The following is a 55,870-nucleotide window of genomic DNA, read 5'->3' as shown; positions in this document are numbered from 1 at the left end:
TGCTGACGTAGAGGATCTCTTCCGGCGCACCGGCCTTGACGAACTCATGCAGGACTTTGCGGCCGTGGAATTTCGGGTCCTTGATCTGGCTATACAGCTTGCCGTCGGAAAAGGTCCCGGCGCCCCCTTCACCGAACTGCACGTTGGACTCGGGGTTGAGCACGCTTTTGCGCCACAGGCCCCAGGTGTCCTTGGTGCGCTGGCGCACTTCCTTGCCGCGCTCAAGGATGATCGGCTTGAAGCCCATCTGCGCCAACAACAAGCCGGCGAAGATGCCGCAGGGGCCGAAACCGACCACGATTGGACGTTCCGTGAGGCCTTCCGGCGCCTGGCCCACGACGTTGTAGCTGACATCCGGCGCCGGGTTGATGTTGCGATCATCGGCGAATTTGAGCAGCAGGGCGGCTTCGCCCTTCACGTTCAAGTCGATGGTGTAGATGAAGCACAGCTCCGAGGATTTCTTGCGGGCGTCGTAGCTACGCTTGAACAGGGTGAAATCGAGCAAGTCATCACTGGCGATGCCCAGGCGCTGCACGATGGCGGGCCGCAGGTCTTCTTCGGGATGGTCGATGGGCAGCTTGAGTTCGGTGATTCGTAACATGACAGGATCCGGTAGGCGGCGGGCTCGGAGGCCGGCTGTTTTGCAAACCGGCGATTATAAGCCCCAATGGCGGTTTCCCGTCATGTTAAAACAGCACGGCGTGGCGTCAGTCGTCGCGCGAACCGCCGAACGACGCACAACCGCGCTGCACCTGGCCGTTGACGCGCAGTTCGGCGCTCATGTGTTGCAGGCTGCCGCTGACCGGATCGACGCAACGCTGCGGGGCCACCCACAATTCCACGTGTTGATTATTGGCCTCGGTCATCAGGTTGAATCGGCCGTCACCGATTTGTTCTTCCACATAAGGCACCGCCAGTGGCGGCTGGCCTTCGCGCTCCAGCACCAGGCCCTTGGCGGTGACGTTCATCACCCAGGTCGGTTTGTGGCCGTTGGCGCGCAGGATCATGCGTTTGAAGTCGGGGTCGTTGCAGGCCGAGGTCGAGCGCTCGACGCGGTAGAGTTGTTGCAGGTCGACGCTGCCCTGGGTGCCACTGGCAACCCCGGAGAATTTACCGCGCAGGTCGGCAAACAACGCACCTTGCTCGCCGGCCAGCGAAGCCGCTTCCTGCAGGATGCTGGTGCCGCCGGTGTCGTTGACCACATAGTTGCGTTTGTCGCCACACGGCTGGAACAGCAGTTTGCCGCCGACTGCCGTGAGTTCGCCCTGCATGCGGGTCAGCCCGGCAATAGAGGGCTTGGCCGGATCGTTATCGAACATCTGGCAGGCGCCAAACAGGGGAAACAAGGCAAGTAGAGCAAGGGTATGGGCGGCACGCATCATCGAGTCTCCAGACAAGTGCCGCCACGTTACGCAGGCCTGCGCTGCATCACAAGTCCGGGACAGGGTTTGAGCAGCCTGCCGCACGATGATGGGAAACGGCGCATTGCTGTTTGATACTTTTCCTACACTCAGGTTTGGAGAGTCGTGAGAGTGTCGACCTCTTTTGACCGGAGGTCGCCATGAATATCAAATGGAGCATCTGCATGCTGCTGCTCTGGGCAAATACTGGCTTTTCAGACGAGCCCGCCCGGCTCTCTTACTCGTCAGCCACTGACTTCACGGATATTTCGATGACGCTCAAGCGTGCTGGAAAGTCTGATTCGGCTTATGTCGAGGTGGATGTCTCGCTGAGCCCAGAGGCGAAGGCAAGGACACAATCCATTACGCTGCTGGCCTACCAAAAGTACGTAACACTCTATGTAGACGGTTACCCGTTAAGCACGTCCAAAGTTCAAAGCCAGCTGGGCGGGGCGTTCAGGTTTTCCGCCCCGCGTGCGCTGGTGGTTGAATGGATGTCTCGGTTCTCACGTGAGGCGGTGGCCGCTCAACCCACGATGTAGGTCTGGCCGGTCTGCAAACCCTCGACGCTTTTTGCGTACGCCAGTGCCACGTCGGCCCCCGTCGCCGGTTTGAACCCGCGGAAGTACGGGGCGTAGCTGCCCATGGCCTCCAGCAGGACAGTCGGGCTCACCGAGTTGACGCGCAGCCCGCGCGGCAACTCGATCGCCGCGGCTTTGACGAAGGCATCCAGCGCACCATTGACCAGTGCCGCCGAGGCGCCGGTGCGGATCGGATCGCGGTTCAGAATGCCACTGGTGAAGGTGAACGAGGCGCCATCATTGGCGTACTCGCGGCCGATCAACAGCAGGTTGACCTGGCCCATCAGCTTGTCACGCAAACCCAGTTCGAAGTCGCTTTCGCTCATCTCACCCAGCGCCACAAAGTTCACGCTGCCTGCCGCACAGACCAGGGCATCGAATTTGCCGGTCTGTTCGAACAGCTTGCGGATCGACGCGCTGTCGCTGATATCCACTTGGAAGTCACCGCTGTTGCGGCCGATGCTGATCACGTCGTGACGCTGAGCCAGCTCTGCCTTGACCGCTGAGCCAACCGTGCCGCTGGCACCAATCAATAGGATTTTCATCGTGCTGTTCCTCCAGGGGGTAAGTGAGGGTTCAGTCTAGTGTGGCTTTTTTGGCGGATAAACGCGCTAATAGGCAACCTTTGGTTTTCAAATGGAAACAATCCATGAGCGAGATGGATGACCTGGCCGCGTTTGCGGTGCTGATCGAAGCCGGCAGTTTTACCGTGGCCGCCGAGCAACTGGGCTGCAGCAAAGGGCAGTTGTCCAAGCGGATCAGCCAGTTGGAAGCGCGGTTTTCCGTGGTCTTGCTGCACCGCACCACGCGCAAACTCAGCCTGACAGCCGCAGGTGCGGCGTTGCTGCCCCAGGCCCAGGCATTGGTGGTGCAGGTGGATCGCGCCCGACAAGCATTGGCGCGGCTCAAGGACGACCTGGCCGGGCCGGTGCGCATGACGGTGCCGGTGTCGTTGGGCGAGACCTTCTTCGACGGGTTGTTGCTGGAGTTTTCCAAGCAGTACCCGCAAGTGCAGATCGAGCTGGAGCTCAACAATAGTTACCGTGACCTGGCGCGGGATGGGTTTGATTTGGGGGTACGCTCAGGCGCGATTGAAAACGAGCGCCTGGTGGCCAAGCCACTGCTGGCCTGGCATGAAATGACCTGCGCCAGCCCGGCGTACCTCGAGCAGCATGGTGAGCCACAGACCCCGGCCGACCTGGCAACCCACACCTGCCTGCTCAACAGCCATTACAGCGGGCGGGAAGAGTGGCTGTACCACCAGCAGCACGAATTGCTGCGGGTGCGGGTCAGCGGCACCTTTGCCTCCAACCACTACAACCTGTTGAAAAAGGCCGCGCTGGTGGGCGCCGGTATCGCACGGCTGCCGTCCTATGTGCTGCCTGCAGAATTGGCTGACGGCCGCTTGCGTTGGCTCTTGCGCGATTATCAGACGCGGAGCCTGCCGATGTACCTGGTGCATCCTTATCAGGGCGGTTTGCCGCGTCGCACCCAGGTGTTGGCCGATTACCTGGTGGATTGGTTCAAGCGCAGCGGCGAAGCGCTGGATCGGCTTTAAGCGCAGCGACGGGCAATCAGGTGATCGAGGGACAGACGCCCCGGCCCTTTGGCCACGAGCAGCAACAGCAGCGCGATCCAGGTGCCATGGGTTGGATAGGCGTCCGGGTAGACGAACAGCTGGATCACCAGGGTCATGCCGATCAGGGCCAAGGCCGAGAAGCGCGTGGCGAACCCCACCAAGATCAACACCGGGAAAAAATGCTCGGCAAATGCAGCCATAGGCGCTGCGATTTCAGGCGATAACAGCGGCACGTGGTATTCGCTGCGAAACAGCGGCAATGTCGAAGCCGCCAGTTTCGGTGCACCTAGTTGGAAGGTGCCGCTGATCAAATCAATCGCGAAGCCTTCGACTTTGGTTTGCCCGGATTTCCAGAACACGGCTGCAATGGAGAAGCGTGCGAGAAAGGCGATCAGGCTGTAGGGAATCTGTTCGAAAAGCGCGATGACCCGATTGATCAGGCACGATGGACGAGTATTCATGGCGATACCTTTTGTTCTGGTTGCAAATGGGTGATGGCGTTGTGGCTGATCAGCAGCGTCAGGCATTGGTGCAGATCGAACTCGGCTGACGCTTCAAGCGCCTGCTCCACGGCTTTTTCCAAGGGCGTGCCATGGGCCAGGCTGTCGATAAACGCGACTGAGCCGTGGTCGATAGCAAAGACCTGGACTTCCAGGCCCTGACGCATGACCAGCGCACCCTGGGCATGCCAGGGACTCAAAGTGGCCAAGCCACCCTCGGTCTGGTGCGCGGCCCACACGGCCACCACCGCATAGGCTGAATTCAAGGTGGCCAGGGAGGGATGCAGTTGCAGGCGAAATTTCCCTAGGTCTGCCTGGCCTTGCAGTGCCAGGAGAACCGTCTGCTGGTCCAGCGGCGGGGTATCCGCGGCGTGATAGGCACGCACACGCAAGCGTTCCAGGCGCGCGACATCCGCCAGGTAGGGCACGCTGGCGGCAGGCTCGAAATCCTGGATAAACGCCGCGAACGCACTGCCGTACTCGCTGATCAACGGGCTGGTGGGTGGGCAAACCTGTACAAACAGGCCGGCCATTGCTCGGAAGAATTCTTCGCCTACCAGTTGCAATGTCACGGGATATGCCGTCGCCAGTGCGTTGATCAATGAGCTGTGCACATTGTTGCGATACACCACGAAGCGGCTGGCGGGGTCGGCACCATTGGTGCTGAACAGGCCGTCGGGGCAGGCCAGGTCCGGCGCCAATAATGCCTCGGCGAAATTGTCGTGCAGGCTCATGCTTTCACCTTGGACAGATGCCATTCGGCTTGTTGAGCCTCGGCCAGCAGTACGCTGAACGCTGGCACCTGGTTGTCCCGCTCGATCAAAGTCGCCACTGAGCCGACCTGCGTCAGTACCTTTTCGTACAGCTGCCACACGGTGTTGTCGATAGGTGCGCCGTGATCATCGATCAGCAAGCGATCACCAAGGCTGTCAGTGTCTTCGGCAAAACCGGCCAGATGAATCTCGCCCACTGCGTGCAATGGCAACGCGTCGAGGTAGGCAAGTGGATCGCGCTGGTGGTTGATGCACGACACATAGACGTTGTTTACATCCAGCAGCAAACCACAGCCGGTGCGACGGATGACTTCGCTGATGAAGTCGGTCTCGTCCAGGGTGGAGCGTTGGAATTGCAGATAAGTCGACGGGTTTTCCAGCAGCATCGGGCGCTTGAGAGCGCTCTGTACCTGGTCAACGTGTTCGCACACGCGTTGCAGGGTCGCGCTGTCGTAGGCCAGGGGCAGCAGGTCATTGAGGAACACCGGGCCATGGCTTGACCAGGCCAGGTGTTCGGAAAAAGAGTGGGGTTGATAGCGTTCAATCAGCGCGGCCAACCGTGCCAGGTGCTCACGATCCAGCGGGCCTTCGCCGCCGATGGACAGGCCCACGCCGTGCAAGGACAGCGGGTACTGCTCGCGGATCAACCCCAGGTAATGATGAAACGGGCCGCCGGCCACCATGTAGTTTTCGGCGTGCACTTCAAAAAAACCGATGTCGGGCGAGGTCTCCAGCACTTCCATGAAATGCTCATGCTTGAGCCCCAGCCCGGCCCGGCGGGGAAGGCCGGGCGCCTGAGCCTGGGAGACGGCTTGCAGGAATGAAAGGGTCATCATCAGTACTCAGGTTTTACGAGGTTTCAGGACTTGGCGGTGAAGGCGGCTTCCTGGCCGAAACCGGTCGGCGAGGTGGAGCTTGGGGTCTTGAGGCAGGTGCCGGCTGGGACCAGTTTCCAGGCGTTGGCTTGATCCTTGGTTTTTGAGGTGCCGGCGCAGGAAGTGCCTGCACCCGCGGCGCAATCGTTCTTGCCAGCTTCAGCGACGCCGAAGCATTTCTGCATGTCGTCGGCAGCGTGGGCGGTGGTGGCCAGGGTGGACAGGCTCAGGGCGGAGCCGAGGGCCATTACGAGGGCGGCGGCGGACAGTTTGGTCGTCATGGTGTATCTCCAGCAGTGGGTTGAGGTGGCAGGCTTGAATGCTTGCTTGTAGCTCTAGAGCGGGTGAGTAGGATTTCGTTACAGGTCATCTGAAAAAACTTTAAATAAAAAGGGGAGCCGGTTACCCGGCTCCCCTTGTGTCCAGCATCCATGGGCTTTCTCAGCCGCCCAGGTAGGCCTCGCGCACCTTCGGATCGGTCAGCAACTGCTCGCCCGTGCCCTGCATCACCACCCGGCCGTTTTCCAGCACATAGGCACGGTCAGCGATTTTCAGTGCCTGGTTGGCGTTCTGCTCCACCAGGAATACCGTCACACCGTCCTTGCGCAGCTGTTCGATGATGTCGAAGATCTGCTGGATGATGATCGGTGCCAGGCCCAGTGAAGGTTCGTCCAACAGCAACAGCTTGGGTTTGCTCATCAGCGCGCGGCCGATGGCGAGCATCTGCTGCTCGCCGCCGGACATGGTGCCGCCGCGTTGGCTGAAGCGTTCCTTGAGCCGAGGGAACAGGTGCAGCACCTTGTCCATCTGCTCCTGATAGTCGCCCTTGTCGGTGAAGAACCCGCCCATGGCCAGGTTCTCTTCCACGGTCAGGCGCGAGAACACGCGACGGCCTTCCGGCACCACCGCAATGCTCTTGCGCATGATCTGCGAGGATTGCTGACCCACCAGTTCTTCACCCATGTAACGGATGCTGCCGCTGTGGGCCTGAGGCGAACCGCACAGGGTCATCAACAGGGTCGATTTGCCGGCACCGTTGGCGCCGATCAGCGTGACGATCTCGCCCTGGCGCACTTCCACGTTGACGCTGTGCAGGGCCTGGATCTTGCCGTAGAAAGTGGAAACGTTTTCGAATTGCAGCATTTTACGCTTCCCCCAAATAGGCTTTGATCACTTCAGGATTATCGCGGATCTGCTCCGGCGTCCCGTCGGCCAAAGGCGTGCCCTGGTTGATCACCACGATGTGGTCGGAAATGCTCATGACCAGTTTCATGTCGTGTTCGATCAATAACACGGTCGCATTGTTTTCTTCACGCAACACACTGATCAGCGCCTTGAGGTCTTCGGTTTCCTTGGGGTTCAGGCCAGCCGCGGGTTCGTCGAGCATGAGGATCCGCGGGCGGGTCATCATGCAGCGGGCGATTTCCAGGCGACGTTGCTGACCGTAGGCCAGGGTGCCGGCCGGGCGGTTGGCAAACTCGGTCAGGTTGACCTTGTCCAGCCAGTACTCGGCGTACTCCATGGCCTCGCGTTCGCTCTTGCGGAACGCCGGAGTTTTGAACAGGCCCGCGAAGAAGTTGGTGTTCAAGTGACGGTGCTGGGCAATCAACAGGTTCTCGACCGCCGTCATGTCCTTGAACAACCGCACGTTCTGGAAGGTCCGCACCACGCCCTTGCGGGCGATTTCGTGACCGGCCAGGCCCTGGATCGGCTGGCCGTCCAGCAGGATGCTGCCACCGCTTGGCTTGTAGAAGCCGGTGAGGCAGTTGAACACCGTGGTCTTGCCTGCGCCGTTCGGACCGATCAAGGCAACCACTTGTTTCTCTTTCACGGTCAGGGCCACGCCGTTGACCGCCAGCAAGCCGCCGAAGCGCATGCTCAGATTTTCGACTTTCAGGATCTCGCGGCTCATTTGCGCAGCTCCATGTGTGGACGTTGCATGGGCAGCAGGCCTTGAGGACGCCAGATCATCATCAGCACCATCATGGCGCCGAACATCAACATGCGGTATTCGCTGAACTCACGCATCATTTCCGGCAGCAGGATCATCACGATCGCCGCCAGGATCACGCCCAGTTGCGAGCCCATGCCACCCAGTACCACGATGGCGAGGATGATCGCCGACTCGATGAAGGTGAACGACTCCGGCGTCACCAGGCCTTGGCGAGCGGCGAAGAAGCTGCCGGCGAAACCGGCAAACGTTGCCCCGAGGGTAAATGCCGAAAGCTTGATGACTGTCGGGTTCATGCCCAGTGCACGGCAGGCGATTTCATCTTCACGCAGCGCTTCCCACGCACGGCCGATGGGCATGCGCAGCAGGCGGTTGATCACGAACAGGGCAGCCAGTGCCAGCAGCAGCGCCACCAGGTACAGGAACACCACTTTGCTCACCGGGTTGTAGTCGATTCCGAAGTACTCGTGGAAGGTCTGCATGCCTTCTGCGGCGCTACGGTCGAACGTCAGCCCGAAGAAGGTGGGCTTGGGGATGCTGCTGATGCCATTGGGCCCGCCGGTGATGTCGGTGAGGTTACGCAGGAACAGACGGATGATTTCACCGAAGCCCAGGGTCACGATCGCCAGGTAGTCACCGCGCAGGCGCAACACCGGGAAGCCCAGCAGGAAGCCGAACGTAGCCGCCGCCATGCCCGCCAAGGGCAGACAGATCCAGAAGCCCCAGCCCAGGTAGTGCGAGAGCAGCGCGTAGGTGTAGGCACCCACGGCGTAGAAGCCCACGTAACCCAGGTCGAGCAAGCCGGCCAGGCCCACCACGATGTTCAGGCCCAGGCCCAGCAACACGTAGATCAGGATCAGGGTGGCGATGTCGACCGCACCGCGCGAGCCAAAGAACGGCCAGATCAACGCGGCCACGATCAGGCCGATGATGATGTAGCGCTGGGTGCGCGGCAGGGTCAGGAATTGGCTGACCTTGGGCGATACCAACGGGCCACGGTTGCCCTTGAACAGGGCGCCGACCTGCTGGGTGAACAGCACGCGCAGGAACATCAGCACCGAACACAGGGCGATGATGGTCAGGGTCACGGGACCGGTGCCATGCACTTCCAGGTTGATGCCGACAATGCTCAGCTTGAGGCCGAGTACCGGAAAGGCCACGGCCCATACCAGCAAGGCGCTGAAAAACGCCGATTTAAGATATCTGCTCATACTTTCTCAACCTCCGGACGGCCCAGGATGCCGGTCGGACGGAACAACAGCACCAGAACCAACAGGCCGAACGCCACGACGTCCTTGTACTGGTCGCCGAAGATATCGGCGCCAAAGGCTTCGGCCACACCCAGCACCAGGCCACCCAGCATCGCGCCCGGGATACTGCCGATGCCGCCCAATACCGCCGCAGTAAAGGCCTTGAGACCTACCAGGAAACCGGCGTTGGGGTTGATCACGCCGTACTGCATGCTCAGCAGCACCGCCGCAACGGCAGCCAGTGCGGCACCGATCACGAAGGTCAGGGCGATGATGTTGTTGGTGTTGATGCCCAGCAGGTTGGCCATCTTGATGTCTTCGGCGCAAGCCCGGCAGGCGCGCCCCAGACGGGAGCGAGAGATGAACAGGGTCAGGCCCAGCATCGCCACCAGGGTGACGACAAAGACCAGGATCTGCATATACGAAATCAGCACTTCTTGTGCGCCACCTGGGCCGAAGGAGATGCTCCCCGGGATCAGGTTGGGAATGGACTTATCCTTGGAATCCTGTGACAGCAATACGGTGTTCTGCAGGAAAATCGACATGCCGATGGCGGAAATCAGCGGGATCAAACGGTTGCTGCCACGCAAGGGACGGTAGGCAACACGCTCGATACTGTAGCCATAGGCACTGGTCACGACGATCGACGCCAGGAACGCGGCGGTCATCAACAGCGGCAGGGAGTGGATACCCATCATGGCCAACCCGGCAAGGGCGATAAAGGCCACGTAGGAACCAATCATGTACACCTCGCCATGGGCGAAGTTGATCATTCCAATGATGCCGTAAACCATTGTGTAGCCAATGGCTATCAAGGCATAGGTGCTGCCAATGGTCAGGCCATTAACCAGCTGTTGGAAAAAATGATAGATCTCAGGCATTACAGCGCTCCTAAAAACCCGATACGCATTTCACTGGTGGAGTCATTTCCGGCCTGTGTCCTGTTCTGTGACCAGGTTGCACAAAGCGTTTGCCAGCGAACCGCTGGTGACGGTTTTAAGATTTTCAGGTGAGCCAGCGCCCGGATCGCGGGTGACAGGCCCATAAACCTCGTAAAACAAAGCCCACTGCTCTCACAGTGGGCTTGTTGGACCAGTAACGCCTGGCTTACTGAGGGGAAACTTCGGTTTTTGGTTTACCGAAGTGCCATTCGTAGACCACGAATTTGAAGTCCTTCAGGTCGCCCTTGGCATCGAAGCTCAGGTCGCCGGTAGGGGTTTTGAAGGTGCCCGCGTGGATGGCGGCTGCCACTTTGGCGGTGTCTTCGCTCTTCGCAGCGGTAATACCGCCGGCGATCACTTCGATGGCCGAGTAGGCTGGGAACACGAACGGACCGGTTGGGTCCTGCTTGTTCTTGGCGAACTCTTCAACGATGGCTTTGTTGGCCGGGTCGGTGTCGAAGGATTTAGGCAGGGTTACCAGCAGGCCTTCGGAAGCGCCCTGGGCGATTTGCGAGATGGAGTCGTTGCCGACGCCTTCCGGGCCCATGAACTTGGCGTTCAGGCCTTTTTCCTTGGCTTGGCGCAGGATCAGGCCCAGCTCAGGGTGGTAGCCGCCGTAGTAGACGAAGTCGACGTTGGCTTGCTTGAGCTTCTGGATGATCGAGGAGAAGTCTTTGTCGCCGGCGTTCAGGCCTTCGAAGACGGCAACCTTGGTGCCTTTCTTCTCGAGGGTCTGTTTAACGGCGGTGGCGATGCCTTCACCGTATTGCTGCTTGTCGTGCAGGACGGCAACGATCTTCGGCTTCACGTGGTCGGCAATGTAGTTGCCGGCGGCCGGGCCTTGGGCGCTGTCCAGGCCGATGGTGCGGAAGATCAGCTTGTAGCCACGAGCGGTGATTTCCGGGCTGGTGGCAGCCGGGGTAATCATGATCACGCCTTCGTCTTCATAGATGTCGGAAGCGGGTTGAGTGGAGCTGGAGCAGAGGTGACCGACCACGAACTTGACGCCGTCGTTGACCACTTTGTTGGCGACGGCAACGGCTTGTTTAGGATCGCAAGCGTCGTCGTATTCCTTGGCCTCAAGCATCTTGCCGTCAACGCCGCCCTTGGCGTTGATGTCGGCGATGGCTTGTTTGGCACCCATGAATTGCATGTCGCCGTATTGCGTCACTGGACCGGTCTTAGGCCCTGCGATACCGATCTTGATGGTGTCGGCTGCGAACGAATGGCCGGCAACCCCAGCCAGGACCATAGCGGCAAACAGTTTGGAAATCTGCTTAGTAGCCTTATTCATAGTGCTCCACTCTTACTGTTGTATTTTTTATAGTTCTAGCGGCCTTGTGAGCTGCAGAACCGGATCAGATATCTCGGATATCCCCCCGGCAGTGCCCTGGCAACTGTACCGGTACAGTGTAGAGCGCCGGTTGATCGCTTGAAAAGCTGGCTGCTGGGGGCAAAACCCGGGTATGTCGCTTAAATGAAAGAAAAAGACAGAATTGCGGCGGGGTGATGCCAGAGTTTCGGGCAATCCTTGGCTTTCCTGACACTTTCTCTCGGTGACTCATTTGCAACTGGGTTTTTCTACCGGTGCCACGACGTTATGATTGCGCCGTTTTTTACTCAGGTGAATTCCCATGACGCAAGAACCTAGCACCCTCTATGCCAAGCTGCTTGGTGAAACCGCCGAAATATCCTGGAAGGAGCTTGAGCCGTTCTTTGCCAAGGGTGCCCTATTGTGGGTCGACGCCGGCCTGGATTTGATCGAAGCCGCCGAGGGAATGGCCGAGGACAATCGCGACAAAGTCGCTGCCTGGCTGGCCTCTGGCAGCCTGGGCGAAGTGTCTGCGACGCGGGCGCTGGACCTGGTTGAGCGTGATCCGAGCCTGTGGGCAGTGGTGGTTTCGCCGTGGATCCTGATCCAGGAAAGGGCAGCGACTTCCAAGTAGGCACTGAAACGGTGCGTGAATTTCAGGTTTGAAAGTGTGTAGCGGGGTAACCGCTGGCGCCGTGATGGCATCTTGCCGTGAAGAAAGGTCACAGCCCAGGGTGACGCGCACGTCATGGGAACAGTTTTTCCACGGCTGACAGCGGGGAAGAATTGTTTCCCGGTGTTTAAAAAGCCTGGCGATTGTCGGATCTTGGCAGTAGGAAGACATGGAATTCCGGTAAAGTGCGCAGCCTGTCACCCGGAGCCCATCATGCCGTCTACGCTGCCCCCCTCAGCGAAACCCTCGCACCAGCTGCTCTATCTTATCTACGGTAAACAAGACGTTTACCGGCGCGAAGCCAAATTCAGCATCCTCACTGCCTTGGCGCGCCTCAAGCCGGGTGAGTCGCTGTGTATCCGGGTCATGACCGATCGTCCGCAGGATTTTATCGGCTGGCCGGTGGAAACCATCGAGCTGGACGAGCAAACCCTGATCCAGTGGCAGGGCGACAACGGTTACCTGCACCGGCGCAAGGCCTGTGCGATCGCCCAAGGCTTGACGCTGGCGGACACCACGCTGTTCGTCGACACCGACACGCTGTTCCTCAAGTCGCCCCATCGCGTCTTCGAACTCATCGGCTCGGGCCAGTATGTGATGGACGAGTTCGAGTACGACTGGAGCTATGTCTGCAAGCGCCCGGACTACCTCAAGCTGGGCCAGCACCTGCACGCCCACGGCATTTCTGCCAGCAACAGTTTCAAGCTCTACAACAGTGGCCTGTGTGGTGTCCGTGATACGGATACGCCGCTGCTTGAAACCTCGATCCGCCTGATCGACGAGTGGACCCAGGGTTCATTCGACATCCACACCATTGAGCAAGTCGCAATTTCCTTCGCGATGCATGGCAAGACGGTGCGCGAGGCCAGGAAGTTCGTTCATCACTATTACGCTGACAAGCGCTTCTTCCACGCCATGCAGGCGCATTTTTTCAGCCTGCATGGCGAAACCTTCAGTCCTGAGCTGGTGCTGCGTTGCCTTGACGTACCGCAGTTCAAGCCTATGCCATCGGCGTGGCAGCGACTGATCATCAAATGGAAGCTGCGAAATCAGCGCAAGCATGTAAAACGGGTCGGTCGCGACTTGCTCTACGGCAGCGCCGCGCCTGCGAACCCCTATTACGACGTGTGCCGACAAGGCTGGTGGGAATCGGCCTCGCGTGAAATTCGCGGTTGGGATGAGGCTGAACAGAACACGTTCTTCGGAACGCAAGCCCCCAGCTGGCCGAAGCAATTGCCCCGGCCTGCCAAGTCTGCAGACGAGCATGCCATCGTCGCCTACCTGCAGCAACGACGAGCCTCGTGAAACAGTGACGGCGCCAAACGGCGCCGTCGCTACGCGTCAGGCGGTCTTGCCCGTGTGATTATTCAACGAAATAACCTTGGTCTTGCCGATGCGATGACGGTAGATCTCACGCAGGTACTTGATCGACTTCTTCACACAATCCCGTGACAGGCGAATGTCATTGATCGACACGAACTTGTCTTTGTCGTTGATCAGCTCGCGGTACTTCTTCTCATACATCGGCTTGATCGCGTACCAATTGGTATCGAGGATCTTCGCCGGGTTTTCGAACTCGTTGAGCAGCTCGTCGATACGGTCCTCGTCGAAGTCCTCGTGGATGATGAAATCCAGGATCGAGTTGTCCAGCGTATCATCGAAGCGGTACGGGTTGCGCGCAAAGCAGCGTTTAATAAATGCCACGATCAGCGTAAGGAAATCGTCCGACAGGCACGGGCTTTTCGCAATCAAGGTGGTCAGCGACAAGTTGGCCGAAGCACCGATCACCAGGGCATAGCGCTTGAGGGTGGTGTTGGGGAACAGGCTGTTGAGGTGGGTCTTGAGCCGGTTCAGGTCCATGTAGGACAGCTTGTAGTCCTTGGGCAACGAGACGATGGACACCACCGACGAGCAGTTCTTGAAGAAGTGCAGGTCATGCAACGCGGCCGCGTCGTAGCCTGAATTCTTGTACTGCTCCAGCGACGCCTTGTAGCGCTTGGATTCGATCGGCAGCAGGCTGATGCCTTCGATAGCCTGGGTGACTTTGTTGAAGTGCGGCAGGTCGATGGAGCGAAAGAACAGGTCATCGATGTTCAGGCGTTGCGGCTCTTTCTCGAATACCTTGAATTTGTCGCTCGACGGCGCCGGGGTTTCCGGGACGACGGACTCGGCGTAGGCAATCGCCACCGGGCCGGCCAGGCTCATGAACAGGTCGTTGGCATCCAGGCGGATGGTTTCGCCGATGTCGATCCCGGCGCGCCGGAAGTAGTTCTGGTCGTAGTCGGTGGTCACGGCCTGGGCGGTGAGGATGTTGAAAATCTGCTGGGAAATGTACTGGTTGGCGTGTTTTTCCATGGCATTGACGTCAATGTTCTGGATGTTGCCGTCATCGCTTTCTTCGGCATAACGCATGATGTCGTTGGAGATCAGCATCATCGCATTCCACGGCCGGATGCGCCCCTTCACGCTGGCTTCGCTGCTGTCTTCATTGGCAAAGTTGTACGAGAAATCCCATTCTTCCGACAGGTATTTGCACAGCAGGCGCCCGGCGTTGATGTGCAGCGCCTCGGACATTTCGCTACGGTGGTCGGAAATGTTCGGCAGCACGCAAATGCCGCTGGTGAAGATCGGCTCGAACACAAAGGCATGGCCGCTTTTGCTGTCGTGCTCGTCGGCGGGCTTGGTGTCAAACGTCTTGTTCATGTACGAGTGCTGTTGGGCCAGGCCAAATTCCGAGGCCATGCCCGAGCCGGTGCCTCCACCGGCGCTGAAGATCGAGAAGTACAGGCGCGACTGGTTGGCCTTGATGCCGCACGAGTCGATCAGGTACGAGTGGATCATCTTCCAGTCAGGGCTGGAAAAACGCTGGGTGTCTTTATTGAGGATGATCTTGGCCAGGTACTGGCCGAGGATCGGCGCGTTACCGGCACCACCGGCATGGACTTCAGACAGGTCCATGATTTTCATCTTGCTGTAGTCGCGCAAAAAGCCGCTTTTTTCGCCCTTGCGCGAGAAACGGATACGCCCGGCGATGTCCTTGTCCAGGTCGCCAAGCATTACCAGCGGTTCCACCAGGAACACCGGTTTGCTGGCCTTGCCGCTGCCCAGGCGCAAATTGTTGCGGATCCACTGGGCGGGGCTGTAGCCCTTGTCCTGTGACTTGTCTTCGTTGCTGAATTCGTTGAGGTAGAACTTGCGCGCGTTGTACACCAGTTCCGCCACATCGAGCGCGATGTTGGAACCACAGCGGCCCAGGCCGATCAGGCACACCGAGGGAAATTCCTGCTCGTTGCGCGGATCGTTGTCGCCTTCCAGATGGGGGGCGCGCGGGAACACCATGTCGCGCAGGCCGTCGAGGTTGTCGAGGATGCGGTCGGTATTGGTTTCGGTGAAGTACAAGTATTGCTGGGTGGCCAGCGGGCGGGCGGTGCTCAATGACTTTGAACCTGAGGGAGTGTCCGCAGGAGCTGGGAGCAACACGTCGGATACCACGGTGGCAGAGTTATTTTTAGAAGTCATTGTGCGCCATGTGCCTGGGCGGATGGCTGAAAGTATCAAAGGGCCATCACGGAATGGGAGTTCGCGACTTTACAGTGCGTCCTTGTCCTGGGCGAGTGGGCTAGAACCCTAGTGTTTTCGGGGAAAACCTGGCCGGACTCTGATGAATCGGCCGTTCGTCGGCGTTCTTTAGGCAAATGATGGCGAAATGCCAAAGATTCGGCGTCAGCGAATTGGCCTGACGATGGACGTGGAGCCTCCACGGCTTGGCGAGGGCTCTTTCGGCGTACGGCTGTCCGTGGTGCTCACCCCGCTTGGTGAGAGGAGCGGATTGCGCATGTTGATGCCTTGCATTACACCGATGATGTCACTGGCTGGCACCGCCGGACTCAGCAGGTAACCCTGGACGAAATCACAGCCATGCTGGTGCAGCAGCTCGAACTGGGCCTGGGTTTCCACGCCTTCGGTCACCACCTGCAGGTGCAGGGTGTGGGCCATGCCGATCACCGCCTGGACGATCTCGATATCGGCGGTGGATTTGGGAATATCCTGGATAAACGAGCGGTCGATCTTCAGGGTGTTGAGGGGCAAGCGCTTGAGGTAAGCGAGGGATGAGTAGCCGGTGCCAAAGTCATCGATGGCCAGTGACACACCCAGCGCGCGGATTTGCCGCAGCAACGCCAAAGTACTGCTGATGTTACCCATCAGGGCGTTTTCGGTGACTTCCAGTTCCAGGCGGTTGGCGCCGATCCCGCTGAAGCGCAACGCGTCTTCGATTTCATCCGCCAGTTCATCGCGGGCCAGGTTCAGGGCCGAGCAGTTCACCGCCATGGTCAGGTCGGTATAACCCCGTTCCGACAGCAGGCTCAGGTCATGACAGGCTTGGCGCAGTACCCAGTGGTCCAGTTCGGCAATCAGGCCGTTGCTTTCGGCGATGCCGATAAAGCGGTCTGGGGCCAGTAGACCGTGCTGTGGATGTTGCCAGCGCACCAAGGCTTCCAGTCGCGTGACCTTACCCAGTTTCATGTCGAAGATCGGTTGATAGAACAGCACCAGTTGGTTGCGGGTGCGCAGGGCGCCGCGCAGTTCCTCTTCCAGTTGCAGTTCAAGGAACGCGCGGGTTTTCAGGTTGGAGCTGAAGAAGTTCAGGCTGTTGCGTCCGGCATCCTTGGACTGATACAGCGCCAGGTCGGCGGTTTTCAACAGCTCTTCGCACGTCAGGCCGTCATCGGGAAACAGGCTGATACCGATGCTGGTGGTCATCACCATGCGCCGGCCGGCCAGTTCGATGGGTTCTTTCATCTGCTGCATGATGCGTTGGGCCAGGTGCCGGGCTTCGTCGCGGTGGTGGATGCTGATCAGGATGCAGAACTCATCGCCGCCAAACCGCGCCACCACATCGGCGTGGCTGCGTACCGAGCCCTTGATGTGCCCGGCCAGCACGGTGAGCAACTGATCGCCGGCGTCATGCCCGAGGCTGTCGTTGATGCGTTTGAAGTGATCGATATCAAGAAAGATCACCGCCATCATGCCGTGGGAGGCGGTTTTTTCGGCGAGCTTTTCCGCGAAGATCTGGTTGAAGCCTCTTCGGTTGAGCAGGCTGGTCAAGGCGTCGTAGTGGGCCACCTGTTGCAGCGAGGCGCGGGCCTGGTCCAGTTCGCTGAGCAGGGCATTGACCCGACGTAGATCGCGTTCCTTATGTTGCAGTTTCTTGTCGGCCAGGGCCGCGCTGATGCTGCTGCCGATCACCAGCAGGGTGATGACGGCGACCGACAAGCCCAGTTGAATCGGATTGTTGTCCAGCGGCAGCGACAAGTCCGCCCCCGTCGGCACCATCAGGCGCATAGCGGCCATGCCGGTGAAGTGCATGCTCAGGATGCCCGCGCCGAGCACCAGACTGGCGGCATATTTAAGCAACTGGTGGAACACCCCGGCACCGTTGCGCAGGTAACTCGACAGCAGCAAGGCCGCCAGGCTGGCGCCGATGGCAATTCCGATCGAGGCCATGAACAGTTTTGTTTCGAAATACACCTGTGCCTGGGAACGCATGGCCGACATGCCGACGTAATGCATCAAGGCGATGCCGATGCCCATCCACACCGACGCCAGCAAATACTGGTGGAAGCGCAGGTGGGAGTGACTCAGGGTTTGCATGGCGATCAGCGACGCGATCAACGCGATCAGCAAGGACGCGAACGTCATGAGCAGTTCGTAATGAATGGCAATCGGGGCCTGGAAGGCCAGCATGCTGATGAAATGGGTGGACCAGATCCCGCCCGCCAGGCACCCGGCACCGAGCCAGCGCCAGTGGCGACGCGCGGTGGGGTCTTCGACATGGCCGACGCGTTCGGCCATGTCCAGCGTGCCGAAACCTGCCGCGCAGGCGACCAGATAGGCCAGAAGCACCAAAAAGGGGTTATGACTGCAGTTGAGTAATAAGTGCCCGCTCTCTGGAAGCTCGGTAAAAAAATGCAGACCCAGCCATTCCATAGCATGTCCCGTCATAGCGTCACGTCACTGCCTACGGCGATGACCTATGAGGACCAGTGTAGACGCGTAGGAAAATTCGCAAGGTGTAATGGCACTTTGCTTCTCTACGATTTTGGCATGCCACCCATAGCGTTTGATGCTAAGCGCTGATGGGCAGGTCCAGTTCGAACGGTGCTTCCAGCGGCGCCAGGCCAAATGCCGCGCGGGCTGCATCGCAATCGGCGTTGTGTACGCCCTCATACCAGGAGGACTCGAACTCGCGGCACACGCTGGAGCGCTGATCGTAGATCGTGCAGCGGGTGCCTTGGCCTACTTCTCCTTCAAGGCTGCAGCAGCGCGCCGGTTTCTGGTCGGTGCCGATCATCGCTACGCGGGTGGGGTTGATCTGCACCACCAGATCGTCGGGCACTGTGCCCCCCGATGAGGCGCACTCGCCCCAGAAGAAAGACACGCGAAAGTGTGAACAGCAGGCACCGCAATTCAGACACGGACTGGCTTCGGACATGGGCGTCATCGATAAGAAAAACAGGGGTGGGGTGTTACGGAAGGCTCGCCATTCTATCCGGGCCATGGCCGTTGGGAAGGGGGGCAGGCACTTATATTTTTGTAGGCGAAGTCCCGTGCTGCCGGGCGAAATCATGCCCTATCAGCTTTACGAATCATTACAGACAACCGGGGGCTGGCTGACTATGTTGCAGGTACCGGGCAGGATGCATCGGGCATCGCAGCTCTCATAACAATAAAAGAGACGGACCCATGCAGAACTCGACCCAAGCGGCGAATGCCTGGCGCATTCTGTTCCTGCTGTTCCTCGCCAACCTGTTCAACTTCTTCGATCGCACGATTCCGGCGATCATCATCGAGCCAATCCGCATGGAATGGCACTTGAGCGACTTCCAGCTCGGCATCATCGGCACCGCCTTCACCATCGTCTACGCCATTGCCGGCCTACCCCTCGGGCGCCTGGCCGATACCGGCTCGCGCAGCAAACTGATGGGTTGGGGCCTGTTCGCCTGGAGCGGGCTGACGGCGGTCAATGGCATGGTCGGCAGTTTCTGGACGTTTCTGCTGGTGCGCATGGGCATCGGCATTGGCGAAGCCAGCTATGCGCCGGCGGCCAACTCGCTGATTGGCGACCTGTTCCCGGCGCACCGTCGCGCTCGGGCCATGGGCATTTTCATGTTGGGCCTGCCGTTGGGGCTGTTGCTGGCGTTCTTCACCATCGGTTGGATGGTCAAGGCGTTCGACAGCTGGCGCGCACCGTTCTTTATCGCGGCGGTGCCGGGGATGATCCTGGCGGTGTTCATGTTCTATATCAAGGAGCCCAAGCGCGGCGCCGCCGAAACCGTGCAGGTTTCCCAGGAGCGCGTCGACCGCCCGATCCGCCGCGTACTGGCGGTGCCGACCTTTCTGTGGCTGGTGCTGGCCGGGCTGTGCTTCAACTTTGCGACCTATGCCTGCAACTCGTTCCTGGTGCCGATGCTGCAGCGTTATTTCCTGATGCCGTTGCAGGAAGCGGCGGTTGCCACTGGGGTGATCGTAGGCCTGACTGGCCTGGTGGGCCTGACCCTCGGTGGCTGGGTGGCCGACAAGATCCATCAACGCATCGCCAATGGCCGGCTGTTGTTTGCTGCGTTCAGCCTGATCATCTCCACCGTGACCACGGCCTGGGCGTTGCACGCCGGGCGTATCGAGATTGGTGTGTTTGTGGCGCTGTTCAGCGTGGGTTGGTTGTTCGCCTATAACTTCTACACCTGCGTGTACACGGCGATCCAGGACGTGGTCGAACCGCGCCTGCGCGCCACGGCGATGGCGCTGTTTTTTGCCGGGTTGTACTTGCTGGGCGGTGGGATGGGGCCGATCGTGGTGGGTGGGCTCTCCGATCATTTCGCCCATTCGGCAATGTACGCGGCCGGCGCGGAGCAGATGACTGAAGCGTATAAAGCGGTGGGGTTGCATGACGCCATGTACCTGATCCCGGTGGCGCTGTTCTTGACCATGCTGTTTCTGTTCCAGGCGTCGCGCAGTTTTGTGCGCGATGCCAAGAAGATGAAGGAGGGGTTGAGTGCGGTGGAGGTGCCGGGTTCGGCGGTGACAGCTTGAGACCGAGGTGACTCCTTCGCGAGCAAGCCCGCTCCCACATTCGACTGCATTCCAACGTTGGAACTCGGTCAACTGTGGGAGCGGGCTTGCTCGCGAAGAGGCCCGAAAGACTAATAAAGAAGGCCCGCATTGCGCGGGCCTTCTTTTTATTAGCCTGCGACCAGGACCCGAATCGCTTCCAGTCGCAGCGCCGCCTTATCCAGCATCGCCAAGCCTTGCTCACGTTGGGCACGCAAGGCCACCAACTCACTGTCACGCACGGTCGGGTTGACCGCTTGCAACGCGGTCAGGCGTGCCAGTTCTTCGTCGGTGTCTGCTGCCAGGCGACGTTTGGCCTCGGCCACGCGCTCGGCATGTTGCGGGGTGATCTTTTCTTCGCCGGCATTGATCCGTGGCGTCAGCTGGTCGCGCTGGGCCTGGATGAACTTGTTGGCGCTGGCCCGTGGCACGCTTTCCAGCTGGTCGTTGAGGGTCACGAAGGACACACGGCTCGACAGGTCGTTGCCATTGGCATCCAGCAGGCAGCGCAGGGCAGCCGGCGGCAGGTAGCGGCCCAGTTGCAGCGAGCGCGGGGCGACCACTTCGCTGACGTAGAGCAGTTCCAGCAACACGGTGCCAGGCTTCAGCGCCTTGTTCTTGATCAGCGCCACGGCGGTGTTGCCCATGGAACCGGACAGCACCAGGTCCATGCCGCCCTGCACCATCGGGTGTTCCCAGGTGATGAACTGCATGTCTTCGCGGGACAGCGCCTGGTTACGGTCGTAGGTGATGGTCACACCTTCGTCGTCGCCCAGGGGGAAGCTGGCGTCGAGCATTTTTTCGCTGGGCTTGAGGATCAGCGCGTTTTCCGAATGGTCTTCGCTGTCGATGCCGAATGCGTCGAACAGGGTTTCCATGTAGATCGGCAGGGCGAACTGGTCGTCTTGCTCCAGAATGTCCTCGACCAGCGCATCACCTTCACCCGCGCCGCCGGAGTTGAGTTCCAGCAGGCGGTCGCGACCAGTGTGCAGCTCTTCTTCAAGACGCTCGCGCTCGGCACGGGCCTCGTCGATCAGGGCTTGCCACTCGCCGTCGTCGGCGTTTTCCAGCAGCGGCAGCAGGCGTGGGCCGAACTGATGCTGCAAGGCGTTGCCGGTCGGGCAGGTGTTGAGGAAGGCGTTGAGCGCTTCGTGGTACCACTGGAACAAGCGCTCTTGCGGGCTGGTTTCCAGGTACGGCACGTGCAGTTCGATCACGTGTTTCTGGCCGATCCGGTCCAGACGGCCGATGCGCTGTTCCAGCAAATCGGGGTGGGACGGCAGGTCGAACAGCACCAGGTGATGGGAGAACTGGAAGTTGCGGCCTTCACTGCCGATTTCCGAGCAGATCAGCACCTGGGCGCCAAACTCCTCATCAGCGAAGTAGGCGGCGGCGCGGTCACGTTCGAGGATGTTCATGCCTTCGTGGAACACCGTGGCCGGAATACCGGAGCGCACGCGCAGGGCATCCTCCAGGTCCATCGCGGTTTCGGCGTGGGCGCAGATCACCAGGACCTTGGTGCGCTTGAGCATTTTGAGCTGGTCGATCAGCCACTCGACGCGGGGGTCGAAGCGCCACCAGCGGTTTTCTTCTTCGATGTCCGGTTGCGACTGGAAGCTGACTTCCGGGTACAGCTCGGCGTGTTCGCCCAGCGGCAACTCCAGGTATTCGTCCGGGTTCGGCAGCGGGTAAGCGTGCAGTTTGCGCTCGGGGAAACCTTGCACTGCGGCGCGGGTGTTGCGAAACAGCACGCGGCCAGTGCCGTGACGGTCGAGCAGCTCGCGCACCAGGCGTGCGCTGGCTTCGGTGTCGCCATCGTTGACGGCGGTCAGCAGGGCTTCGCCTTCGTCACCGAGGAAACCCTGGATGGTCTTGTGTGCGGCAGGGGAGAGACGCCCCTTGTCGAGCAGCTCCTGCACGGCTTCGGCGACTGGGCGATAGTTCTCGCTTTCGGCGCGGAAGGCCGCGAGATCGTGGAAACGGTTCGGGTCGAGCAGGCGCAGGCGTGCGAAGTGGCTGTCCTGGCCCAATTGCTCCGGGGTGGCGGTCAGCAGCAGCACGCCCGGAATCACTTCGGCCAGTTGCTCGACCAGTGCGTATTCCGGGCTGGCCTTTTCTTCGTGCCACACCAAGTGGTGGGCTTCGTCGACGACCAACAGGTCCCAGCCGGCGGCGAACAGTGCGTCCTGGGCCTTCTCGTCGTCCACCAGCCATTCCAGCGCGACCAGGGCGAGTTGGGTGTCTTCGAACGGGTTGGTGGCATCGCTTTCGATAAAGCGTTCTTCGTCGAACAGCGCAACCTGCAGGTTGAAGCGGCGGCGCATTTCCACCAGCCATTGGTGCTGCAGGTTTTCCGGGACCAGGATCAACACGCGGTTGGCGCGGCCCGACAGCAGCTGGCGATGGATCACCAGGCCGGCTTCGATGGTCTTGCCCAGGCCCACTTCGTCGGCCAGCAATACCCGTGGCGCGATACGGTCAGCGACTTCACGGGCAATGTGCAACTGGTGAGCAATAGGTTGTGCACGCACACCACCCAGCCCCCACAGCGAGGACTGCAATTGGCGGCTGGTGTGTTCCAGGGTGTGGTAGCGCAGCGAGAACCAGGCCAGCGGGTCGATCTGCCCGGCGAACAGACGGTCGCTGGCCAGGCGGAACTGGATGAAATTGGACAGTTGGGTTTCCGGCAGGGTGACCTGCTCGTTCTGCCCATTGAGGCCGTGGTACACCAACAGGCCGTCGACGTCGTCGACTTCCTGTACGGTCATTTTCCAGCCTTCGAAGTGGGTGATGCTGTCACCCGGCGAAAACCTCACACGCGTGAGGGGCGCATTCCGTAGCGCATACTGGCGAGTGTCGCCAGTGGCCGGATAGAGCACGGTCAACAAGCGGCCGTCCTGTGCCAGAACGGTGCCTAACCCCAGCTCTGCTTCGCTGTCACTAATCCAGCGTTGCCCCGGTTGATACTGCTGCGCCATGCTGCCTGACTCCCGCCGTGAAAAAGCCGACTATCTTAACGGAACAAGCCCCCACGCCCAAGGACTCTGACAAAAACTACTCCGTTTGCGTGGGGGGCCGGAAGCCGAATCGACGGGTGGCGGGCACTTGGGAGTGTCGACTGGGTCACAGCTTGGCGAGCCTGCGCTCAAGTCGCCCTGCCACCCGCCGACAGCCTGTTGATCAGGAGAATAATCACTATGCTGCCACCCATGCTGCCCGTCAGCGTTGTGCCGGTGACGTCACAACTCGATCCGGTGCGACAGAAGCCGGATATCCCGCCCGTGGTGCCAGTTCAACCGGGCTCCAACGAGAGCACCATCGACCTGAAAAAGGGCGACGCCGAGACCTCGGCTTTTTTGCTGCGCGAAGAACAACGCCGTCAGCAGGAACAACAGAAACGCCGGCGTGAAGCCGATGAAGACCCGGAGCAGCACCTGGCCATTCCGGGCGACATACTCAACGCCGATAACACCGTGCCGGTGGTGCCACTGATCGAAGATGCCCCGCGCCAGGGCTTGTGGGTGGACGTCGAGGTTTAGTCGCGTAACTCGCGCAGGGCGGCTAACAACACCTCGATATCCTGCTCGGTATTCAGCGGGCTGACCGAGATCCGCGCCACGCTCTCCAGGCCCCGCGCCTGCATATCCAGCGGTGTGTAGGCCACGCCATTGGCGCCGATATTGATGCGCTTCAGGCCCAGCCGCCGCTTCAGTTCGAATGCATCCCAGCCCGCCAGGTTGAAGGCGATCAAGCCTGACTGCTGCGTGCCCAGGTCATGCAGGGTAATGCCTGATATCCCACGCAACGCCTCGCGGATTCGCTCGGCGGTTTGTGACACTGTTTCCCAGGCGCGCTCGATGCCCAGATGATTCATCTCTTGCAACGCATTGCCCAGGCCTGCCAGCAAGGCGAAAGAGGTTTCGCTGGTTTCGAAGCGCCGAGCGTCATGGCGCAGGTCAAAACCCTGGGCGGTCCAGGGTGCTGAAAATACATCGCGCTGGGTCGGATTCAACCGTTCAAGAAAGCCCGGTCGCACATACAGCAGCGCGGTGCCCCGTGGGCCGCGCAGGTGTTTGCGGCCGGCCGACTTGAGCACGTCGCACTGCAACGCCTGTACATCCACCGGCACCTGGCCGACGGCTTGGCCGGCGTCGATGAAGTAGGGGATGGCATGGCGCCGCGCCACTTCACCAATGGCCTGGGCGGGGTTGATCAGGCCGCCATTGGCTGGGAGCCAGGTGAGGTCGATCAGCTTGACGTGTGCATCGACCATCGATTCCAACGCCTGCGGGCAGACCGCGCCGGTTTCATCGCAAGGGATGACTTCCACTCGGGCGCCGGCCTGCACTGCCAGTTCCATGCTGGCCAGGTTGCCGCCCCATTCGTGGCGGCCAACCAGAATACGGTCGCCCGGTTGCCAGGGCCCCAAGGCTTGGAACGCCAGGCTCCAGGCGGTCGAACCGCTGCTGGCAAAGGCAATCGAAGCGACGGGGGCATTGAGCAGTAGCGCGGCGGCGCGGCGGGCTTTTTCCACCAGTACGGCGCCATGTTCGCCGGCTTCCATCGGACCGTCGCGGGCCTCGCGTTGCAGTTGTTCGATGATTGCATCGAGGGTCGCCTGGCTCGGCAGGGAGGCGCCAGCTGGGTTGAAGTGCACGATGCCGGATTGGCAGCCCGGTGTGGCGTCCCGCAGGCGCTGGACTTCAAGCGGGCTCACGGGCGCAACTCGAAAATCGCATCCACCTCCACGGCCACACCGGCCGGCAGGCTGGACACACCCACGGCGGTGCGCACGTGCCGGCCTTTTTCACCAAGGGCGTTCACCAGCAGGTTGGACGCACCATTGGCGACCACGCTTTGCTGTTTGAAATCACCGCTGCTGGCGATGAATACACCCAGGCGCACGGTGCGCACCAGGCGCGAGAGGTCATCGCCCAGTGCATTGCTCAACTGCCCCAGCAGGCCCAAGGCCGCCAATTGCGCCGCCTGTGCGCCTTCTTCATCACTGAGGGATTCCCCCAAGCGACCGATGTAGGCGGGCTTGCCGTCTACCAGGGGGATTTGTCCGGAAACGAATAACTGGTTTTGGCTGATGACATGGTTGATGTAGTTGGCAATTGGCTGGCTTGGGGTGGGCAGTGTGAGGCCAAGGGCTTGCACGCGTTGGCGGATGGAGTCGCTCATGATGAATCCTCTGGGTTCGGGAGGCTTCAGCATGTTGGCTGCATCGCGGGGCGACAAACGGATAGATCTCACGCGACGTATCGAAATAACTCACGCGTCGGCGCAGGCTTCCTTCAGCCATTGGCTGAAACATGCCGCCGCTTCACTGGTCGGGCCTTCGGGTGCGATGAGCCAGTAGCCGATATCGCTGTGATAGGGCGGCCAGTCGAACGCTTCCACCAGGCTGCCGTCCTGCAGCCGACGCTCGATCAGGCGATGGCGGCCCATGGCGATACCTTGGCCGGCCACGGCGGCTTCGACCACGATGTTGTAGTCGTGCAGCATTACGCGGGGATGGTGGGTGAGGTCGACCTGGTAGTGCGCGGACCAGTCGGTCCATTCAAAGGGGCGGTGCGAAGTGGCCATCAGCAGTGGGCTGTCCTGGCGTGCCTTGAACGACGGGCTGCACACCGGGGAGATGATCTCGGGCATGAGCCGCGTGGCCTGGACATCGGGCCAGTCACCCTTGCCGTAACGGATGGCCAGGTCTACCTCGGCGCCCGCGACATCCGCCAGTTGAATCGCCGGTAACAACTCCACCTGGATATGCGGGTAGCGGTTGAGAAAGCCCGCCAAACGCGGCGCCAGCCACAGCGTGGCGAACGATGCCAGTAAACCGATGCGCAACACGGTGGCGCTCGGGGCAACCCGCTGGGCACGCGTGGCGGCGGCGATAGCATCGAGGGCAGGGCGGATTTCGTCGTAGTACTGTTGGCCGTCGGCGGTCAGATCGATCGCGCGGGTGCGTCGGATAAACAGCGGTTTGCCCAGATGTTGCTCAAGTTTCTGCACCTGATGACTGAGGGCGCTCTGGGTCACCGATAACTCGCTGGCGGCTTTGATGAAACTCAAATGCCGCGCCACGGCTTCGAAAGCGCGCAAGGCCAGTAACGGTGGAAGGTCCTTGTGCAGTGCCACCTGAGGGCGTCTCCGGGTTCGGGTAAGGCCTCGATTTTGTGCGAAGCCTTGCCTTTTGTCGCCCGCTGATTTGCCGTTGGCCGCTTGAGCCCGCATTATTGGGCCATTCCCTCCACGACGTAAGCCAAGCCATGAGTGAAGACGACAAGCTGATCGACCTGAATGCCGAACGTGCCAAGCGCGTGCATGACCTCAATGACAAGCGCCTGAATGAAGTGCGCCAGGCATTTGAACAAGCGATGCCACTCGGCAAAGTGAAGAAAAAGCCGAAGAACAAACCGAAAAAGCGTTGAAACAGCCTGCATCCCTTGATGCAGGTCAGTTATTGCCCTTCTTTACGCCCCGTCGCGGGCGACATTGATCCCCGTCAATTTTCCAATCCGCCTTCTCCATTAACTTAGCCCTATCGCAACAGGGCAAGCACAGGAGGCCGGTCATGTTTATCGATAATGTGGTGTTTGCCGGAGTGCTGACTGTAAGCCTCATGGTGCTGTTTTTTGTAGGGTTTGGAATTTTTATCTGGAAAGACGCGAACAAGCGTAAAAAACCTTAGTTTTTCCAGGTTACATGAGCACGCAAGGCATTTTGGGCGACTTCGGTCGCCCTTTTTTTTGCCTGTTATTTGAGTCGGCGTCTACAGAAAAACGAACATAAAAAAAGGTACGACCCTCGCGGATCGCACCTTTTTTATTGCGGCGGGGTTATCAACTACCCAGCGCCTTCGACGCCAACCAGAACAACCCTGCCGACAAACCTACCGTCGCCGGCAGGGTCAGCACCCAGGCCATCAGGATGGTCTTCACGGTGCCGCCTTGCAGGCCGCTTTTGTTCGCGACCATGGTGCCGGCCACGCCGGAAGACAGCACGTGGGTGGTGGACACCGGCAGGGCGAAGATGTTGGCAAAGCCAATCATGGTCGCGGTGGTGATCTGCGCCGACATGCCTTGGGCATAGGTCATGCCCTGCTTGCCGATCTTCTCGCCGATGGTCAGTACCACACGCTTCCAGCCCACCATGGTGCCCAGGCCCAAGGCCAGTGCAACGGCGAGGATGACCCAGAACGGGGCGTACTCGGTGGTGGCGGTGAGGTCTTTGCGCAGCTTGTCGAGGTCGGACTTCTCACGCGCATCCAGGCCTGGCAGTTTGCCGACTTTTTTCGCGGTGTCATCCAGGCAGAGCAAATAGCGACGCACTTCAATACGCTGGTCAGATGTCAGCGAGTGATAGTCGGACACGCCTTTCAAGGTGTCGACCAGCGCGTTGATGGTCGGCTCAGTCTGTTGCGGGTTGCACTGGAACTTGCCCGGCAGATCGTTCTTCACGCTTTTGCCCAGGGCCAGGAACTCACCGAGCGTGGCGTTGTTACGCTGGTAGAACTGGCTCAGATGCACGGTCGCATCGCGGGTACGTTCGATCTGGTAAGTGGTGCTGCCCAGGTCGAGCACGAACTGCGCGGGCACGATACCGATCAGCACCAGCATGATCAGGCCGATGCCTTTCTGGCCGTCGTTGGAACCGTGCACGAAACTCACGGCCATGGCGGAAATCACCAGCACCAGGCGGTTCCAGAACGGCGGGTGTTTCTTGTCGTCGAGCTTGCGGCGCTGGTCCGGGGTCTTGTGCATCTTCGACAGCGGCCGCCACCACTTCAGGCCAATCAGCACCAGGGCTGCGACGAGGAAGCCGGCCATGGGCGAGAACACCAGGGAGGCGCCGATATCGATCGCCTTCTGCCAGTTCACACCGTCAGCCAGGGGGATGTCGTTGATCAGGGCATTGGCCAGGCCGACACCGAGGATCGAGCCGATCAAGGTGTGGGAACTGGAAGCCGGGATACCGAAGTACCAAGTGCCCAGGTTCCAGGTGATCGCCGCTGCCAATAGAGAGAAGACCATTGCCAAGCCATGGCCGGTGTTCACATTGATCAGCAACTCCACCGGCAGCAAGTGCACGATGGCGTAGGCGACACCGACACCACCGAGCAACACGCCGAGGAAGTTGAATACCCCGGAGAAGAACACGGCCAGGTGCGGCGGCATGGCTTTGGTATAGATGACTGTGGCCACCGCGTTAGCGGTGTCATGAAAGCCATTGATGAACTCGAAGGCGAGGACAAAGGCCAGGGCGAGCAACAGGCTCACGAGAACCCAAGCATCCAGTCCGCTGAATAAATCGATCATGAAGGTTTTCTGACCCGGTCGTAAGGGGGCGCGATTATGCCAGAAAACCTCAGTAATCGATGCACTAGCTGCTCATCGGTAACAATCTTCACCGAAAAAAACACTCGGAAAGGCACGCATCCCAGGGTTTTCGGGGCTTTGGCAAGTCTTTGATTTATAAAGCAGAGGGCCCCCATGGCGGGGTTTTGTCACAAAAACGTCACGCCTGAAACATTTGTATGAAATTTTACCGGGGATGGTGGGATTCAAGGTTGTCGGCTGCTAGCTATATGCCAGCAACCGAGGCAAAAACCTTGGGGCTCAGACCGGATCGCTTATGGCTCTTCGGTTTTCAGCTCTTGTTCAATCTTTTGGATTTCCTGGGCAAATGCCTGGTCGAGCAGGCTGGCTCGCTTGCGCCATGGTTTGCGTTCAGGTTCAGGCTGGGCGGCGTAAGTGGTGACTTCTCCGCCGTAAACGTCCTTGTAACGTTGCTCCTGGCGCTCAAGTTCCGCGCGCAGTTCATCTTTCGTCACATCGTTACCTAATTGAGTTGAGTGTAAATACGTTGCAGCGTTATGCCGGAATGCGCCCTCGACGTGTTCCAAGTTGAAGCGCAGAACGTTCAAGTTGGAATAGGCACGGGCGGCCACTTGTTAGTGGTGCATTCGAGGCAGATAGTTGCGATCGACAATGCACGGTAGGTGCATCATCTGGCGAGTTCCAGTCCCGCTGATCGAGCCGGGCGGACCTGCGCATAGAGTGCATTATAGCCGTGCATTTGAATAACTCTATCAGCATAAAGTTAAAAACCGTCAACGTTGTGTGAGCGTTTTGTTACACAGACGTGGCGGTAATTGCACAAATTCTGGCGCCATAAACTCAACCCAACTTCAGACATTATTAAGCGTGACTTAATTTTACTCAGCGCTTCGGGTCGACTCGGCCCAGATCGCTCGCAAATTGCGATAATCGAATGATCGTCCGATAATCGCACAATGTTGTCGGCGCTGCCTTGTGCATCCCGGCTGACACGGCTTGTAATAACAGCCGAACCCCTCTGCGTTCGACAATAAGAGAAAGGATCCCGACATGAACGATCAATTGCGCAACTCTTTCGCGTCAGTGGCGCCGCCGATCGTTGCCTCCCCAGCCAAGCGTATCCAGGCGTTCACCGGCGATCCGGACTTTATGACTTCCCTGGCTCGCGGCCTGGCCGTGGTGCAGGCGTTCCAGGAACGCAAGCGCCACCTCACCATCGCCCAGATCAGCCACCGCACGGAAATCCCCCGCGCCGCCGTGCGCCGTTGCCTGCACACCTTGATCAAGCTCGGCTACGCCACCACTGACGGGCGCACCTATTCGCTGTTGCCCAAAGTGCTGACCCTGGGCCATGCCTATTTGTCGTCCACACCGCTGGCCGTGTCGGCCCAGCCTTACCTGGACCGCATGAGCGAGCAGCTCCACGAAGCCTGCAACATGGCGACCCTCGAAGGCGACGACATTCTCTACATCGCCCGTTCGGCCACCACCCAGCGCCTTATCTCCGTGGACCTGTCGGTGGGCGGGCGCTTGCCGGCCTATTGCACCTCCATGGGGCGCATCCTGCTTGCTGCGCTGGACGACGCCTCGCTGCAGGATTACCTCGACCACGCCGATCTGCAAACCAAGACCAGCCGCACCTTGACCACCCCCGCAGCGCTGTTCGAATGCCTGCAACAAGTGCGTCAGCAGGGCTGGTGCATCGTCGACCAGGAGCTGGAGCAGGGCCTGCGTTCCATCGCGGTGCCGGTGTATGACGCCTCGGGTCAGGTGCTGGCCGCGCTGAACGTCAGTACCCACGCCGGACGTGTCAGCCGCAGTGAGCTGGAGCAGCGCTTCCTGCCGAGCATGCTCAGCGCCAGCCGTGAGTTGAGCGCGCAACTGTTTGCTTAAGCTGTTCGGTCACCGCACAGATCCCGGTTTGCTCAATTGACGGTGTTTCCCCCGACTTATTACTGTGCGGCAGCGCTGTTGAAGCGCCCCAATAATAACGACGACCCCAGGTCGTCAGCCCGCCATCGGTGTGGAAATAAAAACAATGAATCAGCCTTCTGTCGGTTCCACGTTGGACGTCCAGTCCTTCATCAACGCCCAGCCCCTGTCACGTTATCAGTGGCGCGTGGTGATCCTGTGTTTCCTGATCGTTTTCCTCGACGGCCTCGACACTGCCGCCATGGGCTTTATCGCACCGGCACTGTCCCAGGACTGGGGCATTGATCGCGCCAGCCTCGGCCCGGTGATGAGCGCTGCGTTGATCGGCATGGTGTTTGGTGCCCTCGGTTCCGGCCCGTTGGCCGACCGCTTTGGCCGTAAAGTGGTGCTGGTGGGCGCGGTGCTGGTGTTCGGCGCATTCAGTCTGGCCTCCGCTTACAGCAGCAACGTCGATCAGTTGCTGGTGCTGCGTTTTCTCACCGGGCTGGGCCTGGGCGCCGGCATGCCGAATGCCACGACGCTGCTGTCCGAATACACCCCGGAACGCCACAAGTCATTGCTGGTGACCAGCATGTTCTGTGGCTTCAACCTGGGCATGGCCGGTGGCGGGTTTATCTCGGCCAAGCTGATCCCGGCGTTCGGCTGGCATGCCTTGCTGCTGATCGGCGGCATCCTGCCATTGATTCTGGTGGTGGTGCTGATGCTGTGGCTGCCGGAGTCGGCGCGCTACCTGGTGGTGCGCAACCGGGGCACCGACAAGGTGCGCAAAACCCTCTCGCCCATCGAACCCAGCATCGTCGCCCAAGCCAGCAGCTTCAGCGTGCCCGAGCAAAAAACCGTCAAGGCGCGCAACGTGTTTGCGGTGATCTTCTCCGGCACCTATAGCGCCGGTACGTTGCTGCTCTGGCTCACCTACTTCATGGGCCTGGTGATCGTCTACCTGCTCACCAGTTGGTTACCGACCCTGATGCGCGACAGCGGCGCCAGCCTGGAACAGGCCGCGTTTATCGGTGCGTTGTTCCAGTTCGGTGGCGTGTTGAGTGCGGTGGGCGTGGGTTGGGCGATGGACCGGTTTAATCCGCACAAGGTCATCGGCATTTTCTACCTGCTGGCCGGGGTGTTTGCCTACGCGGTAGGGCAGAGCCTGGGCAATATCACCTTGCTGGCAACCCTGGTGCTGGTTGCCGGGATGTGCGTCAACGGTGCGCAGTCGGCAATGCCGTCTCTGGCCGCACGTTTCTACCCGACTCAAGGCCGCGCGACCGGCGTGTCGTGGATGCTTGGCATCGGTCGTTTCGGCGCGATCCTCGGCGCCTGGATGGGCGCGACCTTGCTGGGTCTGGGCTGGAACTTCGAGCAAGTGCTCACCGCCCTGGTGATCCCGGCTGCATTGGCCACCGCTGCGGTGGTGATCAAGGGCATGGTCAGCCATGCAGATGCGACCTGAGGCTGATCGATAGCTTGCCAACAATCCGTTCGATAATCGAACACTGAGTCGATTATCGGATTGTTTGGCCCATTTCCCCGGCTTAATCTTCAAGCACTTCGGCGCCACCTCAGCGCCTTTTTCGATCCATACCGGGAGCCCGAACCCCATGGCTGAAATCCTCGCGCTGCGTGACGCGGTGAAGCAATTTGTGAACGACGGCGACACCGTCGCGCTGGAAGGCTTCACCCACCTGATCCCAACGGCAGCAGGTCATGAAATCATTCGTCAGGGCAAAAAAGACCTGACGCTGGTGCGTATGACGCCTGACCTGATCTACGACCAGTTGATCGGAGCTGGTTGCGCCCGCAAGCTGATTTTCTCCTGGGGCGGCAACCCCGGCGTGGGCTCCTTGCATCGCCTGCGCGACGCGGTCGAGAAGCAATGGCCGCAACCGCTGGAAATTGAAGAACACAGCCACGCCGACCTGGCCAATGCCTACGTCGCCGGCGCCTCCGGCTTGCCCTTCGCGGTGCTGCGTGCCTACGCCGGTTCTGACCTGCCCAAGGTCAACCCGCTGATCAAGACGGTGACCTGCCCCTTCACTGGCGAAGTGCTGGCAGCGGTGCCGTCGGTGCGTCCGGACGTCACCGTGATTCATGCGCAAAAGGCTGACCGCAAGGGCAACGTGCTGTTGTGGGGAATCCTCGGAGTGCAGAAAGAGGCGGCCCTGGCGGCCAAGCGTTGCATCGTCACCGTCGAAGAAATCGTCGATGACCTGAATGCGCCGATGAACAGCTGCGTACTGCCGACCTGGGCGCTGACGGCGGTCTGTCATGTGCCGGGTGGCGCGCATCCGTCCTACGCCCATGGCTACAACGAGCGTGATAACCGCTTCTACCAGGCGTGGGACCCGATCGCCCGCGACCGTGGGACCTTCACCGCCTGGATCAATGAATACATCCTCGGCACTGCCGACTTCAGCGAATTCCAGGCCAAGCTGGCCACCGTGCAGGAGGCCAAGTAATGGCTTACTCGACCAATGAAATGATGACCGTCGCCGCCGCGCGCCGCCTCAAGAACGGCTCCGTGTGCTTCGTCGGCATCGGCTTGCCGTCCAAGGCGGCCAACCTGGCGCGCCTGACCTCGTCGCCAGATGTGGTGCTGATCTACGAGTCCGGTCCGATTGGCGCCAAACCGTCGGTATTGCCCCTGTCCATCGGTGATGGCGAGCTGGCGGAGACTGCCGACACCGTCGTACCGACCGGTGAGATTTTTCGCTACTGGCTGCAGGGCGGGCGCATCGACGTGGGCTTTCTCGGCGCGGCTCAGGTCGACCGTTTCGGCAACATCAACACCACGGTGGTCGGTGACTACCACCAGCCTAAAGTGCGACTGCCGGGAGCCGGTGGCGCGCCCGAGATCGCCGGTTCGGCCAAGAGCGTGTTGATCATCCTCAAGCAATCGGCACGTTCGTTTGTCGACAAACTCGACTTCATCACCTCGGTCGGTCATGGCGAAGGCGGCGACTCGCGTAAACGCCTGGGCCTGCCGGGCGCCGGTCCTGTAGGGATCATTACCGACCTGTGCATCATGGAGCCGGAGGAGGGCACCCATGAATTCGTGGTCACCGCGCTGCACCCTGGGGTGACCCGTGAACAGGTGGTGGCCGCGACCGGTTGGGCGATTCGTTTTGCCGACCAGGTCGACACCACCGCCGAACCGACTGACGTAGAGCTGACCGCCCTGCGTGACCTTGAAGCACGCACTGCGGCCGCCCATGGCCAAGCGCCTGGAGAAGCCTGATGCGCGATGTATTTATCTGTGATGCCATCCGTACCCCCATTGGCCGTTTCGGCGGTGGCTTGTCCACCGTGCGTGCCGATGACCTGGCCGCGCTGCCGATCAAGGCGCTGATCGAGCGCAACCCTTCGGTGGATTGGACGGCCGTCGATGAAGTGTTCCTCGGCTGCGCCAACCAGGCCGGTGAAGACAACCGCAACGTAGCGCGCATGGCGTTGCTGCTGGCGGGCCTGCCGGACAGCATTCCGGGCGTGACCCTTAACCGCTTGTGCGCCTCGGGCATGGATGCGATCGGCACCGCCTTCCGCGCGATTGCCAGCGGCGAAATGGAGCTGGCGATTGCCGGTGGCGTCGAGTCGATGTCCCGTGCGCCGTTCGTGATGGGCAAGGCCGACGCGGCGTTCTCGCGCAACATGAAGCTGGAAGACACCACCATCGGCTGGCGCTTTATCAACCCGCTGATGAAGGCCCAGTACGGCGTGGATGCGATGCCGCAGACGGCCGACAACGTGGCCGACGATTACCAGGTGTCTCGCGCCGACCAGGACGCTTTTGCCCTGCGCAGCCAGCAACGTACCGCTGCTGCCCAAGCCGCTGGGTATTTCGCTGAAGAGATCGTGCCGGTGCGGGTTGCGCATAAAAAAGGCGAAACCGTGGTGGAGCACGACGAACATCCACGCGATACCACCCTGGAAGCCCTGGCCAAGCTCAAGCCGGTCAACGGCCCGGACAAAACCGTCACCGCTGGCAACGCCTCGGGCGTCAACGACGGTGCGGCGGCGCTGATCCTGGCCTCCGCCGAAGCGGTCGAGAAACATGGCCTGACCGCCCGCGCCCGAGTCTTGGGCATGGCCAGCGCCGGTGTCGCACCGCGCGTGATGGGCATCGGCCCGGTTCCAGCCGTGCGCAAACTGGTCGAGCGTCTTGGCTTGGCGGTCACTGACTTTGATGTGATCGAACTCAACGAAGCCTTCGCCAGCCAAGGCCTGGCCGTGCTGCGTGAACTGGGCATCGCCGACGACGCGCCGCAGGTCAACCCGAACGGTGGCGCCATCGCCCTCGGCCACCCGCTGGGCATGAGCGGCGCGCGGCTGGTGCTGACGGCCCTTCATCAACTCGAAAAAACCGGCGGCAGCAAAGGCCTGGCGACCATGTGCGTGGGCGTCGGCCAAGGCTTGGCCCTGGCGATTGAACGCATCTAATAAGAGAGGACTGCACCATGAGTGACAAGCCTGGATACCGGCGCCCGCAAGCGGGCACTCAACCTGATTACCTGCACCCGGCCTACCAGTCGACAAACCTGCGTTCGCCGTCCCAGCCGTTGGTGTTCCTGCCACATTCCTTGTCGGAAATCACCGGCCCGACCATCGGCGCCGAACGCATCCATGAGAAGGACAACGACCTCACGGCCCAGCATGAAGGCGAGCCCCAAGGCGAACGCATCATCATTCATGGCCGTGTACTCGACGAAAACGGTTTACCTGTGCCGGGCATTCTGGTGGAGATCTGGCAGGCCAACGCCGCCGGTCGCTACAACCACAAGCGCGACCTGCACGACGCGCCGCTGGACCCGAATTTCACCGGCACCGGTCGCACCGTCACCGATGCCGATGGCTGGTATCAATTCCAGACCATCAAGCCCGGCGCCTACCCGTGGGGCAACCACCACAACGCGTGGCGCCCGGCGCATATCCATTTCTCGCTGTTCGGCCCGAGCGTGCTGACGCGGCTGGTCACGCAGATGTACTTCCCCGGCGACCCGCTGCTGGAATACGACCCGATCTACAACTGCGTGCCGGACACTTCGGCCAAGCAACGCTTGATCGCCCGTTTCGACCTGGAAAAAACCATTCCTTCCTATGCCCTCGGCTACCGCTGGGACATCGTCCTGCGCGGCCGCGACGCCACGCCGATGGAGAAATGAGATGACACTCAACGCGACCACGTCCCACACCGTCGGGCCGTATTACCACATCGGCCTGACCTGGCTAAACCGCGAAGATCTGACCGTGAGCGCCACCCTCGGCGAACGTGTGGCGATCAGCGGGCAAGTGGTGGATGGCAATGGCGATGTCGTCAACGACGCCATGCTCGAAGTCTGGCAGGCCAATGCCGCCGGTAAATATGACCATCCGGAAGACGAGCAAGACAAAGCCGTCGACCCGAACTTCGAAGGCTTCGGCCGGGTGCCGGTGGATGCTGAAGGGCGGTTTCGCTTTACCACCATCAAGCCGGGTGCGGTGCCGGGCCTGAAAGGCACCACCCAGGCGCCGCACCTGGTGGTGCTGGTGTTTGCCCGTGGCTTGGTGAAGCACTTGCTGACGCGGATCTATTTCGAGGGCGAGGCGTTGAATGGGGATGACCCGTTGCTGGCGTGTGTGCCGGCAGATCGGCGCGAAACCTTGATTGCCAAGCAGGATGCAGAGGGTGTGCATCAGTGGAATGTGGTGTTGCAGGGCACAGACCGGGAAACAGTGTTCTTTGATTATTGAGTTGGCTTGAGATCATTCGCGAGCAAGCCCGCTCCCACATTCGATCGAGTTCCAACTCTGGAATGCAGTCAACTGTGGGAGCGGGCTTGCCCGCGAAGAGGCCCTCGCAGGCACGACATACCTAAAAGTCTTGTTGCGGAACGAGCTTGTTGCAAAGTATGTCTAGGCTATAACCGTTCCCACTGAGTGAAAAAACATGACAACAACAACGGGTCACTACACCGGAGAAGAACGCAGCAAACGGATTTTTGCGATCGTCGGGGCATCCTCCGGCAACCTCGTCGAATGGTTCGACTTCTACGTCTACGCCTTCTGCGCCATTTACTTTGCCCCGGCGTTTTTCCCGTCGGACGACCCCACGGTCCAACTGCTCAACACTGCCGGTGTGTTCGCTGCCGGCTTCCTGATGCGACCTATCGGTGGCTGGCTGTTTGGCCGGGTGGCCGATAAGCACGGGCGCAAGAACTCGATGATGATCTCGGTGCTGATGATGTGCGCCGGTTCCCTGGTCATCGCCTTCCTGCCCACCTACAAAGACATCGGCGCCTGGGCTCCGGCGTTGCTGTTGGTGGCGCGGCTGTTCCAGGGCCTGTCGGTGGGGGGCGAATACGGCACCACCGCGACCTACATGAGTGAAGTCGCGCTCAAGGGCCAGCGCGGTTTCTTCGCCTCGTTCCAGTACGTGACCCTGATCGGCGGGCAACTGCTGGCGGTGCTGGTGGTGGTGATCCTGCAACAGATCCTCACCGAAGAAGAATTGCGCGCCTGGGGCTGGCGGATTCCGTTCGTGATCGGCGCCATTGCGGCGGTGATCTCCCTGTTGCTGCGTCGCACCCTCAAGGAAACCACCAGCAAGGAAATGCGCCAGGACAAGGACGCCGGCAGCGTGGCCGCGTTGTTCCGCAACCACAAGACGGCCTTCATCACCGTGCTCGGCTACACCGCCGGCGGCTCGCTGATCTTCTACACCTTTACCACTTACATGCAGAAATACCTGGTGAACACCGCCGGGATGCACGCCAAGACCGCCAGCTACATCATGACCGGCGCGCTGTTCGTCTACATGTGCATGCAGCCGCTGTTCGGCATGCTCTCGGACAAGATCGGCCGTCGTAATTCGATGCTCTGGTTCGGCGCCCTTGGCACCCTGTGCACCGTGCCGATCCTGCTGACCCTGAAAACCGTGACCAACCCGTTCCTGGCCTTCGTGCTGATCTCCCTGGCCCTGGCCATCGTCAGCTTCTACACCTCGATCAGCGGCCTGGTGAAAGCGGAAATGTTCCCGCCGCACGTGCGTGCCCTGGGCGTGGGCCTGGCCTATGCAGTGGCCAACGCGATCTTCGGCGGTTCGGCGGAATACGTGGCCCTGGGCCTCAAATCCATGGGCATGGAAAACACCTTCTACTGGTACGTCACCGGAATGATGGCGGTGGCCTTCCTGTTCAGCTTGCGCCTGCCGAAACAGGCAGAGTACTTGCACCACGATCTATAAGGGACGCGTTATGACACTGCGCACGAGCAATCAATTGTTCGACGCTTACTTCACGGCGGGCAGCATGGCCGAGGTGTTCTGCGACAGGGGACGCTTGCAGGGCATGCTGGATTTTGAAGCGGGCTTGGCCCGGGCTCAGGCTCAGGTCGGCTTGATTCCCCAGGCCGCCGTCGCACCGATTGCCCAGGCCTGCCTGGCCTCGTTGTACGACGTGGATGCCCTCGGCGTGGCAATTGCCACGGCAGGGAATTCGGCGATTCCGCTGGTGAAGGCACTGGGCAAGTTGATTGCCAGTGAAGATGCCGGGGCCGAGCGCTACGTGCATCTGGGCGCGACCAGCCAGGACGTGATGGACTCCGGCCTGGTGCTGCAACTGCGGCGGGCGGTGGAATTGATCGAGTCGGACCTGATGCGCCTGGGCGACATACTTGCCGCCCAGGCCCAGCGCTACGCCGGCGTGACATTGGCCGGGCGGACCTGGTTGCAGCATGCGACGCCGGTCACCCTGGGGATGAAAATCGCCGGTTGGCTGGGCGCGGTGACGCGCAATCGGCAGCGTCTTGCTGAACTGAAACCGCGTTTGCTGGTGCTGCAATTCGGTGGCGCTTCGGGAACCCTCGCAGCGCTGGGCGAACAGGCCATGCCGGTGGCCGAAGCGCTGGCGGCTGAGTTGCAACTGACCTTGCCGGAACAACCCTGGCACACCCAGCGGGATCGTTTGGTGGAGTTCGCCAGCGTCCTCGGTTTGATCGCCGGCAGCCTGGGGAAATTGGGTCGCGATATCAGCTTGTTGATGCAGACCGAAGCCGCCGAGGTGTTTGAGCCATCCGCACCGGGCAAGGGTGGTTCCTCCACCATGCCGCACAAACGCAACCCGGTGGGCGCAGCCGTGCTGATCAGCGCCGCCACTCGTGTACCGGGCCTGGTTTCGACGATGCTTAGCGCCATGCCCCAGGAGCACGAACGCAGCCTGGGCCTGTGGCACGCCGAATGGGAAACCCTGCCGGAGATCTGCCGTCTGGTCTCCGGTGCCTTGCAGCAGGCGTTGCTGGTGAGCGAAGGCTTGGAAGTCGACCCGCAGCGCATGGCGCACAACCTCGACCTGACCCAAGGCCTGGTGCTGGCCGAGGCCGTCAGCATCGTGCTTGCCCAGCGTCTCGGGCGTGAAACCGCGCACCATCTGCTGGAGCAATGCTGCAAGCGTGCCGTCGCAGAGGGGCGTCACCTGCGTGCGGTATTGGCGGACGAACCACAGGTCACCGCTGAGCTGTCCACAACTGAACTGGACCGTTTGCTCGATCCCGCTCACTACCTGGGCCAGGCCCACACCTGGGTCACCCGCGCCGTAGCCGAACACTTTGCTTGAGGAGACCACCGTGGCCTTTGTACAACTCGCCGAGGGCGAACTGCATTATCAATTGGACGGGCCTGAAGATGCACCGGTGCTGGTGCTCTCGAACTCGCTGGGCACCGACCTGCACATGTGGGACATCCAGATCCCGGCCTTCACCCAACATTTTCGCGTGCTGCGTTTCGATACCCGTGGCCATGGCAAGTCCCTGGTGACTCCGGGCCCCTACAGCATCGGGCAACTCGGTCAGGATGTGATCGCATTGCTGGATGCACTGGATATCCAACGCGCGCATTTCTGCGGGCTGTCCATGGGCGGCTTGATCGGCCAATGGCTGGGCATCCATGCAGGCCAACGTCTGCAGCGCCTGGTGGTGTGCAACACCGCCGCCAAGATCGGCACACCCGAGGTGTGGGACCCGCGCATCGAGATGGTGCTGCGCGATGGCGCAGCGGCGATGGTGGCGTTGCGCGATGCGTCGATTGCACGCTGGTTCACCGCAGACTTTGCGGCGGCCAACCCACACCAGGCCAAGCAGATTACCGACATGCTGGCGGCCACATCGCCCGAAGGTTATGCCGCCAACTGTGCGGCGGTGCGTGATGCGGATTTCCGTGAGCAACTGGCGTCAATCAAAGTGCCAACCCTGGTCATTGCCGGCACCGAAGACGCCGTCACACCGCCGGCGGGTGGCCACTTTATCCAGAACCATGTGCAGGGCGCCGAGTACGCCGAGTTCTATGCGGCGCACCTGTCCAATGTGCAGGCCGGCGCTGCGTTCAGCGACTGCGTCATTGATTTTTTGTTGGCCCGCTGAGGAGCTTTTTGTGGACGAGAAACAACGTTATGCCGAAGGCCTGCACGTGCGCCGCGAAGTGCTGGGCGATGCCCATGTCGACCGCAGCCTCAATGCCCTGACCGAATTCAACAGCGAGTTCCAGGAAATGATCACCCGCCACGCCTGGGGTGACATCTGGACCCGTCCCGGTCTGCCCCGGCACACCCGCAGCCTGATCACCATTGCCATGCTGATCGGCATGAACCGCAGTGAAGAACTCAAGCTGCACCTGCGCGCTGCGGCGAGCAATGGCGTGACCCGCGCCGAGATCAAGGAAGTGCTGATGCAGAGCGCGATCTACTGCGGGATCCCGGCGGCGAATGCCACGTTTCACCTGGCGGAGTCGGTGTGGGATGAGCTGGGGGTTGAATCGCGGGAATAGGGGTTAGTGGGAGTCGGCGTCCCACACCCAATTCCACACGCCCGGCAAATGCACGGCTTCATTCACATCCCTGACCGTACGTGCCAGCGCTGCGCGGTTTAGCTGGGCCGTGTCGGTGTAGAAAGGTTCGGCGGCGGTCTTCACGCCGTTGATCCGGGCGCTGTCCAGCAGGATCTGCAGGTACTCCTGCAGATGCCGCGCGGTGTAGCGATTGATGTCGTGGAAGGTCACCACCACCGGTATCACGCCGTCCACCGTCGGCAATTCACCCAAGGCAATGCGTTCGCGCACCACCGACAGTTGCCGGTACAGGTTGGCTCGGCGGCGCGGGCTGCCGTTGAAGCCCCAGATCTTGCCGTCATTGGCGCTCAGGTCCGTCAGCAACACGTGCATGCCGTGGCGCTGGTAGGCGGCGAAGGTGCGTCGGTCGTAATTCCAGAACGGCGGGCGCGCCAGCACCGGTGGCGCACCTGTGATCGCGGCGATGTCGGCGGCGCCTTGGGTGAGGGTGCTTTCCAGTTCGGCATCGCTCAGCCAGCGATGGTTGGTGTGAAACCCCGTGGCCGTGTGGAAGGCCAGGGCGTGACCGGCCGCGTATTCGCGTTCCATGGTCTTGCGACCCCGTGAGCTGCCGCCCGATCGGGCGGCTTCGGTCTGCAAGAAGAACACCGCTTTGATCCCCGGCAGCACCGGGTTCTGCGCCAGGTCGGCCACCACCGAACGGCTCGGGTTGTTGTAGCCCGACGCGCTGGGACCGTCATCGAAGGTCAGCAGGAAGCGGATCGGCGCCTGGGTTTGCAGGCGCTGCTCGGTCTCTGGCGTGAGAGCGATGGGCGAGCCAATGCAGCCGCTGAGGCTCAAGGCCAGGGCAAAAACGGCGGATACGATGGCAAAGGATTTCATGGTGGGCGCAGGCTCGAATAAAGGCCGCTGCTGAGTGGATCAGCAGCGGCAGGCGCGCACCATACAGCAAGATCGGCTGTGTGAGGTTACAGGCTGACAAACGAGCGTCGCCAAGGCTCAGCCGACGTATTGAGGGCGCAGCGGCTTGCCCATTTCTTCATTCAAGGCGTTTTCAGTCAGGGGTTTGGGGTTGGGTGGGGTCGCGGGCGTAGTGGGCAGCCCTACGGCCTGACGTTCGCTGTTGGGGACATCGTGTTGCTCGCCCTCAAATGTTTCAGTGGTCGAGCCGGTCAAAGCGGTGCCATTACCTGCGTTATAGGCATGCACCATTTCGTGGTAAAGCGTCGTGATGGAGGCGTAGGTCACGCCAGCGACGGTGTCCACTGAGGAGCGGTTATAGCTGATTTCAGCCCGGTCAGCCTGCGACCCCGGCACACCGTCGACCATGAAGCCCCATTTGGGATCGTCACCGACAATAGGTGCGCGTTCAAAGCCAAACAAGGCCTTGAGCTCCTGGCTGCCATACACATAGCCGCTGCCAAGGTCGACCAAGTCTTCGACGATGGTCACTGGTGCGCCGTTGCGCTGGGCGATGGCGCTCATCGCGGCCAGCATCTGTTGTCCGATGGGAGACCGGCGCAGCAGGGCCAGGTCGTCCTCGACCCGTTGGATAAACTCGGCCGAACCCTTGATCACAAACCCTGTTCGAGGTTTGGGGGAGGCCGACACCGCGGTAAACCGCGAACCGTTGAGGTGGTTGATCGTATCGTCGGATGTGCCATAGATCAGATCGCCAGGGCGATTGGCGATCACCGTGTCGCGGCCGTCGCCGGTGTAGAAGGTGGTGCGGTCGTGGCCTATCAGGCGATCGTCACCGGCACCGCCGTGCAGGACCGTATGCCCGTTACCTGCGTAGAGTCGATCATTGCCATTGCCGCCATCCAGGTAGCTGGTTTTGTGCTTGGGGCCCGCGCCCGCGTAGAGACGGTCATCGCCATTGTTGCCATACAGGATGTTGTCGCCAGTACCGCCCATGAGTGTGTCGTTACCGTCGCCGCCCTCGGCATAGCCCAGGCCACTGCCGAGACGCAGCACATCATCGCCTTTGCCGCCGAACACACGGGTGTAACCGCCGCCGGCCTGCACGCGGTCATTGCCGTCGCCGGCCTCCACGACGACAGGCTGAGTCACATTGGCGTCGATGCGGATGTTGTCGTCGCCGCCATGGGTTTTGAAGTGAAAGGTCAGGGGCTTGCCGTCTTTATCCTCACTGTCGAAACGATACAACCGACCGTTGACCCGAACATCCAACTGTCCTGCGCGTGTCTGGCTGACGTGAATCTGGTCGGCCTTGTCACCGGTTTCGAGGACCAGGGTGTTCTTCAGACTGTAAGTCACATCTTCTTCCCAGACCGATTGGCAGCTGGCTTTCAAGGTGCCGTCATCCAGGACCGGTTGTACGTAGACCTGGATCTGCTTATCCGGTGTGAACGGCAGTTGAGGGGCGACGACGGGTACGTAGCGATTGTTCTCAACCGAGACTACCGGGGCTTGCGGCGAGTGGTGCTCGCCGTTCAGAGGAGGGCGGTGCGCGTTTTCAAGGCTTTTGGACACTTCCATTTGAGATCCCTTTCGACGAGTCAGGCGGTCTGCCTGCCTTTTGGAAGTGTCCGTCTGCGGCAAAACGTTCCTGCGAGGTTGTAATAGGGTCTTACAGCAAACTGATCGGGTAACTGACGATCAACCGGTTCTCATCGAACTCATTGTTGCTGTAGTCGCGGCGCATGCTGGAGTTGCGCAGGCGCACCGTGAGGTTTTTCAGGCTGCCGCTTTGCACGGTGTAGCCCAGTTCGCTTTCGCGACCCCATTCCTTGCCGTCGGTAATCGTACCGGTGTGCACGTTGCTGCCGCTGATGTAGCGGTTCATCAGGGTCAGGCCGGGCACACCGAGGGCGGCGAAGTTGTAGTCGTGGCGCACTTGCCAGGATTTCTCCTGGGCGTTGTCGTAGCTTGAGTTGTAACTATCGTTAGCCAAAGTGCCGCCGCTGGTGCCGTTGACGCGCATCCAGGCGCTGTTGCCGGTGAGTTTCTGCAGGCCGACGTAGAAGGTGTTGCCGCCATACTTGGCGGAGAACAGGCCGGACCAGGTCTTGTTGTCCAGGTCGCCGGCGCGGGCGCTGCCATCGTCCTTACCGTAGAAAAAACCGAGGTTGGCGCCCAGGGTCCAGTCGCCGATGGGCTGGCTGTGGATCAAATTGACGAACTGCTGGCTATAGATGTCCTTGAGTTGCGCATTCCACAGGCCAATCTGGGTGCGTTTTTCGTTGAATGCGTACTCGGCGCCCTGGAAGTTGAAGCGATCGGAGGTGAAGGCGGTTTTTCCGAACATCGACATGTCCGTCATGCTGCTGTCGTCGCGCGGGCTGTTGGCGCGGAACTGGCCGCCGTAGAGGGTCAGGCCGTCGATTTCTTTCGAGGTGATCTGCCCGCCGCGTAGGGTTTGCGGGAGGGAGCGGCCATCGTCCGAGCGCAGGATCGGCAGCACCGGCATCCATTCGCCGACCTTCACTTCGGTCTTGGAAATACGCGCCTTGAACGCCACCCCGAGACGCCCGAATTCATCCGCCGGTCGGCCATCGTGATCCAACGGCAACAGTTGGGTGCCCCCGGTGCCGCGACCGCCATCCAGCTTCAACGAATACAGCCCCAACACATCCACGCCGAAACCCACGGTGCCCTGGGTAAAGCCGGACTTGGCGTCGAGGATGAAGCTCTGCGTCCACTCCTGCGCGCCGCCCTGGGCCTTGGTGGGGTTGGTGTAGTTGCGGTTGAAGAAGAAATTGCGCAGGTTGAGGTTGGCGCTGGCGTCTTCAAGAAAACCGTGTTCTTCAGCGACGACGGGCAAGGCAAGACTGGCGACAGCGGTTGCCAGCAATAGCCGGCGCGGGTGGAAAGTGCTCATGGCGAAAGGACCTGTTGTTATTGGGTTTATGCAGGTGGCGGCCATGGTGCGGGGCGGTGCGGGGGCGATGAAAGTGGGGGAGAGCGGGTTGTGGGCGATGATCGAACGCAAGTTGGCCAACCCCAGAAAACACAAAGCCCACCAAGAGGTGGGCTTTGTTGATGCAGGTGCTATCAGAACAACTTAAGCGCCGGCGCTTCTTCTTTCAACGGCTCGTTCTTCGCTGTCTGCTCGTTCCAACCGCCGCCGAGGGCCTTGTACAGGTTGACCTCGCTGGTCAGCTGCGCCAGGCGGTCGGTGATCAGCGATTGCTGGGCACTGAACAGTTGGCGCTGGGCATCGAGGAACGTCAGGTTGCTGTCGACACCAATGCGGTAGCGACGCTCGGCCAGGCGGTAGTAATCCTGGTTGGCCGCGACGAAGCCACGTTGGGCATCCAGTTGCTGCTTGTAGGTCTCACGTGCGGCGAGGCCGTCGGAGACTTCCTGGAAGCCGGTCTGAATGGCCTTCTCGTAGTTCGCCACGTTGATCTCTTTCTGGATCTTCGAGTAGTCCAGGCTGGCGCGCAGGCTGCCAGCGTTGAAGATCGGGATGTTGATCTGCGGTGCGAACGACCAGGTGCCCGAACCACCCTTGAACAAGCCGCCCAGGTTCGGGCTCGCGGTGCCAGCGCTGGCGGTCAGGGTGATGCTCGGGAAGAACGCAGCACGGGCTGCGCCGATGTTGGCGTTGGCGGCCTTGAGGTTGTACTCGGCCTGGACGATATCGGGGCGACGTTGCAGCAGGTCGGACGGCAAGCCGGCCGGCACTTCGCTGAGCAGGTCATCCGACAGCGGCTTGCTGGCGATATTCGCCGGCAGGCCGGTGCCCAGCAGCAGGGTCAGGCTGTTTTCGTCCTGGGCCACCTGGCGGGTATAACGCGCCAGGGCGACCCGGGCGTTTTCCACCGAGGTGCGCGACTGGCTCAGGTCGAGGGCCGAGGCCACGCCGACTTCGTTGCTACGCGAGGTCAATCGGTAGCTTTCTTCGAAAGCACCCAAGGTGTCCTTGGTCAGCTTGAGCAGCTCCTTGTCGGCCTGCCAGGTCAGGTAGGCATTGGCCACACTGGCCACCAGGCTGATCTGGGTACTGCGCCGTGCTTCTTCAGTGGCGAAGTACTTTTGCAGGGCTTCTTCGCTCAGGCTGCGTACGCGACCGAACAGGTCCAGTTCATAGGAACTGATCCCGAGACCGGCCGAGTATTGGCTGCTGATGGTCGATTCGCCGGTCTGCGACAGGCGGGCCGGAGTACGCGAACGGCTGCCGCTGCCCGTGGCCGACACGGCCGGGAACAGGTCGGCGCGCTGGATCTGGTACTGCGCGGCATAGGCGTCGATGTTCAGGGCCGCGACACGCAGGTCACGGTTGTTCACCAGCGCGGTCTGGATCAGCTGTTGCAGGGCAGGGTCATGGAAAAACTGCTTCCAGCCCTGCTCGGCAGCGGCCTGGCTCGGCGCCTGGGCCGACGAATACGCCGGCCCCTGCGGGAACTGTGCGGCCACCGGCGCTTCGGGGCGCTGATAGTCAGGTATCAGCGAGCAGCCACTGAGCACGAATGCCGTGACCGCTAGGGAAAGTAGCGACTTGCTCATTGGCCAGCCTCTTTAGGGGTTTCAGTTGTGTCAGTCTTTTTACGTTCGCCAGCGGCGGATACGGTTGCGAAGAACAAAGGCACCCAGAAGATCGCCAGCACAGTGGCCGTGATCATACCGCCAATTACACCGGTACCGATGGCGTGCTGGCTACCTGAGCCTGCGCCCGAGGAAATCGCCAGCGGCAGTACGCCGAGGATGAACGCCATGGAGGTCATGATGATCGGGCGCAGACGCATGCGAGACGCCTCGATGGCCGCCTCGACGATGCCTTTGCCCTGTTCGTGGAGTTCTTTGGCGAACTCCACGATCAGGATGGCGTTCTTCGCCGCCAAGCCCACCGTCACCAACAGGCCCACCTGGAAGAACACGTCGTTGGACAGCCCGCGCATGCTGGTGGCGATCAACGCACCCACCACGCCCAGCGGTACTACCAGCACCACCGCGATCGGGATCGACCAGCTTTCGTACAGGGCCGCGAGGCACAGGAACACCACCAACAGCGACAGGGCGTACAGCGCAGGCGCCTGGGAGCCGGACAGACGTTCTTCGTACGACAGGCCCGTCCAGGCATAGCCCACGCCCGCCGGCAATTGCTTGGCGATACGCTCGACTTCGGCCATCGCATCACCGGTACTGTAGCCCGGTGCCGGAGTACCGAGGATTTCCATCGCCGCTACACCGTTGTACCGCGAGAGCTTCGGCGAACCGTAGATCCACTTGCCCGAGGAAATGGCCGACATCGGCACCATCTTCCCGGAGTCACTGCGCACGTACCACTTGTCCAGGTCTTCCGGGGACATCCGGCCAGCCGCTTCGCCTTGCACGTACACCTTCTTCACCCGACCACGGTCGATGAAGTCGTTGACGTAGCTGCCACCCAGGGCAATTGCCAGGGTCTGGTTGATGCTCGACAAGGTGATGCCCTGGGCGCTGGCCTTCTCGTCGTCGACGGTGAGTTCGTACTGCGGCTCATCGTTCACGCCGTTAGGGCGCACACCCGCCAGGATCTTGCTTTGTGCGGCGGCACCCAGGAACTGGTTGCGCGCTTCCATCAGTTTTTCGTGGCCGACACCGCCCTGGTCTTGCAGGAACACGTCGAAACCGGTGGCGTTACCCAACTCCAGCACCGAAGGCGGCACGATGGCAAATACCATGGCGTCCTTGAAGGCGCCGAAGAAGTAACCCTGGGCACGCTTGGCCACTTCGAATACCGACATGGACGAATCGCGTTCATCCCACGGCTTGAGCATCACGAACGCCAGGCCCGAACTCTGGCCACGGCCAGCGAAGTTGAAGCCGTTGACGGTAAACACCGATTTCACGGCCTTGCCTTCGCCCGGCTCGCCTTCCTTGTCGTTCAGCAGGAAGGCACGCATGTCGTCGATGACTTTTTGCGTACGCTCAGCCGAAGAACCGACCGGGGTCTGCACCTGGGCAAAGATCACGCCCTGGTCTTCTTCCGGCAGGAACGCGCTCGGGATGCGGGTGAACAGCCAGATCATGCCGACGAAGATGATCAGGTACACGAAGAATGCCGGAAGCTTGTGCTTGATCATGTTGCCCACGCCGCGCTCGTAGCTCAGTACGCCACGGTCGAAGGTGCGGTTGAACCAGCCGAAGAAACCACGCTTGGGTTGGCCGTGTTTCTCTGGGTCGATCGGCTTGAGCATGGTGGCGCACAAGGCCGGGGTGAAGATCAGGGCAACCAGTACCGACAACGCCATGGCCGAAACGATGGTGATGGAGAACTGTTTGTAGATCACACCGGTGGAGCCACCGAAGAACGCCATCGGCAACAGTACCGCCGACAGTACCAGGGCAATACCGACCAGGGCGCCCTGGATCTGGCCCATGGATTTTACCGTCGCTTCTTTAGGCGACAGGTGTTCTTCGGCCATCACCCGCTCGACGTTTTCCACAACCACAATGGCATCGTCCACCAGCAAGCCGATGGCCAGGATCATGCCGAACATGGTCAGGGTGTTGATGGTGAAGCCGAACGCGGCCAGGATCCCGAAGGTACCCAGCAATACCACCGGCACCGTCATGGTGGTGATGATGGTGGCGCGGAAGTTCTGCAGGAACAGGAACATCACCAGGAACACCAGCACGATTGCTTCGACCAGGGTATGCACCACGCCGGAGATCGATTCGGTCACCACCGGCGTGGTGTCATACGGCACCACTGCCTTCATGCCAGGCGGGAAGAACGGTTCCAGCGACGCCACGGTGGCGCGGATGGCCTTGGCGGTGTCCAGGGCGTTGGCGCCCGATGCGAGCTTGATCGCCATACCGGAGGCTGGCTTGCCGTTGAACTGCGCACTGATGCTGTAGTTCTGGCCGCCCAGTTCGATACGAGCGATGTCACGCAGGCGAACCTGCGAGCCGTCGGCGTTCACCTTCATCAGGATCTTGCCGAACTGCTCGGCAGTCTGCAGACGGGTCTTGCCGATGATGGTCGCGTTCAGCTGGGTGCCGGGCAGGGCAGGCAGGCCGCCCAATTGGCCGGTGGCCACCTGGACGTTCTGGGCCGCGATGGCGGTGCTGACGTCGACCGGGGTCAACTGGTAGTTGTTCAGCTTGGCCGGGTCGAGCCAGATCCGCATGGCGTACTGCGAGCCGAACACCTGGAAGTCACCCACACCCGCAGTACGCGAGATAGGGTCCTGGATGTTGGACACGATGTAGTTGGACAGGTCGTCCTTGGTCATGCTGCCGTCTTCCGACACCAGACCGATCACCATCAGGAAGTTCTTAACCGACTTGGTCACGCGGATACCCTGTTGCTGCACTTCTTGCGGCAGCAATGGGGTCGCCAGGTTCAGCTTGTTCTGCACCTGGACCTGGGCGATATCCGGGTTGGTACCCTGGTTGAACGTCGCGGTGATGGTCATGCTGCCGTCGGAGTTACTGTCCGAGGCGACATAACGCAGGTTGTCGATACCGTTGAGCTGTTGTTCGATGACCTGCACCACGGTGTCCTGCACGGTTTGTGCGGACGCGCCTGGGTAGGTCACCTGGATGTCGATGGCGGTAGGCGCAATGGCCGGGTATTGGTTGATGGGCAACTTCAGGATCGACAGTGCCCCGACCAGCATGATCACCAGGGCAATTACCCAGGCGAAAATGGGACGGTCGATAAAAAATTTCGACATGGGTTACTCCCCCTGGCCAGCAGCGGCAGCAGGAGCTGGAGCAGAACCGGCAGGCTTGGCGTTGTCGGCGTCCTTGACCTTGACTTCGATGCCCGGCTTGATGAATTGCAGGCCTTCGGTGATCACACGGTCACCGGCGTTCAGGCCTTTTTCCACCAGCCAGTAGGCGCCGGCAGTGCGGTTGGCCACCAGTTGACGCTGTTCTACCTTGTTGTCCTTGTTCACCACCATGGCAGTCGGGATACCTTTGATATCGCGGGTCACGCCTTGTTGTGGTGCCAGGATGGCTTTGCTGTTCACGCCAGCTTGTAACTGGGCGTGTACGAACATGCCCGGTAGCAGGGTGTGGTCAGGGTTGGGGAACACGGCGCGCAGGGTCACGGAACCGGTGGTCTGGTCAACCGACACTTCGGAGAATTCCAGTTTGCCGTCCTGGCCATAGGCGCTACCGTCTTCCAGGGTCAGCTTGACCTTGGCGGCGTTGGCGCCGGCTTTTTCCAGCTGGCCGCTTTCCAGGTCGCGGCGCAGTTTCAGCATTTCAGCCGAAGACTGCGTGACGTCAACGTAGATTGGGTCCAGTTGCTGGATCACGGCCATGGCATCGGTCTGGCCATTGCTGACCAGCGCGCCTTCGGTCACCGAAGAACGGCCGATACGCCCGGAAATCGGTGCGAACACCTTGGTGTAGCGCACGTTGATCTGGGCCGTTTGAACGTTTGCTTCCGCAGTCATGCGGTTGGCGACGGCAGTGTCGTATTCCTGGCGGCTGACGGCTTGTTCATCGACCAACTGCTTGTAGCGGTCGGAGATGGACTTGGTCTGGGTCAGGCTGGCTTGTGCGCTTTTCAGGGTGGCGTCATACACCGACGGGTCGATCTGGTAGAGCTGTTGCCCTTCCTTCACGTCGCCGCCTTCCTTGAACAGGCGCTTGAGAATGATGCCGTTGACCTGTGGGCGAACTTCCGCGATGCGGTAGGCGGTGGTGCGGCCTGGCAGCTCGGACGTCAGGGTATAGGCTTGCGGTTGAATGGTGACCACGCCGACCTGAGGGGTTTGAGCGGGCGGAGCCGCTTCTTCCTTTTTACATCCGCTGAGCAGCGATGCCAGGGCGACGGCAGTGACCAGAGCGGTAACAGCTGGCTTAAGTTGCATGAAGATCCTCGGGTCAGGCGCGCAGGGTGCGCACAAGAAGTGTGGAAGGGTAAAAAACAAACACTGAGTAGATAAGTAGCTTGCTACGCAATATACTTACGTTCATGGTTGTTTGTAAACTCTTGACAGGCTGCGCGGAATGTTGACAAAGCAACGCCCAAAGCCTCGATTTCATTACGTTCGGCACCCATGACGGTGTCGTCCCACAAATATTCGGATGATCGTTACCGACGGTTAATTCTGCGTTAACGATAGTCTCAAGTGCCCTGATTGAGGTTGTACTGCCATGGTTCGTCGCACCAAAGAGGAAGCTCAGGAAACGCGCAGCCAGATTCTTCAAGCCGCCGAGCAAGCCTTCTATGAGCGCGGCGTCGCGCGGACCACGCTGGCGGACATCGCCGCGCTGGCCGGTGTGACGCGGGGTGCCATCTATTGGCATTTCAGTAATAAATCCGATTTGCTGCAGGCGCTGCTCGACACGCTGCATGAGCCGCTGGACGAGTTGGCCAGGGCGAGTGAAAGCGAGGATGAACTCGACCCGCTGGGCTGTATGCGCAAGCTGCTGATTCATTTGTTTCATCAAGTGGCCCTGGACCCGAAAACCCGGCGCATCAACGAGATCTTGTTCCATAAGTGCGAATTCACCGATGAAATGTGCGACATGCGTCGCCAGCGTCAGACCCACAGCCTGGAATGCAACCTGCGCATCGGCCTGACCTTGCGTAACGCGGTCCATCGCGGGCAACTGCCGGAAAACCTCGATACCACCCGTGGCGCGGTGTGCATCCACGCCTACATCAACGGGCTGATCGGCCAGTGGCTGCTGGTTCCCGACAGCTTCCAACTGCATCAGGACGCCGAGCGCTGGGTGGATGCCGGGTTGGACATGCTGCGCTGGAGCCCCAGCCTGCGCAATTAAGACGAAATGCGTAATTGCATCAGGTTGTGTCAACAGTAAAGCCCAAGGACAGTCAATCGTCCTTCCGCCTGATCGGTGGGGTGACTTTATATACGGGCTGGCGGGCAGTTGATAGGTAGCCGCCTAAGTATTTTGTAGCGATTTTGTTGCAGGGCTGTGAAGGAATGTTTCCCGGCCTCCATGAAAAAGCCCCGGTTCCTGCGAACCGGGGCTTTTTCGTTTCAGCTTGTTACGTCAGATCGCCAGTGTCGGGTAGTCGATGTAACCCACCGGGCCCTTGCTGTAGAAAGTATCTGGGCGTGCTTCGTTCAATGGTGCGTCGGCTTTCAAGCGAGCCGGCAGGTCCGGGTTGGCAATGAACGGCACACCCCAGGCCACGGCATCGGCTTTACCTTCGGCCAGCCAGGCGTTGGCGCTGTCCTTGGTGAAGCGTTCGTTGGCGATGTACACGCCGCCGAAGGCTTTCTTCAGCTGTGGGCCGAGGCTGTCGCCGGCTTCTTTCTCACGGGAGCAGATGAAGGCAATGCCACGTTTGCCCAGTTCGCTGGCGACGTAGGTGAAGGTTTCCGCCAGGTTGTCGTCGCCCATGTCGTGAGAGTCGGCGCGTGGTGCCAGGTGCACCCCCACACGGCCAGCGCCCCAGACTTCGATGGCTGCGTCAGTCACTTCCAGCAGCAGGCGTGCACGGTTTTCCAGGGAGCCGCCGTACTGGTCAGTGCGTTTATTGGTGCTGCTCTGCAGGAACTGGTCAAGCAGGTAACCGTTGGCGCCGTGGATTTCCACGCCGTCGAAACCAGCGGCCTTGGCGTTCTCGGCACCGGTGCGGTAGGCGTCGACGATGTCAGCGATTTCAGCGGTTTCCAGGGCGCGTGGCGTTGGGTAGTCGGCCAGTGGGCGCACCAGGCTGACGTGGCCTTTAGGCTGGATGGCGCTCGGGGCCACCGGGCTTTCGCCGTTGAGGTACGACTCATGGGAAATACGCCCCACGTGCCACAGTTGCAGGAAGATCTTGCCGCCTGCGCCATGAATGGCCTTGGTGACATTGGCCCAGCCGCGCACCTGGTCGTTGGACCAGATGCCCGGCGTGTCCGGGTAGCCCACGCCCAGCGGCGTCACGGAGGTGGCTTCGCTGAGGATCAGCCCGGCGGAGGCGCGTTGCACGTAGTACTCGGCCATCAGCGCGTTGGGCACGCGACCGGCGTCGGCACGGCAGCGGGTCAGCGGCGCCATGATGATGCGGTTCGACAGTTCCAGGTCGCCCAGTTTGATCGGATCGAAAATAGTCGTCATGGGGAAAACACCTTTGTCTTTGAAGAGGATCAGTTAGTCGCAGGGGCCAGGTCGGCATCGCCGCTCTGACGGAAAGTAATCAGGGTCACCAACAGCGCGAGGATCGCCAGGGCCGCTGCGGCCAAGGGCACGCTGGTCAAGCCGAAACCGTGGGCAATCACACTGCCGCCGACCCAGGCGCCGAGGGCGTTACCGATGTTGAAAGCACCGATGTTCAGGGTGGACACCAGGTTCGGCGCGGCCTTGCCGAAGGTCACCACGTTGATCTGCAACGCAGGCACGGCGGCGAACGATGCGGTGGCCCACAGGAACAGGGTGATTTCGGTCGGGATCACGGCGACGCTGGTCCAGGTCAGTGCCGTGGAGACCACCGCCATGCTGATGAACACGCCGATCAGGGTGGCCGCCAGGCGCTTGTCGGCCAGCTTGCCGCCGATAATGTTGCCGACGGTGAGGCCCAGGCCGATCAGCAGCAGGGTCCAGGTCACGCCTTTGGGCGACACGCCGGTGACATCGCCCAGCAACGGTGCGACGTAGGTGAAGAGGGTGAACATGGACGCGGCAAACAGCGCGGTCATGCTCAACGACAGCCAGATGCCGGCGCCTTTGAGGGCGGCCAGTTCGGCGCGCATGTCGAGTTTCTCTTCATCGCGCTTGGCCGGCAGGAAGCGGATCAGGCCGATCAACGCCACCACCCCAATCACCGTCACCGCCCAAAAGGTCGAGCGCCAGCCGGCTTCCTGGCCGAGAGCCGTGCCCAACGGCACGCCCAGCACGTTGGCCAGAGTCAGGCCGGTGAACATCAAGGCCACGGCAGAAGCCCGCTTGTTGGCCGGCACCAGGTTGGCGGCCACGACTGAACCAATCCCAAAGAATGCACCGTGGCACAGCGCGGTGACGACACGGGCAAACATCAGCACGTTGTAGTCACTGGCCAGGGCGCAGAGCAGGTTGCCGATAATGAAGATGCCCATCAACGCTACCAGCGCCGCCTTGCGTGGCAGCTTGGCGGTGGCCAGCGCCATGAACGGCGCACCGATGGCCACGCCCAGGGCGTAGCCGGTTACCAGCCAGCCGGCGCCAGGAATCGACACGCCCAGGTCCGCCGCCACATCGGGCAGCAAGCCCATGATGACGAACTCGGTGGTGCCGATGGCGAAGGCGCTGAGGGCCAGTATGAGTAGCGAGAGGGGCATCAGGGTTTCCTTGTTACAGCGCGGCGCTGTCGTGCGCGCTGAGTTCGGTGGTGAGCGCGGCGAGGAAGGCCTGGATGGTGTCCTCGTTGCGTCTGAAAAAGTGCCACTGGCCGGCTTTCTGGCTGCTGACCAACCCGGCGCGTTGCAGGGTGGCCAGGTGGGCTGACACGGTCGACTGGGACAAGCCGCAGCGCTGGTCGATCTGCCCGGCGCAGATGCCGTATTCGTGGTTGTGCAGTTGTTCGGGGAATTGCACTTTCGGGTCTTTCAGCCAGGTGAGGATGTCTCGTCGTACTGGGTGCGCCAGGGCTTTTATTATTTCGTCGAGGTCGATGGACATGGCAGGTGCTCGGTGTCGTACAGCGTTATATCGCGATGAGGCGAACTTTATATCGGTCTATCCCGATAGACCAATATGATTTTGGTCTGAGCCTAGACTCATTCGGTATATCGGGTTATAACGATACGTTGAGGGCAGTGGTAGACTGCACGCCATGAATTATCTCGCACATCTGCACCTGGGCGGCCAACTTCCTGCGCAACTGCTGGGTAGCCTCTATGGCGACTTCGTCAAAGGCCGCCTGCAGGGCCAGTACAGCCCGCAAATCGAATCGGCGATCCAGCTGCATCGTTCCATCGACCGCTTCACCGACAGCCACCCGCTGGTGGGGGAGGCGTTGTCACGCTTCAGCCTGACCCGCAGGCGCTATGCCGGGATCGTCCTCGATGTGTTTTTCGACCACTGCCTGGCGCGGGACTGGACGTTGTATGCCGACCAACCGCTGGAGCGTTTCACGTCGCAGGTGTACCGCGTGCTGGCGGCCGAGCCGCAATTGCCGGGGCGGCTGGCGCAGATTGCGCCGTACATGGCGGCGGATGATTGGTTGGGCTCGTACCGCGAGTTTGCGGTGATGGAGCAGGTGTTGCGCGGGATCTCCCGGCGCCTGACACAGCCCGAGGAACTGGGCCATGCCATGCAGGAGTTGCGGGTGTTGTACGAGCCTTTGAGTGAAGATTTCCGGCGGTTCTACCCCCAATTGCAGGCATTCGCCGCCGAACATCGTTAAGCGGCGACCAAGTCTCCAGTGCGACGCGGTTCGACCGGCTGCACCACTTCACCAAACAACGCCTTCTGCACCGCCTGCTGCGCCTGATACGCCAGCGCCGCACGTTCTTGCCCGGCGCAGGCTATCGGCTTGAGCACATGGATTTCCACATCGCCCTGGTCGTTGGCAAACAAACGCATCAGGTGCGAGAGCAAATCATCATCGCCAATAAAAGGCGCCAGCGGGTCCGCTTGGCCGTCACGCAGATAACGGATCGCCACCGGTTGCAGCGACACATCCGCATCGATCGCACTGGCCAGCAAGCGCCCGTGAAAGGTGCGCAGGCTGCGCCCGTCGGTGGTGGTGCCTTCCGGGAACATCAACAGCGGGTGCTGTTGCTCCAAGTGGCGCGTCATCTGCTTGCGGATCAATTGGCTGTCGCCCGAACCGCGACGGATAAACAAGCTGCCAGCCTTGGCCGCCAACCAGCCTGCCACCGGCCAGGTGCGCACTTCGGCCTTGGACAGGAATGACATCGGCGCCACGGCACCCAGCAGCGGAATATCGGTCCAGGACACATGATTGCTCACCCACAGCATCGGCTGCGTTGGCAATTCGCCGTGCACCGTCACGCGAAAGGGCAGGGCGTTGGTCAGCCGCGCCATGAAAAACCGCGACCAACGCTGGCGCCGCACCATCGAGTTTGCGATGCCCAAACGCTCGAACAGCCCAAACACACTGGCCATGCCCAAGCCCAACGCCACCACCACCAGCACGCGGGCAATGCGCCCGTAAACCCGCAGGCGGCTCATTACATTGCAGCCTTGAAGTGGCGGGCGTAACGCGGGCACAGCTCATCGCGCTTGAGCAGGATGAACACGTCAGCCACCTGGAAATCTTCATCCCAGCACGGCTCGCCACAGATCTTCGCACCCAGGCGCATGTAAGCCTTGAGCAACGGCGGCATCTCCGCGATCACGTTGGACGGCAGGTCCAGCGCCGGCAGTGGTTTTTTCGGTTCGGCGCGCAGGTGTTCATTGCACAGGTAGCGTTCGCGCAGACGCTGCATGATCGCGTGCGCCTGGATGCCGCCGTCGTGCATCGGGATGCTCGCGCAACCCATCAGGTAGCTGTAGCCGCCCTGGTTGAGCACTTCGGCCAACTCGCCCCACAACACGGCGATGGTGCCGCCGTTGCGGTAGGCCGGGTCGACGCAGGTGCGGCCGATTTCCAGGATCGGGCCTTGCAGGTGGAGCAAGCCATGCAGGCTGAATTCTTCTTCACTGTAGAACCGACCCAGGGTGCTGGCGGCCTGGTGGTCCAGCAGGCGGGTAGTGGCTACGAGTCGACCGCTGTTCAAGTCCCGCACGCCGATGTGGCTGCAGTGAACATCATAGTCATCCATGTCCAGGCCCAGTTCCGCGCCTTTCAGCTTGGCGTTGAACTCGCCGCTGAACACGTTGAACCGCAGGGCCTGGGCTTCCTGCAACGCCTGCGCGCCAACCAGGCGTTCGGCTTGCAGACGGCGTTCATTGCCGGTGTCGCTGATGCGGGCGATCTGAGTCATGGCGAGTCTCCGAGTGCCGGCCACGATTTCGGCCGGTCGACTTT

General features: G+C 60.8%; 54 protein-coding genes (1 of these 54 running past the window's edge). 22 read left to right on the top strand and 32 right to left on the bottom strand.

Translation table 11 applies throughout. From position 1 onward, the window contains the following. Positions 1–601, bottom strand: the 5' end (the start) of a protein-coding gene (locus ACP7BX_RS03040) for an NAD(P)/FAD-dependent oxidoreductase (RefSeq protein ID WP_314525594.1). 1,013 nt of this gene lie to the left of the window's left edge; the window shows 601 of its 1,614 coding nt (coding positions 1–601); its start codon is at positions 599–601; the stop codon falls past the left edge of the window. 106 nt (positions 602–707) lie between these two features. Then, complete coding sequence (locus ACP7BX_RS03035) at positions 708–1,379, bottom strand: COG3650 family protein (RefSeq protein WP_033902841.1); 672 nt, start codon at positions 1,377–1,379, stop codon at positions 708–710. 182 nt (positions 1,380–1,561) lie between these two features. Here ACP7BX_RS03035 and ACP7BX_RS03030 point away from each other — a divergent pair, with 182 nt between their 5' ends. Further along, on the top strand, positions 1,562–1,942 hold the full coding sequence (locus tag ACP7BX_RS03030) for a hypothetical protein (protein ID WP_426129748.1): 381 nt from the start codon (positions 1,562–1,564) through the stop codon (positions 1,940–1,942). On the opposite strand, the gene ACP7BX_RS03025 is transcribed toward ACP7BX_RS03030, so the two are convergent. Then, a complete protein-coding gene (locus ACP7BX_RS03025; RefSeq protein WP_038849739.1) occupies positions 1,927–2,526 on the bottom strand; it encodes a short chain dehydrogenase in 600 nt (199 codons plus the stop codon). The two genes, ACP7BX_RS03030 and ACP7BX_RS03025, sit on opposite strands and share 16 nt — an antisense overlap. A 104-nt stretch (positions 2,527–2,630) precedes the next feature. Here ACP7BX_RS03025 and ACP7BX_RS03020 point away from each other — a divergent pair, with 104 nt between their 5' ends. Then, positions 2,631–3,539, top strand: coding sequence for a LysR family transcriptional regulator (locus tag ACP7BX_RS03020; RefSeq protein WP_033902744.1), 909 nt, complete (start codon positions 2,631–2,633; stop codon positions 3,537–3,539). Here the strand turns inward: ACP7BX_RS03020 and ACP7BX_RS03015 are convergent. From ACP7BX_RS03015 to ACP7BX_RS02975, 9 genes are all read right to left on the bottom strand, one after another. After that, positions 3,536–4,021, bottom strand: a complete 486-nt coding sequence (locus tag ACP7BX_RS03015) for a DoxX family protein (RefSeq protein WP_426129745.1) — start codon at positions 4,019–4,021, stop codon at positions 3,536–3,538. The genes ACP7BX_RS03020 and ACP7BX_RS03015 overlap by 4 nt on opposite strands. After that, positions 4,018–4,794, bottom strand: a complete 777-nt coding sequence (locus ACP7BX_RS03010) for a putative DNA-binding domain-containing protein (RefSeq protein ID WP_426129743.1) — start codon at positions 4,792–4,794, stop codon at positions 4,018–4,020. Before ACP7BX_RS03010 ends, ACP7BX_RS03015 begins: the two co-directional genes overlap by 4 nt. Continuing rightward, positions 4,791–5,669, bottom strand: coding sequence for a DUF692 domain-containing protein (locus ACP7BX_RS03005; protein ID WP_426129741.1), 879 nt, complete (start codon positions 5,667–5,669; stop codon positions 4,791–4,793). Before ACP7BX_RS03005 ends, ACP7BX_RS03010 begins: the two co-directional genes overlap by 4 nt. 23 nt (positions 5,670–5,692) lie before the next feature. Continuing rightward, positions 5,693–5,989: a DUF2282 domain-containing protein gene (locus ACP7BX_RS03000; RefSeq protein WP_426129739.1), complete on the bottom strand. Its 297-nt coding sequence runs from the start codon at positions 5,987–5,989 to the stop codon at positions 5,693–5,695. Positions 5,990–6,149: 160 nt separating this feature from the next. Then, complete coding sequence (locus ACP7BX_RS02995) at positions 6,150–6,851, bottom strand: ABC transporter ATP-binding protein (protein WP_010212366.1); 702 nt, start codon at positions 6,849–6,851, stop codon at positions 6,150–6,152. A gap of 1 nt (position 6,852) precedes the next feature. Continuing rightward, positions 6,853–7,620 (bottom strand): high-affinity branched-chain amino acid ABC transporter ATP-binding protein LivG, encoded by a 768-nt coding sequence (gene livG, locus ACP7BX_RS02990; protein WP_016975067.1) that lies wholly within the window; start codon positions 7,618–7,620, stop codon positions 6,853–6,855. After that, positions 7,617–8,870, bottom strand: coding sequence for a high-affinity branched-chain amino acid ABC transporter permease LivM (locus ACP7BX_RS02985; protein WP_016975068.1), 1,254 nt, complete (start codon positions 8,868–8,870; stop codon positions 7,617–7,619). Before ACP7BX_RS02985 ends, livG begins: the two co-directional genes overlap by 4 nt. Further along, complete coding sequence (gene livH / locus ACP7BX_RS02980) at positions 8,867–9,790, bottom strand: high-affinity branched-chain amino acid ABC transporter permease LivH (protein WP_028619257.1); 924 nt, start codon at positions 9,788–9,790, stop codon at positions 8,867–8,869. The genes ACP7BX_RS02985 and livH overlap by 4 nt, the downstream gene beginning before the upstream one ends. A gap of 226 nt (positions 9,791–10,016) precedes the next feature. Further along, positions 10,017–11,144 (bottom strand): branched-chain amino acid ABC transporter substrate-binding protein, encoded by a 1,128-nt coding sequence (locus ACP7BX_RS02975; protein WP_028619258.1) that lies wholly within the window; start codon positions 11,142–11,144, stop codon positions 10,017–10,019. A gap of 340 nt (positions 11,145–11,484) precedes the next feature. Here ACP7BX_RS02975 and ACP7BX_RS02970 point away from each other — a divergent pair, with 340 nt between their 5' ends. Next, entirely contained in the window at positions 11,485–11,796 is a 312-nt protein-coding gene (locus ACP7BX_RS02970) for a DUF2288 domain-containing protein (RefSeq protein WP_314525617.1), read from the top strand. A 252-nt stretch (positions 11,797–12,048) separates the two neighbouring features. After that, positions 12,049–13,140: a hypothetical protein gene (locus tag ACP7BX_RS02965; RefSeq protein ID WP_426129737.1), complete on the top strand. Its 1,092-nt coding sequence runs from the start codon at positions 12,049–12,051 to the stop codon at positions 13,138–13,140. A 36-nt stretch (positions 13,141–13,176) separates the two neighbouring features. On the opposite strand, the gene ACP7BX_RS02960 is transcribed toward ACP7BX_RS02965, so the two are convergent. The 3 genes from ACP7BX_RS02960 to ACP7BX_RS02950 all read right to left on the bottom strand — a co-directional run bounded on the left by ACP7BX_RS02960 (position 13,177) and on the right by ACP7BX_RS02950 (position 18,328). Next, positions 13,177–15,354: a hypothetical protein gene (locus ACP7BX_RS02960; RefSeq protein ID WP_426129735.1), complete on the bottom strand. Its 2,178-nt coding sequence runs from the start codon at positions 15,352–15,354 to the stop codon at positions 13,177–13,179. A 204-nt stretch (positions 15,355–15,558) separates the two neighbouring features. Further along, positions 15,559–17,823 (bottom strand): putative bifunctional diguanylate cyclase/phosphodiesterase, encoded by a 2,265-nt coding sequence (locus ACP7BX_RS02955; RefSeq protein ID WP_426129733.1) that lies wholly within the window; start codon positions 17,821–17,823, stop codon positions 15,559–15,561. Between the two features lie 139 nt (positions 17,824–17,962). Then, complete coding sequence (locus tag ACP7BX_RS02950) at positions 17,963–18,328, bottom strand: YkgJ family cysteine cluster protein (RefSeq protein WP_038849758.1); 366 nt, start codon at positions 18,326–18,328, stop codon at positions 17,963–17,965. 251 nt (positions 18,329–18,579) lie between these two features. On the opposite strand from ACP7BX_RS02950, the gene ACP7BX_RS02945 reads away from it, so the two are divergent. Then, a complete protein-coding gene (locus ACP7BX_RS02945; protein ID WP_426129731.1) occupies positions 18,580–19,926 on the top strand; it encodes a spinster family MFS transporter in 1,347 nt (448 codons plus the stop codon). 149 nt (positions 19,927–20,075) lie between these two features. Here ACP7BX_RS02945 and rapA read toward each other — a convergent pair whose 3' ends face one another. Continuing rightward, complete coding sequence (rapA, locus tag ACP7BX_RS02940; RefSeq protein WP_033902734.1) at positions 20,076–22,922, bottom strand: RNA polymerase-associated protein RapA; 2,847 nt, start codon at positions 22,920–22,922, stop codon at positions 20,076–20,078. Positions 22,923–23,141: 219 nt separating this feature from the next. On the opposite strand from rapA, the gene ACP7BX_RS02935 reads away from it, so the two are divergent. Beyond that, positions 23,142–23,483, top strand: a complete 342-nt coding sequence (locus ACP7BX_RS02935; RefSeq protein WP_033902733.1) for a hypothetical protein — start codon at positions 23,142–23,144, stop codon at positions 23,481–23,483. On the opposite strand, the gene ACP7BX_RS02930 is transcribed toward ACP7BX_RS02935, so the two are convergent. The 3 genes from ACP7BX_RS02930 to ACP7BX_RS02920 form a co-directional block, all read right to left on the bottom strand. After that, positions 23,480–24,661 (bottom strand): aminotransferase class V-fold PLP-dependent enzyme, encoded by a 1,182-nt coding sequence (locus tag ACP7BX_RS02930; RefSeq protein WP_426129728.1) that lies wholly within the window; start codon positions 24,659–24,661, stop codon positions 23,480–23,482. The two genes, ACP7BX_RS02935 and ACP7BX_RS02930, sit on opposite strands and share 4 nt — an antisense overlap. After that, positions 24,658–25,128 (bottom strand): RidA family protein, encoded by a 471-nt coding sequence (locus tag ACP7BX_RS02925; protein ID WP_178952917.1) that lies wholly within the window; start codon positions 25,126–25,128, stop codon positions 24,658–24,660. Before ACP7BX_RS02925 ends, ACP7BX_RS02930 begins: the two co-directional genes overlap by 4 nt. A 90-nt stretch (positions 25,129–25,218) precedes the next feature. Continuing rightward, positions 25,219–26,085: a LysR substrate-binding domain-containing protein gene (locus tag ACP7BX_RS02920; RefSeq protein WP_426129726.1), complete on the bottom strand. Its 867-nt coding sequence runs from the start codon at positions 26,083–26,085 to the stop codon at positions 25,219–25,221. 131 nt (positions 26,086–26,216) lie between these two features. On the opposite strand from ACP7BX_RS02920, the gene ACP7BX_RS02915 reads away from it, so the two are divergent. Together ACP7BX_RS02915 and ccoM are read left to right on the top strand one after the other, a co-directional pair. Continuing rightward, a complete protein-coding gene (locus tag ACP7BX_RS02915; protein ID WP_017137225.1) occupies positions 26,217–26,378 on the top strand; it encodes a hypothetical protein in 162 nt (53 codons plus the stop codon). 143 nt (positions 26,379–26,521) lie between these two features. Continuing rightward, entirely contained in the window at positions 26,522–26,638 is a 117-nt protein-coding gene (gene ccoM / locus ACP7BX_RS02910) for a cytochrome c oxidase subunit CcoM (protein ID WP_003172387.1), read from the top strand. Between the two features lie 151 nt (positions 26,639–26,789). On the opposite strand, the gene ACP7BX_RS02905 is transcribed toward ccoM, so the two are convergent. Continuing rightward, entirely contained in the window at positions 26,790–28,265 is a 1,476-nt protein-coding gene (locus ACP7BX_RS02905; protein WP_028619266.1) for an inorganic phosphate transporter, read from the bottom strand. 314 nt (positions 28,266–28,579) lie between these two features. Then, positions 28,580–28,780 (bottom strand): hypothetical protein, encoded by a 201-nt coding sequence (locus ACP7BX_RS02900; protein ID WP_003189295.1) that lies wholly within the window; start codon positions 28,778–28,780, stop codon positions 28,580–28,582. Positions 28,781–29,336: 556 nt separating this feature from the next. Here ACP7BX_RS02900 and pcaR point away from each other — a divergent pair. The 11 genes from pcaR to pcaC all read left to right on the top strand — a co-directional run bounded on the left by pcaR (position 29,337) and on the right by pcaC (position 40,002). Beyond that, on the top strand, positions 29,337–30,179 hold the full coding sequence (pcaR, locus tag ACP7BX_RS02895) for a pca regulon transcriptional regulator PcaR (protein WP_028619267.1): 843 nt from the start codon (positions 29,337–29,339) through the stop codon (positions 30,177–30,179). A gap of 145 nt (positions 30,180–30,324) precedes the next feature. Then, a complete protein-coding gene (locus ACP7BX_RS02890) occupies positions 30,325–31,665 on the top strand; it encodes an MFS transporter (RefSeq protein WP_061435600.1) in 1,341 nt (446 codons plus the stop codon). Between the two features lie 148 nt (positions 31,666–31,813). Further along, the gene (locus tag ACP7BX_RS02885; RefSeq protein ID WP_426129723.1) at positions 31,814–32,671 is read left to right on the top strand and encodes a CoA transferase subunit A; all 858 of its coding nucleotides are present in this window, start codon (positions 31,814–31,816) and stop codon (positions 32,669–32,671) included. Then, positions 32,671–33,450 (top strand): CoA-transferase subunit beta, encoded by a 780-nt coding sequence (locus ACP7BX_RS02880; protein WP_028619270.1) that lies wholly within the window; start codon positions 32,671–32,673, stop codon positions 33,448–33,450. Before ACP7BX_RS02885 ends, ACP7BX_RS02880 begins: the two co-directional genes overlap by 1 nt. Then, positions 33,447–34,649, top strand: a complete 1,203-nt coding sequence (gene pcaF / locus ACP7BX_RS02875) for a 3-oxoadipyl-CoA thiolase (RefSeq protein ID WP_426129878.1) — start codon at positions 33,447–33,449, stop codon at positions 34,647–34,649. Before ACP7BX_RS02880 ends, pcaF begins: the two co-directional genes overlap by 4 nt. 17 nt (positions 34,650–34,666) lie before the next feature. Continuing rightward, on the top strand, positions 34,667–35,371 hold the full coding sequence (pcaH, locus tag ACP7BX_RS02870; RefSeq protein ID WP_314525649.1) for a protocatechuate 3,4-dioxygenase subunit beta: 705 nt from the start codon (positions 34,667–34,669) through the stop codon (positions 35,369–35,371). A gap of 1 nt (position 35,372) precedes the next feature. Further along, a complete protein-coding gene (pcaG, locus tag ACP7BX_RS02865; RefSeq protein WP_269133111.1) occupies positions 35,373–35,939 on the top strand; it encodes a protocatechuate 3,4-dioxygenase subunit alpha in 567 nt (188 codons plus the stop codon). Positions 35,940–36,135: 196 nt separating this feature from the next. Further along, complete coding sequence (locus ACP7BX_RS02860) at positions 36,136–37,431, top strand: MFS family transporter (protein ID WP_426129720.1); 1,296 nt, start codon at positions 36,136–36,138, stop codon at positions 37,429–37,431. Positions 37,432–37,441: 10 nt separating this feature from the next. Next, positions 37,442–38,797 (top strand): 3-carboxy-cis,cis-muconate cycloisomerase, encoded by a 1,356-nt coding sequence (locus ACP7BX_RS02855; protein ID WP_426129718.1) that lies wholly within the window; start codon positions 37,442–37,444, stop codon positions 38,795–38,797. 10 nt (positions 38,798–38,807) lie between these two features. After that, a complete protein-coding gene (pcaD, locus tag ACP7BX_RS02850) occupies positions 38,808–39,599 on the top strand; it encodes a 3-oxoadipate enol-lactonase (protein WP_033902723.1) in 792 nt (263 codons plus the stop codon). 10 nt (positions 39,600–39,609) lie between these two features. After that, on the top strand, positions 39,610–40,002 hold the full coding sequence (gene pcaC, locus ACP7BX_RS02845; protein WP_133074378.1) for a 4-carboxymuconolactone decarboxylase: 393 nt from the start codon (positions 39,610–39,612) through the stop codon (positions 40,000–40,002). Positions 40,003–40,005: 3 nt separating this feature from the next. Here the strand turns inward: pcaC and ACP7BX_RS02840 are convergent, their stop codons facing one another. The 3 genes from ACP7BX_RS02840 to ACP7BX_RS02830 all read right to left on the bottom strand — a co-directional run bounded on the left by ACP7BX_RS02840 (position 40,006) and on the right by ACP7BX_RS02830 (position 43,867). Further along, complete coding sequence (locus tag ACP7BX_RS02840) at positions 40,006–40,905, bottom strand: polysaccharide deacetylase family protein (protein ID WP_426129715.1); 900 nt, start codon at positions 40,903–40,905, stop codon at positions 40,006–40,008. A gap of 117 nt (positions 40,906–41,022) precedes the next feature. Further along, on the bottom strand, positions 41,023–42,525 hold the full coding sequence (locus tag ACP7BX_RS02835) for a M91 family zinc metallopeptidase (protein ID WP_426129713.1): 1,503 nt from the start codon (positions 42,523–42,525) through the stop codon (positions 41,023–41,025). A 91-nt stretch (positions 42,526–42,616) separates the two neighbouring features. Then, complete coding sequence (locus tag ACP7BX_RS02830) at positions 42,617–43,867, bottom strand: OprD family porin (RefSeq protein ID WP_314525668.1); 1,251 nt, start codon at positions 43,865–43,867, stop codon at positions 42,617–42,619. Here ACP7BX_RS02830 and ACP7BX_RS02825 point away from each other — a divergent pair. Next, positions 43,866–44,054, top strand: a complete 189-nt coding sequence (locus tag ACP7BX_RS02825) for a hypothetical protein (RefSeq protein ID WP_314525671.1) — start codon at positions 43,866–43,868, stop codon at positions 44,052–44,054. The genes ACP7BX_RS02830 and ACP7BX_RS02825 overlap by 2 nt on opposite strands. On the opposite strand, the gene adeC is transcribed toward ACP7BX_RS02825, so the two are convergent. Genes adeC through ACP7BX_RS02810 form a run of 3 tightly spaced genes read right to left on the bottom strand, consistent with a single transcriptional unit; the run spans position 44,041 to position 49,808 of the window. Beyond that, complete coding sequence (gene adeC, locus ACP7BX_RS02820; protein ID WP_033902719.1) at positions 44,041–45,498, bottom strand: AdeC/AdeK/OprM family multidrug efflux complex outer membrane factor; 1,458 nt, start codon at positions 45,496–45,498, stop codon at positions 44,041–44,043. The two genes, ACP7BX_RS02825 and adeC, sit on opposite strands and share 14 nt — an antisense overlap. Continuing rightward, positions 45,495–48,656 (bottom strand): efflux RND transporter permease subunit, encoded by a 3,162-nt coding sequence (locus tag ACP7BX_RS02815; protein ID WP_426129710.1) that lies wholly within the window; start codon positions 48,654–48,656, stop codon positions 45,495–45,497. Before ACP7BX_RS02815 ends, adeC begins: the two co-directional genes overlap by 4 nt. Before the next feature lie 3 nt (positions 48,657–48,659). Beyond that, positions 48,660–49,808: an efflux RND transporter periplasmic adaptor subunit gene (locus ACP7BX_RS02810; protein WP_033902717.1), complete on the bottom strand. Its 1,149-nt coding sequence runs from the start codon at positions 49,806–49,808 to the stop codon at positions 48,660–48,662. Between the two features lie 286 nt (positions 49,809–50,094). On the opposite strand from ACP7BX_RS02810, the gene ACP7BX_RS02805 reads away from it, so the two are divergent. Further along, positions 50,095–50,727: a TetR family transcriptional regulator gene (locus ACP7BX_RS02805; protein ID WP_033902716.1), complete on the top strand. Its 633-nt coding sequence runs from the start codon at positions 50,095–50,097 to the stop codon at positions 50,725–50,727. Positions 50,728–50,961: 234 nt separating this feature from the next. Here the strand turns inward: ACP7BX_RS02805 and ACP7BX_RS02800 are convergent, their stop codons facing one another. From ACP7BX_RS02800 to ACP7BX_RS02790, 3 genes are read right to left on the bottom strand one after another with little or no spacing between them, the layout of a single operon-like run. Next, entirely contained in the window at positions 50,962–52,017 is a 1,056-nt protein-coding gene (locus tag ACP7BX_RS02800; RefSeq protein WP_038849805.1) for an alkene reductase, read from the bottom strand. 29 nt (positions 52,018–52,046) lie between these two features. Further along, positions 52,047–53,213: an MFS transporter gene (locus ACP7BX_RS02795; RefSeq protein ID WP_038849807.1), complete on the bottom strand. Its 1,167-nt coding sequence runs from the start codon at positions 53,211–53,213 to the stop codon at positions 52,047–52,049. Between the two features lie 13 nt (positions 53,214–53,226). Continuing rightward, positions 53,227–53,553, bottom strand: coding sequence for an ArsR/SmtB family transcription factor (locus tag ACP7BX_RS02790; protein WP_426129706.1), 327 nt, complete (start codon positions 53,551–53,553; stop codon positions 53,227–53,229). A 154-nt stretch (positions 53,554–53,707) separates the two neighbouring features. Between ACP7BX_RS02790 and ACP7BX_RS02785 the strand changes: the two genes are divergently transcribed. After that, a complete protein-coding gene (locus ACP7BX_RS02785) occupies positions 53,708–54,280 on the top strand; it encodes an ACP phosphodiesterase (protein WP_426129704.1) in 573 nt (190 codons plus the stop codon). On the opposite strand, the gene ACP7BX_RS02780 is transcribed toward ACP7BX_RS02785, so the two are convergent. Together ACP7BX_RS02780 and olsB are read right to left on the bottom strand one after the other, a co-directional pair. Then, a complete protein-coding gene (locus ACP7BX_RS02780) occupies positions 54,277–55,071 on the bottom strand; it encodes a lysophospholipid acyltransferase family protein (RefSeq protein WP_426129702.1) in 795 nt (264 codons plus the stop codon). The two genes, ACP7BX_RS02785 and ACP7BX_RS02780, sit on opposite strands and share 4 nt — an antisense overlap. After that, a complete protein-coding gene (gene olsB / locus ACP7BX_RS02775) occupies positions 55,071–55,826 on the bottom strand; it encodes an L-ornithine N(alpha)-acyltransferase (protein ID WP_003172415.1) in 756 nt (251 codons plus the stop codon). The genes ACP7BX_RS02780 and olsB overlap by 1 nt, the downstream gene beginning before the upstream one ends. Positions 55,827–55,870: the final 44 nt, after the last annotated feature.

Source organism: Pseudomonas sp. DWP3-1-3b3, assembly GCF_049896305.1.
Classification (GTDB): Bacteria; Pseudomonadota; Gammaproteobacteria; order Pseudomonadales; family Pseudomonadaceae; genus Aquipseudomonas; species Aquipseudomonas azotoformans_A.
This window is presented reverse-complemented; position numbering and strand designations above follow the sequence as displayed.

Bases quoted from the DNA above. Each gene is read 5' to 3' on its own strand.
- ACP7BX_RS03000 (WP_426129739.1), bottom strand. From the start codon at position 5,989: ATGACGACCAAACTGTCCGCCGCCGCCCTCGTAATGGCCCTCGGCTCC.
- ACP7BX_RS03010 (WP_426129743.1), bottom strand. From the start codon at position 4,794: ATGAGCCTGCACGACAATTTCGCCGAGGCATTATTGGCGCCGGACCTG.
- ACP7BX_RS02970 (WP_314525617.1), top strand. From the start codon at position 11,485: ATGACGCAAGAACCTAGCACCCTCTATGCCAAGCTGCTTGGTGAAACC.
- ACP7BX_RS03035 (WP_033902841.1), bottom strand. From the start codon at position 1,379: ATGCGTGCCGCCCATACCCTTGCTCTACTTGCCTTGTTTCCCCTGTTT.
- ACP7BX_RS03005 (WP_426129741.1), bottom strand. From the start codon at position 5,669: ATGATGACCCTTTCATTCCTGCAAGCCGTCTCCCAGGCTCAGGCGCCC.
- ACP7BX_RS02855 (WP_426129718.1), top strand. From the start codon at position 37,442: ATGACACTGCGCACGAGCAATCAATTGTTCGACGCTTACTTCACGGCG.
- pcaH (WP_314525649.1), top strand. From the start codon at position 34,667: ATGAGTGACAAGCCTGGATACCGGCGCCCGCAAGCGGGCACTCAACCT.
- ACP7BX_RS03020 (WP_033902744.1), top strand. From the start codon at position 2,631: ATGAGCGAGATGGATGACCTGGCCGCGTTTGCGGTGCTGATCGAAGCC.
- ACP7BX_RS02780 (WP_426129702.1), bottom strand. From the start codon at position 55,071: ATGAGCCGCCTGCGGGTTTACGGGCGCATTGCCCGCGTGCTGGTGGTG.
- ACP7BX_RS02885 (WP_426129723.1), top strand. From the start codon at position 31,814: ATGGCTGAAATCCTCGCGCTGCGTGACGCGGTGAAGCAATTTGTGAAC.
- ACP7BX_RS02825 (WP_314525671.1), top strand. From the start codon at position 43,866: ATGGCGAAAGGACCTGTTGTTATTGGGTTTATGCAGGTGGCGGCCATG.
- ACP7BX_RS02815 (WP_426129710.1), bottom strand. From the start codon at position 48,656: ATGTCGAAATTTTTTATCGACCGTCCCATTTTCGCCTGGGTAATTGCC.
- ccoM (WP_003172387.1), top strand. From the start codon at position 26,522: ATGTTTATCGATAATGTGGTGTTTGCCGGAGTGCTGACTGTAAGCCTC.
- pcaR (WP_028619267.1), top strand. From the start codon at position 29,337: ATGAACGATCAATTGCGCAACTCTTTCGCGTCAGTGGCGCCGCCGATC.
- ACP7BX_RS02790 (WP_426129706.1), bottom strand. From the start codon at position 53,553: ATGTCCATCGACCTCGACGAAATAATAAAAGCCCTGGCGCACCCAGTA.
- ACP7BX_RS02800 (WP_038849805.1), bottom strand. From the start codon at position 52,017: ATGACGACTATTTTCGATCCGATCAAACTGGGCGACCTGGAACTGTCG.
- ACP7BX_RS02785 (WP_426129704.1), top strand. From the start codon at position 53,708: ATGAATTATCTCGCACATCTGCACCTGGGCGGCCAACTTCCTGCGCAA.
- livG (WP_016975067.1), bottom strand. From the start codon at position 7,620: ATGAGCCGCGAGATCCTGAAAGTCGAAAATCTGAGCATGCGCTTCGGC.
- ACP7BX_RS02880 (WP_028619270.1), top strand. From the start codon at position 32,671: ATGGCTTACTCGACCAATGAAATGATGACCGTCGCCGCCGCGCGCCGC.
- ACP7BX_RS02905 (WP_028619266.1), bottom strand. From the start codon at position 28,265: ATGATCGATTTATTCAGCGGACTGGATGCTTGGGTTCTCGTGAGCCTG.
- ACP7BX_RS02985 (WP_016975068.1), bottom strand. From the start codon at position 8,870: ATGAGCAGATATCTTAAATCGGCGTTTTTCAGCGCCTTGCTGGTATGG.
- ACP7BX_RS02955 (WP_426129733.1), bottom strand. From the start codon at position 17,823: ATGGAATGGCTGGGTCTGCATTTTTTTACCGAGCTTCCAGAGAGCGGG.
- livH (WP_028619257.1), bottom strand. From the start codon at position 9,790: ATGCCTGAGATCTATCATTTTTTCCAACAGCTGGTTAATGGCCTGACC.
- ACP7BX_RS02810 (WP_033902717.1), bottom strand. From the start codon at position 49,808: ATGCAACTTAAGCCAGCTGTTACCGCTCTGGTCACTGCCGTCGCCCTG.
- ACP7BX_RS03025 (WP_038849739.1), bottom strand. From the start codon at position 2,526: ATGAAAATCCTATTGATTGGTGCCAGCGGCACGGTTGGCTCAGCGGTC.
- ACP7BX_RS02830 (WP_314525668.1), bottom strand. From the start codon at position 43,867: ATGAGCACTTTCCACCCGCGCCGGCTATTGCTGGCAACCGCTGTCGCC.
- ACP7BX_RS02805 (WP_033902716.1), top strand. From the start codon at position 50,095: ATGGTTCGTCGCACCAAAGAGGAAGCTCAGGAAACGCGCAGCCAGATT.
- ACP7BX_RS02915 (WP_017137225.1), top strand. From the start codon at position 26,217: ATGAGTGAAGACGACAAGCTGATCGACCTGAATGCCGAACGTGCCAAG.
- ACP7BX_RS03015 (WP_426129745.1), bottom strand. From the start codon at position 4,021: ATGAATACTCGTCCATCGTGCCTGATCAATCGGGTCATCGCGCTTTTC.
- ACP7BX_RS02975 (WP_028619258.1), bottom strand. From the start codon at position 11,144: ATGAATAAGGCTACTAAGCAGATTTCCAAACTGTTTGCCGCTATGGTC.
- ACP7BX_RS02890 (WP_061435600.1), top strand. From the start codon at position 30,325: ATGAATCAGCCTTCTGTCGGTTCCACGTTGGACGTCCAGTCCTTCATC.
- ACP7BX_RS02965 (WP_426129737.1), top strand. From the start codon at position 12,049: ATGCCGTCTACGCTGCCCCCCTCAGCGAAACCCTCGCACCAGCTGCTC.
- ACP7BX_RS02960 (WP_426129735.1), bottom strand. From the start codon at position 15,354: ATGACTTCTAAAAATAACTCTGCCACCGTGGTATCCGACGTGTTGCTC.
- ACP7BX_RS02840 (WP_426129715.1), bottom strand. From the start codon at position 40,905: ATGAAATCCTTTGCCATCGTATCCGCCGTTTTTGCCCTGGCCTTGAGC.
- ACP7BX_RS02945 (WP_426129731.1), top strand. From the start codon at position 18,580: ATGCAGAACTCGACCCAAGCGGCGAATGCCTGGCGCATTCTGTTCCTG.
- ACP7BX_RS02860 (WP_426129720.1), top strand. From the start codon at position 36,136: ATGACAACAACAACGGGTCACTACACCGGAGAAGAACGCAGCAAACGG.
- ACP7BX_RS02950 (WP_038849758.1), bottom strand. From the start codon at position 18,328: ATGTCCGAAGCCAGTCCGTGTCTGAATTGCGGTGCCTGCTGTTCACAC.
- ACP7BX_RS02795 (WP_038849807.1), bottom strand. From the start codon at position 53,213: ATGCCCCTCTCGCTACTCATACTGGCCCTCAGCGCCTTCGCCATCGGC.
- ACP7BX_RS02935 (WP_033902733.1), top strand. From the start codon at position 23,142: ATGCTGCCACCCATGCTGCCCGTCAGCGTTGTGCCGGTGACGTCACAA.
- olsB (WP_003172415.1), bottom strand. From the start codon at position 55,826: ATGACTCAGATCGCCCGCATCAGCGACACCGGCAATGAACGCCGTCTG.
- adeC (WP_033902719.1), bottom strand. From the start codon at position 45,498: ATGAGCAAGTCGCTACTTTCCCTAGCGGTCACGGCATTCGTGCTCAGT.
- pcaG (WP_269133111.1), top strand. From the start codon at position 35,373: ATGACACTCAACGCGACCACGTCCCACACCGTCGGGCCGTATTACCAC.
- ACP7BX_RS02925 (WP_178952917.1), bottom strand. From the start codon at position 25,128: ATGAGCGACTCCATCCGCCAACGCGTGCAAGCCCTTGGCCTCACACTG.
- rapA (WP_033902734.1), bottom strand. From the start codon at position 22,922: ATGGCGCAGCAGTATCAACCGGGGCAACGCTGGATTAGTGACAGCGAA.
- ACP7BX_RS02835 (WP_426129713.1), bottom strand. From the start codon at position 42,525: ATGGAAGTGTCCAAAAGCCTTGAAAACGCGCACCGCCCTCCTCTGAAC.
- ACP7BX_RS03030 (WP_426129748.1), top strand. From the start codon at position 1,562: ATGAATATCAAATGGAGCATCTGCATGCTGCTGCTCTGGGCAAATACT.
- ACP7BX_RS02995 (WP_010212366.1), bottom strand. From the start codon at position 6,851: ATGCTGCAATTCGAAAACGTTTCCACTTTCTACGGCAAGATCCAGGCC.